At 70.9% G+C, this 54,439-nt stretch carries 58 protein-coding genes (2 of these 58 cut by a window edge); 29 read left to right on the plus strand and 29 right to left on the minus strand.

From position 1 onward, the window contains the following. The 3 genes in view from meaB to ACERZO_RS44795 are tightly spaced (at most 3 nt apart) and all read right to left on the minus strand, a layout consistent with a single transcriptional unit that may run on beyond the window. A protein-coding gene (meaB, locus tag ACERZO_RS44785; RefSeq protein ID WP_372672079.1) for a methylmalonyl Co-A mutase-associated GTPase MeaB crosses the window boundary here: on the minus strand, positions 1-552 show its 5' portion. The gene continues 444 nt to the left of window position 1, outside the view; the window shows 552 of its 996 coding nt (coding positions 1-552); it begins with the start codon at positions 550-552; its stop codon lies off the left edge, out of view. Between the two features lie 3 nt (positions 553-555). Further along, on the minus strand, positions 556-2,724 hold the full coding sequence (gene scpA / locus ACERZO_RS44790) for a methylmalonyl-CoA mutase (RefSeq protein ID WP_372672080.1): 2,169 nt from the start codon (positions 2,722-2,724) through the stop codon (positions 556-558). Continuing rightward, complete coding sequence (locus tag ACERZO_RS44795) at positions 2,721-4,556, minus strand: methylmalonyl-CoA mutase family protein (RefSeq protein ID WP_372672081.1); 1,836 nt, start codon at positions 4,554-4,556, stop codon at positions 2,721-2,723. The genes scpA and ACERZO_RS44795 overlap by 4 nt, the downstream gene beginning before the upstream one ends. Positions 4,557-4,679: 123 nt before the next feature. Here ACERZO_RS44795 and ACERZO_RS44800 point away from each other — a divergent pair, with 123 nt between their 5' ends. Then, positions 4,680-6,419 (plus strand): serine/threonine-protein kinase, encoded by a 1,740-nt coding sequence (locus tag ACERZO_RS44800; RefSeq protein ID WP_372672145.1) that lies wholly within the window; start codon positions 4,680-4,682, stop codon positions 6,417-6,419. On the opposite strand, the gene ACERZO_RS44805 is transcribed toward ACERZO_RS44800, so the two are convergent. Beyond that, positions 6,416-7,048, minus strand: a complete 633-nt coding sequence (locus ACERZO_RS44805; RefSeq protein ID WP_372672146.1) for a MerR family transcriptional regulator — start codon at positions 7,046-7,048, stop codon at positions 6,416-6,418. The two genes, ACERZO_RS44800 and ACERZO_RS44805, sit on opposite strands and share 4 nt — an antisense overlap. A 113-nt stretch (positions 7,049-7,161) precedes the next feature. On the opposite strand from ACERZO_RS44805, the gene ACERZO_RS44810 reads away from it, so the two are divergent. From ACERZO_RS44810 to ACERZO_RS44820, 3 genes are read left to right on the plus strand one after another with little or no spacing between them, the layout of a single operon-like run. After that, positions 7,162-8,097, plus strand: coding sequence for a hypothetical protein (locus ACERZO_RS44810; RefSeq protein ID WP_372672082.1), 936 nt, complete (start codon positions 7,162-7,164; stop codon positions 8,095-8,097). After that, a complete protein-coding gene (locus ACERZO_RS44815; protein ID WP_372672083.1) occupies positions 8,094-8,513 on the plus strand; it encodes an ABA4-like family protein in 420 nt (139 codons plus the stop codon). Before ACERZO_RS44810 ends, ACERZO_RS44815 begins: the two co-directional genes overlap by 4 nt. Then, a complete protein-coding gene (locus ACERZO_RS44820) occupies positions 8,510-9,289 on the plus strand; it encodes a purine-nucleoside phosphorylase (RefSeq protein ID WP_372672084.1) in 780 nt (259 codons plus the stop codon). Before ACERZO_RS44815 ends, ACERZO_RS44820 begins: the two co-directional genes overlap by 4 nt. A 91-nt stretch (positions 9,290-9,380) precedes the next feature. Here ACERZO_RS44820 and ACERZO_RS44825 read toward each other — a convergent pair whose 3' ends face one another. After that, positions 9,381-10,541, minus strand: a complete 1,161-nt coding sequence (locus tag ACERZO_RS44825) for a glycosyltransferase (RefSeq protein WP_372672085.1) — start codon at positions 10,539-10,541, stop codon at positions 9,381-9,383. Between the two features lie 36 nt (positions 10,542-10,577). On the opposite strand from ACERZO_RS44825, the gene ACERZO_RS44830 reads away from it, so the two are divergent. The 9 genes from ACERZO_RS44830 (at position 10,578) to ACERZO_RS44870 (ending at position 19,217) form a co-directional block, all read left to right on the plus strand. Further along, positions 10,578-12,206: a phospho-sugar mutase gene (locus tag ACERZO_RS44830; RefSeq protein ID WP_372672147.1), complete on the plus strand. Its 1,629-nt coding sequence runs from the start codon at positions 10,578-10,580 to the stop codon at positions 12,204-12,206. Beyond that, positions 12,206-12,658, plus strand: a complete 453-nt coding sequence (locus ACERZO_RS44835) for a flavodoxin family protein (RefSeq protein ID WP_372672086.1) — start codon at positions 12,206-12,208, stop codon at positions 12,656-12,658. The genes ACERZO_RS44830 and ACERZO_RS44835 overlap by 1 nt, the downstream gene beginning before the upstream one ends. A gap of 297 nt (positions 12,659-12,955) precedes the next feature. After that, on the plus strand, positions 12,956-13,360 hold the full coding sequence (locus ACERZO_RS44840) for an XRE family transcriptional regulator (protein ID WP_284748016.1): 405 nt from the start codon (positions 12,956-12,958) through the stop codon (positions 13,358-13,360). After that, positions 13,357-13,878 (plus strand): hypothetical protein, encoded by a 522-nt coding sequence (locus tag ACERZO_RS44845; RefSeq protein ID WP_364460348.1) that lies wholly within the window; start codon positions 13,357-13,359, stop codon positions 13,876-13,878. The genes ACERZO_RS44840 and ACERZO_RS44845 overlap by 4 nt, the downstream gene beginning before the upstream one ends. After that, entirely contained in the window at positions 13,875-14,996 is a 1,122-nt protein-coding gene (locus tag ACERZO_RS44850; protein WP_372672087.1) for an MAB_1171c family putative transporter, read from the plus strand. The genes ACERZO_RS44845 and ACERZO_RS44850 overlap by 4 nt, the downstream gene beginning before the upstream one ends. A gap of 1 nt (position 14,997) precedes the next feature. Further along, positions 14,998-16,161, plus strand: coding sequence for an amidohydrolase family protein (locus ACERZO_RS44855; RefSeq protein ID WP_372672088.1), 1,164 nt, complete (start codon positions 14,998-15,000; stop codon positions 16,159-16,161). Between the two features lie 87 nt (positions 16,162-16,248). Continuing rightward, positions 16,249-16,632: a hypothetical protein gene (locus ACERZO_RS44860; protein ID WP_372672089.1), complete on the plus strand. Its 384-nt coding sequence runs from the start codon at positions 16,249-16,251 to the stop codon at positions 16,630-16,632. A 21-nt stretch (positions 16,633-16,653) separates the two neighbouring features. Further along, positions 16,654-17,943: a histidine--tRNA ligase gene (gene hisS / locus ACERZO_RS44865; protein ID WP_372672090.1), complete on the plus strand. Its 1,290-nt coding sequence runs from the start codon at positions 16,654-16,656 to the stop codon at positions 17,941-17,943. 32 nt (positions 17,944-17,975) lie between these two features. Continuing rightward, entirely contained in the window at positions 17,976-19,217 is a 1,242-nt protein-coding gene (locus ACERZO_RS44870) for a HEAT repeat domain-containing protein (RefSeq protein ID WP_372672091.1), read from the plus strand. Here ACERZO_RS44870 and ACERZO_RS44875 read toward each other — a convergent pair. From ACERZO_RS44875 to ACERZO_RS44910, 8 genes are all read right to left on the minus strand, one after another. Continuing rightward, positions 19,207-20,403 (minus strand): sensor histidine kinase, encoded by a 1,197-nt coding sequence (locus ACERZO_RS44875; protein WP_372672092.1) that lies wholly within the window; start codon positions 20,401-20,403, stop codon positions 19,207-19,209. The genes ACERZO_RS44870 and ACERZO_RS44875 overlap by 11 nt on opposite strands. Continuing rightward, positions 20,400-21,047: a response regulator transcription factor gene (locus ACERZO_RS44880; protein WP_372672148.1), complete on the minus strand. Its 648-nt coding sequence runs from the start codon at positions 21,045-21,047 to the stop codon at positions 20,400-20,402. The genes ACERZO_RS44875 and ACERZO_RS44880 overlap by 4 nt, the downstream gene beginning before the upstream one ends. Before the next feature lie 64 nt (positions 21,048-21,111). Further along, on the minus strand, positions 21,112-22,392 hold the full coding sequence (locus tag ACERZO_RS44885) for a cation:proton antiporter (RefSeq protein ID WP_372672093.1): 1,281 nt from the start codon (positions 22,390-22,392) through the stop codon (positions 21,112-21,114). Beyond that, complete coding sequence (locus ACERZO_RS44890) at positions 22,389-23,654, minus strand: cytochrome P450 (RefSeq protein WP_372672094.1); 1,266 nt, start codon at positions 23,652-23,654, stop codon at positions 22,389-22,391. The genes ACERZO_RS44885 and ACERZO_RS44890 overlap by 4 nt, the downstream gene beginning before the upstream one ends. Next, complete coding sequence (locus ACERZO_RS44895) at positions 23,651-24,721, minus strand: alpha-hydroxy acid oxidase (protein ID WP_372672095.1); 1,071 nt, start codon at positions 24,719-24,721, stop codon at positions 23,651-23,653. Before ACERZO_RS44895 ends, ACERZO_RS44890 begins: the two co-directional genes overlap by 4 nt. Then, entirely contained in the window at positions 24,721-26,262 is a 1,542-nt protein-coding gene (locus ACERZO_RS44900) for an NAD(P)-binding domain-containing protein (RefSeq protein ID WP_372672096.1), read from the minus strand. Before ACERZO_RS44900 ends, ACERZO_RS44895 begins: the two co-directional genes overlap by 1 nt. A gap of 80 nt (positions 26,263-26,342) precedes the next feature. Then, a complete protein-coding gene (locus ACERZO_RS44905) occupies positions 26,343-27,266 on the minus strand; it encodes an aldo/keto reductase (protein WP_372672149.1) in 924 nt (307 codons plus the stop codon). Positions 27,267-27,316: 50 nt separating this feature from the next. After that, on the minus strand, positions 27,317-27,718 hold the full coding sequence (locus ACERZO_RS44910; protein WP_372672097.1) for a MerR family transcriptional regulator: 402 nt from the start codon (positions 27,716-27,718) through the stop codon (positions 27,317-27,319). 83 nt (positions 27,719-27,801) lie between these two features. On the opposite strand from ACERZO_RS44910, the gene ACERZO_RS44915 reads away from it, so the two are divergent. Beyond that, on the plus strand, positions 27,802-28,419 hold the full coding sequence (locus ACERZO_RS44915) for a TetR/AcrR family transcriptional regulator (protein WP_372672098.1): 618 nt from the start codon (positions 27,802-27,804) through the stop codon (positions 28,417-28,419). Here the strand turns inward: ACERZO_RS44915 and ACERZO_RS44920 are convergent. Both ACERZO_RS44920 and ACERZO_RS44925 read right to left on the minus strand, forming a co-directional pair. Further along, a complete protein-coding gene (locus tag ACERZO_RS44920; protein WP_372672099.1) occupies positions 28,392-29,651 on the minus strand; it encodes a hypothetical protein in 1,260 nt (419 codons plus the stop codon). The two genes, ACERZO_RS44915 and ACERZO_RS44920, sit on opposite strands and share 28 nt — an antisense overlap. After that, entirely contained in the window at positions 29,648-30,217 is a 570-nt protein-coding gene (locus ACERZO_RS44925; RefSeq protein ID WP_372672100.1) for an RNA polymerase sigma factor, read from the minus strand. Before ACERZO_RS44925 ends, ACERZO_RS44920 begins: the two co-directional genes overlap by 4 nt. 76 nt (positions 30,218-30,293) lie before the next feature. Here ACERZO_RS44925 and ACERZO_RS44930 point away from each other — a divergent pair, with 76 nt between their 5' ends. Continuing rightward, the gene (locus ACERZO_RS44930) at positions 30,294-31,676 is read left to right on the plus strand and encodes a hypothetical protein (RefSeq protein ID WP_372672101.1); all 1,383 of its coding nucleotides are present in this window, start codon (positions 30,294-30,296) and stop codon (positions 31,674-31,676) included. On the opposite strand, the gene ACERZO_RS44935 is transcribed toward ACERZO_RS44930, so the two are convergent. The 3 genes from ACERZO_RS44935 to ACERZO_RS44945 are packed head-to-tail and all read right to left on the minus strand — an operon-like array spanning position 31,658 to position 33,651. Further along, positions 31,658-32,596 carry a pentapeptide repeat-containing protein gene (locus ACERZO_RS44935; protein ID WP_372672102.1) on the minus strand — a complete coding sequence of 313 codons (939 nt, stop codon included), beginning with the start codon at positions 32,594-32,596 and terminating at the stop codon, positions 31,658-31,660. The two genes, ACERZO_RS44930 and ACERZO_RS44935, sit on opposite strands and share 19 nt — an antisense overlap. Positions 32,597-32,599: 3 nt before the next feature. Continuing rightward, complete coding sequence (gene upp / locus ACERZO_RS44940) at positions 32,600-33,223, minus strand: uracil phosphoribosyltransferase (RefSeq protein ID WP_285455977.1); 624 nt, start codon at positions 33,221-33,223, stop codon at positions 32,600-32,602. Between the two features lie 5 nt (positions 33,224-33,228). Continuing rightward, positions 33,229-33,651, minus strand: coding sequence for a protein-tyrosine phosphatase family protein (locus ACERZO_RS44945; RefSeq protein ID WP_372672103.1), 423 nt, complete (start codon positions 33,649-33,651; stop codon positions 33,229-33,231). Positions 33,652-33,737: 86 nt separating this feature from the next. On the opposite strand from ACERZO_RS44945, the gene ACERZO_RS44950 reads away from it, so the two are divergent. The 8 genes from ACERZO_RS44950 (at position 33,738) to ACERZO_RS44985 (ending at position 40,204) form a co-directional block, all read left to right on the plus strand. After that, positions 33,738-34,352, plus strand: coding sequence for a DUF1707 SHOCT-like domain-containing protein (locus tag ACERZO_RS44950; RefSeq protein WP_372672150.1), 615 nt, complete (start codon positions 33,738-33,740; stop codon positions 34,350-34,352). An 84-nt stretch (positions 34,353-34,436) separates the two neighbouring features. Then, positions 34,437-35,411 carry a deoxyribose-phosphate aldolase gene (deoC, locus tag ACERZO_RS44955; protein WP_372672104.1) on the plus strand — a complete coding sequence of 325 codons (975 nt, stop codon included), beginning with the start codon at positions 34,437-34,439 and terminating at the stop codon, positions 35,409-35,411. After that, positions 35,411-36,844 carry an aldehyde dehydrogenase family protein gene (locus tag ACERZO_RS44960; protein WP_372672105.1) on the plus strand — a complete coding sequence of 478 codons (1,434 nt, stop codon included), beginning with the start codon at positions 35,411-35,413 and terminating at the stop codon, positions 36,842-36,844. Before deoC ends, ACERZO_RS44960 begins: the two co-directional genes overlap by 1 nt. Then, on the plus strand, positions 36,837-37,703 hold the full coding sequence (locus ACERZO_RS44965) for an aldehyde dehydrogenase family protein (protein ID WP_372672106.1): 867 nt from the start codon (positions 36,837-36,839) through the stop codon (positions 37,701-37,703). Before ACERZO_RS44960 ends, ACERZO_RS44965 begins: the two co-directional genes overlap by 8 nt. A gap of 135 nt (positions 37,704-37,838) precedes the next feature. After that, the gene (locus ACERZO_RS44970; RefSeq protein WP_372672107.1) at positions 37,839-38,558 is read left to right on the plus strand and encodes a hypothetical protein; all 720 of its coding nucleotides are present in this window, start codon (positions 37,839-37,841) and stop codon (positions 38,556-38,558) included. Beyond that, positions 38,555-38,869, plus strand: a complete 315-nt coding sequence (locus ACERZO_RS44975; protein WP_372672108.1) for a hypothetical protein — start codon at positions 38,555-38,557, stop codon at positions 38,867-38,869. The genes ACERZO_RS44970 and ACERZO_RS44975 overlap by 4 nt, the downstream gene beginning before the upstream one ends. 10 nt (positions 38,870-38,879) lie before the next feature. Continuing rightward, the gene (locus ACERZO_RS44980; RefSeq protein ID WP_372672109.1) at positions 38,880-39,638 is read left to right on the plus strand and encodes a hypothetical protein; all 759 of its coding nucleotides are present in this window, start codon (positions 38,880-38,882) and stop codon (positions 39,636-39,638) included. A gap of 2 nt (positions 39,639-39,640) precedes the next feature. After that, on the plus strand, positions 39,641-40,204 hold the full coding sequence (locus ACERZO_RS44985; protein WP_372672110.1) for a hypothetical protein: 564 nt from the start codon (positions 39,641-39,643) through the stop codon (positions 40,202-40,204). Here the strand turns inward: ACERZO_RS44985 and ACERZO_RS44990 are convergent. After that, positions 40,201-40,890, minus strand: a complete 690-nt coding sequence (locus tag ACERZO_RS44990; RefSeq protein WP_372672111.1) for a GH12 family glycosyl hydrolase domain-containing protein — start codon at positions 40,888-40,890, stop codon at positions 40,201-40,203. The two genes, ACERZO_RS44985 and ACERZO_RS44990, sit on opposite strands and share 4 nt — an antisense overlap. Positions 40,891-41,136: 246 nt before the next feature. Then, positions 41,137-41,787 carry a TetR/AcrR family transcriptional regulator gene (locus ACERZO_RS44995; RefSeq protein WP_372672112.1) on the minus strand — a complete coding sequence of 217 codons (651 nt, stop codon included), beginning with the start codon at positions 41,785-41,787 and terminating at the stop codon, positions 41,137-41,139. A gap of 178 nt (positions 41,788-41,965) precedes the next feature. On the opposite strand from ACERZO_RS44995, the gene ACERZO_RS45000 reads away from it, so the two are divergent. Genes ACERZO_RS45000 through ACERZO_RS45010 form a run of 3 tightly spaced genes read left to right on the plus strand, consistent with a single transcriptional unit; the run spans position 41,966 to position 44,629 of the window. Then, positions 41,966-43,186: a cytochrome P450 gene (locus ACERZO_RS45000; protein ID WP_372672113.1), complete on the plus strand. Its 1,221-nt coding sequence runs from the start codon at positions 41,966-41,968 to the stop codon at positions 43,184-43,186. A gap of 11 nt (positions 43,187-43,197) precedes the next feature. Continuing rightward, the gene (locus ACERZO_RS45005) at positions 43,198-44,397 is read left to right on the plus strand and encodes a cytochrome P450 (RefSeq protein ID WP_372672114.1); all 1,200 of its coding nucleotides are present in this window, start codon (positions 43,198-43,200) and stop codon (positions 44,395-44,397) included. Positions 44,398-44,434: 37 nt separating this feature from the next. Next, positions 44,435-44,629 carry a ferredoxin gene (locus ACERZO_RS45010; RefSeq protein ID WP_290056061.1) on the plus strand — a complete coding sequence of 65 codons (195 nt, stop codon included), beginning with the start codon at positions 44,435-44,437 and terminating at the stop codon, positions 44,627-44,629. Between the two features lie 60 nt (positions 44,630-44,689). On the opposite strand, the gene ACERZO_RS45015 is transcribed toward ACERZO_RS45010, so the two are convergent. Genes ACERZO_RS45015 through ACERZO_RS45035 form a run of 5 tightly spaced genes read right to left on the minus strand, consistent with a single transcriptional unit; the run spans position 44,690 to position 49,859 of the window. Then, a complete protein-coding gene (locus ACERZO_RS45015; RefSeq protein WP_372672115.1) occupies positions 44,690-45,763 on the minus strand; it encodes an ABC transporter ATP-binding protein in 1,074 nt (357 codons plus the stop codon). Positions 45,764-45,765: 2 nt separating this feature from the next. After that, positions 45,766-46,599 (minus strand): carbohydrate ABC transporter permease, encoded by an 834-nt coding sequence (locus ACERZO_RS45020; protein WP_372672116.1) that lies wholly within the window; start codon positions 46,597-46,599, stop codon positions 45,766-45,768. Further along, on the minus strand, positions 46,596-47,528 hold the full coding sequence (locus tag ACERZO_RS45025; RefSeq protein WP_372672117.1) for a carbohydrate ABC transporter permease: 933 nt from the start codon (positions 47,526-47,528) through the stop codon (positions 46,596-46,598). Before ACERZO_RS45025 ends, ACERZO_RS45020 begins: the two co-directional genes overlap by 4 nt. Continuing rightward, positions 47,528-48,862, minus strand: coding sequence for an ABC transporter substrate-binding protein (locus ACERZO_RS45030; RefSeq protein WP_372672118.1), 1,335 nt, complete (start codon positions 48,860-48,862; stop codon positions 47,528-47,530). The genes ACERZO_RS45025 and ACERZO_RS45030 overlap by 1 nt, the downstream gene beginning before the upstream one ends. Then, positions 48,855-49,859: a zinc-dependent alcohol dehydrogenase family protein gene (locus ACERZO_RS45035; protein ID WP_372672119.1), complete on the minus strand. Its 1,005-nt coding sequence runs from the start codon at positions 49,857-49,859 to the stop codon at positions 48,855-48,857. The genes ACERZO_RS45030 and ACERZO_RS45035 overlap by 8 nt, the downstream gene beginning before the upstream one ends. A gap of 128 nt (positions 49,860-49,987) precedes the next feature. Between ACERZO_RS45035 and ACERZO_RS45040 the strand changes: the two genes are divergently transcribed. Then, positions 49,988-50,977: a sugar-binding transcriptional regulator gene (locus ACERZO_RS45040; RefSeq protein WP_372672120.1), complete on the plus strand. Its 990-nt coding sequence runs from the start codon at positions 49,988-49,990 to the stop codon at positions 50,975-50,977. A gap of 304 nt (positions 50,978-51,281) precedes the next feature. After that, positions 51,282-51,932, plus strand: coding sequence for a hypothetical protein (locus ACERZO_RS45045; RefSeq protein ID WP_372672121.1), 651 nt, complete (start codon positions 51,282-51,284; stop codon positions 51,930-51,932). Here ACERZO_RS45045 and ACERZO_RS45050 read toward each other — a convergent pair. Further along, a complete protein-coding gene (locus ACERZO_RS45050; RefSeq protein WP_372672122.1) occupies positions 51,823-52,146 on the minus strand; it encodes a winged helix-turn-helix transcriptional regulator in 324 nt (107 codons plus the stop codon). The genes ACERZO_RS45045 and ACERZO_RS45050 overlap by 110 nt on opposite strands. Before the next feature lie 67 nt (positions 52,147-52,213). Here ACERZO_RS45050 and ACERZO_RS45055 point away from each other — a divergent pair, with 67 nt between their 5' ends. Further along, positions 52,214-52,759: an NADPH-dependent F420 reductase gene (locus ACERZO_RS45055; protein WP_372672123.1), complete on the plus strand. Its 546-nt coding sequence runs from the start codon at positions 52,214-52,216 to the stop codon at positions 52,757-52,759. Positions 52,760-52,762: 3 nt separating this feature from the next. On the opposite strand, the gene ACERZO_RS45060 is transcribed toward ACERZO_RS45055, so the two are convergent. The 3 genes in view from ACERZO_RS45060 to ACERZO_RS45070 are tightly spaced (at most 47 nt apart) and all read right to left on the minus strand, a layout consistent with a single transcriptional unit that may run on beyond the window. Continuing rightward, positions 52,763-52,918 (minus strand): hypothetical protein, encoded by a 156-nt coding sequence (locus ACERZO_RS45060; RefSeq protein ID WP_372672124.1) that lies wholly within the window; start codon positions 52,916-52,918, stop codon positions 52,763-52,765. A 47-nt stretch (positions 52,919-52,965) separates the two neighbouring features. Beyond that, a complete protein-coding gene (locus ACERZO_RS45065; protein ID WP_372672125.1) occupies positions 52,966-54,030 on the minus strand; it encodes a C45 family autoproteolytic acyltransferase/hydolase in 1,065 nt (354 codons plus the stop codon). 38 nt (positions 54,031-54,068) lie between these two features. Next, positions 54,069-54,439, minus strand: the 3' portion of a protein-coding gene (locus tag ACERZO_RS45070; protein ID WP_372672126.1) for a DEAD/DEAH box helicase. Its footprint extends 2,134 nt past the window's final position; the window shows 371 of its 2,505 coding nt (coding positions 2,135-2,505); its start codon lies beyond the right edge, outside the window; the stop codon is at positions 54,069-54,071.

Here is a 54,439-nt window from a genome sequence, read left to right on the forward strand (position 1 = left end):
CTGAAGCTGGTCGCCCGTGCGCGCGAGCGTCAGGAACAGGAAGCAGTCGACCATGTTCGCGACGGTCACCTCGGACTGCCCGACGCCGACCGTCTCGACCAGCACGACGTCGTAGCCGGCGGCCTCCATCAGCACGATCGTCTCGCGGGTCGCCCGCGCGACACCGCCGAGCGTCCCGGACGTCGGCGACGGCCGGATGAACGCCCGTTCGTCGACCGCCAGGCGCGCCATCCGGGTCTTGTCGCCGAGGATCGAGCCGCCGGTGCGCGTCGACGACGGGTCGACCGCCAGCACGGCGACGCGATGCCCGGCCGCCGTCAGGTCCGTGCCCAGCTGATCGATGAATGTCGACTTGCCGACACCGGGCACGCCGGTGATCCCGACGCGCCGCGCGCCGCCGGCCGACGGCAGCAGCTCGACCAGCAGCTCCTGGGCCAGCGCCCGGTGGTCCTCCCGCTGCGACTCGACCAGCGTGATCGCCTTCGAGAGCGTCCCGCGGTCCCCCGCCAAGACGCCCTTCGCGTAGGCGGTGACGTCGATCTTGCGCGGCAAGGGTCAGGACTCCTGCGCCGTCAGCTGGCCGAGCAGGTCGATGGCGGCGTCCGCGAGCACCGTGCCGGGCCCGAAGATCGCGGCCGCGCCGGCCTCGCGCAGCGCCGGGTAGTCCTGCGGCGGGATGACCCCGCCGACGACCACCATGATGTCCTCGCGGCCCAGCTCGGCGAGCTCGTGGCGCAGCGCGGGCACCAGCGAGAGGTGGCCAGCGGCCAGCGACGAGACGCCGACGACGTGCACGTCCGCCTCGATCGCCTGCCGCGCGACCTCGGCCGGGGTGGAGAACAGCGGGCCGACGTCGACGTCGAAGCCGATGTCGGCGAAGCCGGTGGCGATCACCTTCTGGCCGCGGTCGTGGCCGTCCTGGCCCATCTTCGCGACGAGGATCCGGGGCCGCCGGCCCTCCTCCGCGGCGAACTCTTCGACCAGCGCGCGGGCCTTCTCGACGTTCTGCGACTTACCCACCTCTTCGCGGTAGACGCCCGAAATCGTCCGGATCTGCCCGGAGTGCCTGCCCCAGATCTTCTCCAGCGCGTCGGAGATCTCGCCGACCGTGGCCTTCGCACGGGCCGCGTCGATCGCCAGTTCCAGGAGGTTGCCGCCGTTGCCGGCGCCTTCGGTGAGCCGCCGCAGCGCGTCCTCGGTCGCCTGGCCGTCGCGCTCTTCGCGCAGCCGTCGCAGCTTCTCCAGCTGCTGCGTGCGGACGCCCGCGTTGTCCACTTTGAGCACTTCGATGTCTTCGTCGCTCGTCACCTGGTACTTGTTCACGCCGATGACGGGCTGGCGGCCGGAGTCGATGCGCGCCTGGGTGCGCGCGGCGGCCTCTTCGATGCGCAGCTTGGGGATGCCCGCGTCGATCGCCTTGGCCATGCCGCCGGCCTGCTCGACCTCGCTGATGTGGCCCCACGCCTTGCGCGCGAGGTCGTAGGTCAGCTTCTCGACGAACGCGCTGCCGCCCCACGGGTCGATCACGCGCGTGGTGCCGGATTCCTGCTGCAGCAGCAGCTGCGTGTTGCGGGCGATCCGCGCGGAGAAGTCCGTCGGCAGCGCCAAGGCCTCGTCGAGGGCGTTGGTGTGCAGCGACTGCGTGTGCCCCTGGGTCGCGGCCATCGCCTCGACGCAGGTGCGGACGACGTTGTTGTAGACGTCCTGCGCGGTCAGCGACCAGCCCGACGTCTGGGAGTGCGTCCGCAGCGAAAGCGACTTCGAACTCTGAGGGTCGAAGCCTTTCACGAGCTTCGCCCACAGCAGCCGCGCCGCGCGCAGCTTCGCGACCTCCATGAAGAAGTTCATGCCGATCGCCCAGAAGAACGACAGCCGCGGCGCGAACTTGTCGACGCTCAGGCCGGCGTCGACGCCCGAGCGGATGTACTCGACGCCGTCGGCGAGCGTGTACGCCAGCTCCAGGTCGGCGGTCGCCCCGGCTTCCTGCATGTGGTAGCCGGAGATGGAGATCGAGTTGTACTTCGGCATGTGCTGCGAAGTGAAGGAGAAGATGTCGGAGATGATCCGCATCGACGGCTGCGGCGGGTAGATGTAGGTGTTGCGGACCATGAACTCCTTGAGGATGTCGTTCTGGATGGTCCCCGCGAGCTGTTCGGGTTTGACTCCCTGCTCCTCGGCCGCGACGACGTACAGCGCGAGCACCGGAAGCACCGCGCCGTTCATCGTCATCGACACCGACATCTTGTCGAGCGGGATGCCGTCGAAGAGCTGGCGCATGTCGTAGATGGAGTCGATCGCGACACCCGCCATGCCGACGTCGCCGGAGACGCGCGGGTGGTCGGAGTCGTAGCCGCGGTGGGTGGCCAGGTCGAAGGCGACCGACAGGCCCTTCTGGCCGGCGGCGAGGTTGCGGCGGTAGAAGGCGTTGGACTCCTCGGCGGTGGAGAACCCGGCGTACTGGCGGATGGTCCACGGCTGGTTGACGTACATCGTCGGGTACGGGCCGCGCAGGAACGGCGCGACGCCCGGGTACGTGCTCAGGAAGTCCACATCGGACAGGTCATCGGCGGTGTAGACCGGCTTGACGCCGATGCCTTCGGGCGTCTCCCAGGCCAGGGCGTCGGGGCCCTTGCCGGTGGCTTCCTGGACGGCCTTGGCCCAGGCGTCGCGGTCGGCCGGCGACGGCGTGCCGAGGTCGAGACCGGCGAAGTTCGGGATGCTCATCGCGTGACTCCCAGCTTGGCGTGCAGGCCGTTCAGGACGTCGAGGGCGTCGCAGCCGGCGAAGACGTTGCCGTCCACGCCGTCGTAGGACCCCTTGCCCGCCAGCAGTACGTGGTCGGCACCGAGCGACTTCGCGACGTCGGCCGCCTGCGCCGCGTAGGCGTCGTCGGTGCCGCAAAGGCAGGCGACCTTCGCGCCGGACGCGCGGAACGCGCCGGGCAGGTCGTCGGTCGCGCCCGGGTTGACGGCCTCGATCCCGCCGGCCTGGAAGAGGTTGGCGGCGAAGCCGGCCCGCGCGGTGTGCGCGGCGACCGGGCCCAGCGTGGCCAGGAAGATCTTCGGCCGTTCGCCATGCGAAGCGAGGTACGCGTCCGAAGCGTCCCGCAGGGCTTCGAAGCCTTCGGCGTACCGGTGCCGGGGCAGCCCACCGTCCACAGGGGACTCCAGCGGCGTCCGGACCACCGGTTTCTCGGCCAGGTTCGGGAACTCGCTGACGCCGGTGAGCGGGTCGCGGCGGGTGGCGATCCGCTGGGACCGCTTCTCCCACGTCTCGGCGAGCCGCCCGGCGAGCGCGCCCGAAGCGAGTTCGTCGACCAGGCCGCCCGCGCCTTCGATGGCGGTGAACTCAGCCCAGGCCGCGTGCGCGAGGTCGTCGGTGAGCTTCTCGACGTACCAGGAGCCGCCCGCCGGGTCGACCACGCCGGCCAGCTTGGACTCCTCCAGCAGCACCGCGTGGGTGTTGCGGGCGATCCGCGCGGAGAACGCGTCGGGCTTGCCGATCGCGGCGTCGAACGGCAGCACGGTGACCGCGTCCGCGCCGCCGACACCGGCGCCGAAGCAGGCGACCGTCGTGCGCAGCATGTTCACCCAGGGGTCGCGCTGGGTCAGCATCGCCGGCGACGTCACGGCGTGCTGGCGCATCGGCGAGGCGAAGCCGCACACCTCGGCGACGCGCGCCCACAGGCGGCGGGCCGCGCGCAGCTTGGCGATGGTGGAGAACTGGTCGGCGGTCGCGGCGATCCGGAACTCGAGCTGGCCGGCCGCGGCCTCGACGTCGAGACCCGCGTCCGTCAACGCCCGCAGGTAGGCGACGCCGGCGGCGATCAGCGCGCCGAGCTCCTGCGCGTCCGACCCGCCCGCCTCGTGGAACGGCAGGCCGTCGGCGACGAGCGTGCGCACCTTCGGGTACTTCCCGGCGACACGCGCGGCGAGCGCGGCGGCCGGTCCGAGATCGGCGGCCGAACCGGTGCGCGCGGCGAGCCCGATCGGGTCGGCGCCCAGCACCGCGGTGGCCTCGCTCGCCGGGATCTCGCGCTCGTCGAACAACGCGAACAACTCGGAAGCGGCGGCTTCGAAGCCGGCGCCGGCGTCCAGGACGACCGGCGCCAAGTCGAGATAGACCTCGTTGAGCGCGTCAGCCAGCACTGCGGGCGCGACGGTCAGCCAGATCGACGTCACGCCGCCTTCGAGGTCGGCGAGGATCGCCTTGTTGACTTCGCGGGCGTCGTCGCCGGTGAACCGGGCCCGGACGTCCCAGCCGGTGCTGACCTGGCCTTCCGGCCGCGCGCCGCGCACGTAGGGCGGCAGCCCGGGGAAGCCGGCGTCGCCCGGCGCGTCCTCGGCCGTGTACAGCGGCTGGATCTCGATCCCGTCGTAGGTCCGCGTGACGAGCTTGCTCTCCGGGGCGCCCGTGAAGTCCTCCGGCAGCCTGCCGCTCTTGCGCAGGACACCGGCGACGAGCTCCTGCCACTGCTCGCGCGTCGCCTGGGGGAACTCGGCCGCCAGGTCGAGTTCGGAGATCGGCACTGACTCCGGACCGGCCACTTCAGTCATACCCAGTGATGGTAGAGGCACGGGCCGCGTCCGACCTGTGACTCTAGTCGCGCCCCTATGCGGTCAGGGGTGATTCGGGTACGACACAATCAGGGGGTGCCCCCCTCCAGCGAAGAGACACGAGTGGTCGCCGGTCGCTACCGGCTGCGTTCGGTGCTCGGCTCCGGCTCGATGGGCACCGTCTGGTCCGCCTACGACGAGTTCCTGCACCGGCAGGTGGCCGTCAAGGAGATGAAGGTGCCGCCGGGCATCCCGGCGTCCCAGGCGGACGAGCTGCGGGAGCGGACGCTGCGCGAGGCCCGCGCGATCGCCGTCCTGTCCCACCCGAACGTGATCATCCTGCACGACGTCGCCCGCGAGAACGACCAGCCGTTCGTGGTCATGGAGCTGCTGCCCTCGCGCAGCCTCGCGCACATCCTGCGCGACCACGGGCCGCTGACCGTCGAGCAGGCCGCCGCGGTCGGCATCGCCGTGGCCTCCGCGCTGGAGGCCGCGCACGCCGCCGGCATCACCCACCGCGACGTCAAGCCGGGCAACGTCCTGGTCGCCAGCGACGGCCGGATCAAGCTGACCGACTTCGGCATCGCCCGCAACGTCTCCGAGGCGACCATGACCCGCACCGGGATCATGCTCGGCTCCCCCGCCTACATCGCGCCCGAGGTCGCCTCGGGCGGCGCGGTCGTCCCGGCCGCCGACCTCTGGGGCCTCGGCGCGACGCTGTTCGCCGCGGTCGAGGGCGCACCGCCGTACGACGCCGACGGCGACCCCCTGGAAACCGTCGGCAAGGTCGTCAACGGCAAGGTGCCCAAGCCGAAGGCCGGCCCGCTGGCCGCCGTCATCACGGCGTTGATGAAGAAGGAGCCGGGCGACCGGATCACCCTGCGCGAGGTCCGGCACCGGCTCTACCCGCTGCAGACGAAGACGCCGCTCGACCTCTTCGGGCCCGAGCTGTTCCGCACCCCGGACGGGAAGAAGACGTCCGCGCAGCCGGACGCGACCGACACCCAGGTGATCAAGACCGTCCTGCCCGAGAAGGCGGAGAAGAAGTCCGAGGAGTCGAGCAGCGAGCTCGCCACCGACCCCGGGCCGCTGCCGTTCCTGCGGCCGCCCACACCGCCGGCCCCTTCGTCCTCGTCCTCGTCCTCGCCTTCGCCGGAGCCGGCGACCCTGTTCGTCGCGCCGCCGCGGGCCGGGCGGCGCACCGCGCGGGCGACGGCCGTGCTCGTCGCCGTGGCGATCCTGCTCTTCCTGCTGGCCGCGGGCGGCGGGTTCGCGCTGGCCAGGACGGTCGGCGGGCAGTCGCTGCTGCCCCCGGCCGCCGAGCCGGCGCCCACGTCGAACGGGCCGACGCAGGTGCCGCCGCCGACCCTGGTCCCCCTGACCGGCAACGGCAGCTACCTCAACAACGACGGCGGCCAGTACACCCTCCAGGTGCCGGAGGGCTGGCAGAAGTTCGTCGCCCCGCACAACTCGAGGTTCGGGCTGAGCCTGGTCGTCCAGTACGTCTCCCCGGACGGGCGCCGGTCGCTGCGCCTGGAGCGGCTCGCGAAGTACTTCGACCAGACCGAGGGCTACGACGACTACGTCAGCTGGCTGCGGCAGGCCTACCCGGACAACACGTTCGAGCTGTACGGCCCCTGGCCCCAGCCGGACAAGAGCGAGACGCTGACCTACCGCCTGGCCGAGGGCGGCGCGCTGCCCCAGCAGGACGGCAGCGGCGGCACCCGCGTGACCTTCATGAAGCTGCTGCAGGCCGGGACGAGCCTGTGGCTCCTGTCGGTCACCGTCCCGGCCGAGCAGGAGCGGTCGGGCCAGGAGGACGTCTTCGAGCGCGTCGCGGGGACGCTGCAGGTCACCGACTAGGGCGCCCGGTCCAGCACCTCGCGGGACGCGAACTCCTGCGCGAGGTGGCGCAGGCCGGTGAAGATCCGGTCGCCCAGGACCGTCGCGACCAGGCCGGCCTCGATGATCTTGTCGAAGGACGTCAGGCCCGTCACGACTTCGACGTCGAGCTCCGCGACGCGCATCGCCAGCGCGAAGTACTCGTCGAGGCGGTCGGCGAGCTTCTCGTGCCCCAGCTCCTTCGCCGTGGCCAGCGCGGCGATGAGGTTGCCGATCGTGTGGTCCTCCGTCCCGTGCCACGCCCAGCCGTGGCGGTCGGCCAGGTCGTGGAGCAGCTCGGACGCCCACTCGGCGGCCTCGTCCGACACCTTGGGCGGGGTCCCCGCCAGCTCCTGCTGGACGACGCCCATCGTCTCGTGCGGGGTCGCGTCGCCGTCGATCGCGGCGAGGACCGCTCCGACCGACGCCAGCGGCAGCCCGCCCACCTCGGTGAGCGCCTTGACCAGCCGGAGCCGCTGGACGTGGGCCGCGGAGTAGCGGGCCTGGTTGGGGCTGGTGCGCTCGCCCGGGAAGAGCAGGCCTTCCCGCAGGTAGTACTTGACGGTCGCGACCGGCACCCCCGACTCGGCGCTCAGTTCCGCCATCCGCATGCGCATCCGCTCCGATCCCCGGGTCGGTCTCCGGGGGAACCCTGAAGACTTCTCAGCATGGATAGTTTAGCTTCCCATAACGGAGAGCTTGACTATCCATTCTGGGAGGAACCATGACCATCCTTGCCGACGTCCGGAGCAGAACGCGCGGGTGGCACCGGCCGTCCGCGATCGCGGCCGCCGCCCTGGGGGTGGTGGCGGTGCTCTGCGTCGCCGCCCTGCTCGTGGACCAGCGAACCCTGGCCGGCGCGCCGATCTGGGCGAAGCCGTTCAAGTTCGCGGTGTCCGGCGCCCTCTACTTCGCCACCTGGAGCTGGCTCGTCTCGCTGCTGCCGCGGTTCCGGCGCACGGCGTCCTGGCTGACGAACTTCCTGGTCCTGATCTTCGCCGCAGAGTACGTCCTGCTGGTCTTCCAGGCGGCGCGCGGCCGGGCGAGCCACTTCAACAACGCCACGCCGCAGGACGCGCTGATCTACAACGTCATGGGCAAGATGATCATGGGTCTGTGGGTCGCCACGCTCGTGCTGACCGTCCTGGTCCTTTTCACCAAGCTCGAGGACCGGGCGAGCTTCTGGGCCGTGCGCGCCGGCGCCGTGCTGTCCCTGGTGGGGATTTCGCTGGGCATCCTGATGACGTCGCCGACCGCGCAGCAGCTCGCGCAGTGGCAGACCGGGGGCACGCCGGACACGGTCGGCGCGCACACCGTCGGGCTCGCCGACGGCGGCCCCGGTCTGCCCATCCTCGGCTGGAGCACGGTGGCGGGCGACCTGCGGATCCCGCACTTCGTCGGGATGCACGCGCTGCAGGTGCTGCCGCTGCTGGCCATCGCGCTCGCGGCGCTGGCCCCGCGGTTCGCCCGGCTGCGCGACGACGCCGTCCGCGCGCGGCTCGTCCTGGTCGGTGCCGCCGGGTACGCGGGGCTGACCGCGCTGGTGACGTGGCAGGCGCTGCGGGCGCAGTCGATCGTGCACCCGGACGCCACGACGCTGGGCGCGTTCGCGGCGCTGGTCGCGGCCGTCGGGCTCAGCTCGTGGGCCGTGACCCGATGATCCTCTTCGACCTCGCGTTCCCGCTGGCCGTGCCGTTCTGGGCGGTGATGATCCTGGCGCCGAACTGGCGGTGGACGCCGCGGATCATGGCGTCGCCGTGGGTGCCGCTGCTGCCGCTGGCCTGCTACTTCGCGCTCGAGCTGCCGCACTTCGGCGAGTGGGGGCGGGCGATGCTCTCGCCGGACCTCGGCGTGCTGCAGACGCTGCTGGCCACGCCGTGGGGCGCCGGGCTCGTCTGGGCGCACCTCATCGCGTTCGACCTGTTCATCGCGCGGTGGATGTACTTCGAAGGCCGGTCAGCGGGGCTTTCGGTGTGGATCGTGAGCCCGATCCTGGTGCTGACGATCTTCCTGTCGCCGTTCGGGCTGGTGGTGTTCCTGGTGGCGCGAAGTGTCCGGTTACGCTCCCTCGCATGAGTGAACACGAGGCCGCGAGCGCCATCGCCAAGCGCACCGGCGTGGACGCGCACGACATCGCGGTGGTCCTGGGGTCGGGCTGGCGCCCGGCGGCGGACGTCATCGGGGAGTGCGAGACGGAGATCCCGTTCGCCGAGCTGCCCGGCTTCACCACGCCCGGCGCGGTGGGGCACGGCGGCACCATCCGCTCGCTGAAGATCGGCGACAAGAACGTCCTGGTGCTGCTCGGGCGGACGCACTTCTACGAGGGCAAGGGCATCGACCCGGTGGTGCACAACGTGCGCACCGCGGCGGCGGCCGGCGTCCGGACGGTGCTGCTGACGAACGCGGCGGGCGGGCTGCGCCAGGGCTTCAAGGTGGGTCAGCCGGTGCTGATCTCCGACCACCTGAACCTGACCGCGCGCTCGCCGATCGTGGGCGCGAACTTCGTCGACCTGACCGACCTGTACTCGGCGCGGCTGCGGAAGATCGCGCGGGAGATCGACCCGTCGCTGGAGGAGGGCGTCTACGCGGGCCTGACCGGCCCGCACTTCGAGACGCCGGCCGAAATCCACATGCTGCGCACGCTGGGCGCGGACCTGGTCGGCATGTCGACGGTCCTCGAGGCGATCGCGGCCCGCGCGGCCGGGGTCGAGGTGTTCGGGCTGTCGCTGGTGACGAACCTCGCGGCCGGCATGACGGGCGAGCCGCTGAACCACCAGGAAGTCCTCGAAGCGGGCCGCGCGGCGGCGACGCAGATGGGCTCCCTGCTGCGCGAGCTGGTCACCCGCGCCTGACCCGAGCGCCCCAAGGTGGCCTTCGGTGCGTCTGACGCACCGAAGGCCACCTTGGGTGCGTCAGACGCAACCAAGGCCACATTGGGGCGCTTCAGGCCAAGGTCGGGAGCTGGGCGGCCACCTCGGCCGGGGACGGCATCGCCGCGACTTCCCCGGCCAAGGTGCGGGCCGCGTCGCGAACCGCGGAGTCCGTGAGCAGGTGACGGGCTTTCGCGGCCACCGCTTCAGCTGAGACGTCGGCGGCCAAGAGGCGGTCGCCTACGCCGGCCGCCACTACCGCGGCCGCGTTGCTGAACTGGTCCGCGCCCTGTGGCAGCAGCAGCTGCGGGCGGCCCGCGCCGAACGCGCCGAGCGTCGTGCCGCTGCCGCCGTGGTGGACCACCAGGTCGACGTGCGGCAGCAACGCCGCCTGCGCGACCCACGTCTCGAGCCGGACGTTGGCCGGGACCTCGCCCAGTGCCGCCGGGTCGACCGTCGGGCCCGTCGCGACCAGGACGTCGACGTCCAAACCGGACAGACCGGCGATCGCCGCGCCCAGCACGCCCGCGTGGCCCATCGCCGTGCCGAGCGTCAGGTACACCAACGGCCGCGAGCGGTCCAGCACCCCCGAAGGCAGCTCGCCCGGCTCGCTCCAGCCCACCGGCCGCAGCGGGACGCGCTTCGTCCGCGCCAGGAAACCCGGGTCCTGCACCGATTCCGGGCAGATGTCGATGAACGGGCCGCCGAACGCCAGGTCTTCGCCGAGCGTGATGCCCAGTTCGGAACCGTGCGCGCGGATCGCGTCGCGGATCTTCGTCACCATCGGGTCGTCGCTCGACACGCGGCCGAACCCGTGTGCCACCACGGGAATCCCGGCCTTCATCGCGGCGAACGCGCCGCCGGAGTTGCCGGCCTCGCTCACGACGAGCTCGGGCCGGAACCGCGAGAACAGCGGCAGCAGGTCGGCGACGAACGTCTTCGGCATCAGCTCGCCGAAGACCTTCCCGACGATCGGCCCGAGCACCTCCGGCGGGACCTCGCCCGGTGGGCGCCGCGGGCCGGGCGGCCCGGCCTCGGCGAAGGCCTGCCCGAACGCGTCCTTGATGGCGAGCCCGGCGGCCGCCGTCTCCAGGCCGGCTTTCGTCAGCTGTGGCAGGAAGTCTTCCGAGGTGGCGAAGACGACGTCGTGGCCCGCGTCCCGCGCGGCGACCGCCAGCGGGACGAGCGGGAACGTGTGACCGAAGGACCCCAGTGAGGTGAAGAGCAAGCGCACTCTCCCGACCCTAGCCCGTAGGCTGGCGCGGTGACGATGGATTCGACCTTGCGCGACGCCGCCTCCCGCTGGATCGCCGACGACCCGGACGACGACGCGCGCGCCGAGCTGCAGAACGTTCTCGCGAAGGCGACGGGCGGCGACGCCGGTGCGGCCGACGAGCTGGCCGACCGGATGGCCGGGCCCCTCGAGTTCGGCACCGCGGGGCTGCGCGGGCCGGTGCGCGCCGGGCCGAACGGGATGAACGTCGCCGTCGTCACGCGGACGACTGCTGGTGTCGCGGAATGGCTGAAGGCGCACGGGCACGCCGGCGCGCTGGTCGTCGTCGGGCGGGACGCGCGGCACGGCTCGGAAGCCTTCGCGACCGCGGCCGCCGAGGTCCTCGTCGCGGCCGGGTTCGACGTCAAGGTGTTCCCGAAGCCGCTGCCGACGCCGGTGCTCGCGTTCGCCGTCGGGCGCCTCGGCGCGGTGGCCGGCATCCAGATCACCGCGTCGCACAACCCGCCCGCCGACAACGGGTACAAGCTCTACGACGCCACCGGCGGCCAGATCGTCCCGCCGGCCGACGGCGAGATCGAGCGGGCCATCCAGGCCGCGCCCGCCGCGGTGAGCGTGCCGCGGGCGCCCGGTGCCGAGGTCGTCGACCTGCTCGACTCCTACCTCGACGAAGTCGCGACGCTGCCGATGGGCGCCGAGCGCACGGTGCGCGTGGCCGCGACGGCGTTGCACGGCGTCGGCGCCGACACGCTGCGCGCCGCGTTCGAGCGGGCCGGGTTCACCGACCTGCACCTGGTGGACGACCAGGCCGCGCCGGACCCGGACTTCCCGACCGTGTCGTTCCCGAACCCGGAAGAACCCGGCGCGACCGACCTGCTGCTGGCGCTGGCGTCCGAAGTGGACGCCGACCTGGCGATCGCGCTCGACCCGGACGCCGACCGCTGCGCGCTGGGCGTCCGCGACCGGGACGGCCGGTGGCGGATGCTGCGCGGCGACGAGACCGGTGTCCTGCTCGGCTCGTACGTCCTGTCCACAGTGGACCGCACGGTCCTGCCGGACCCGCTGGTCGCGACGACGATCGTGTCGTCGTCGATGCTCGGCGAGATCGCGAAAGCCGAAGGCGCCCGCTACGCCGAGACGCTCACCGGCTTCAAGTGGCTCGTCCGCGCCGGCGAAGGCTTGGTCTTCGCCTACGAAGAAGCGCTCGGCCTGTGCGTGAACCCGGGTTTCGTGCGCGACAAGGACGGCATCGCCGCCGCGACGCTGGCGGCCGGCTACACCGCGCGGCTGAAGGCGCGGGGCCGCACGCCGCTGGACGTCCTGGACGAGCTGGCCGAGCGCCACGGCGTCCACCTCACCGACCAGGTTTCCCTGCGGGTGACCGACCTCGCCGTCCGCGGGCAGCTGATGGCGAAGGTGCGGGAGACGCCGCCGGCCGAGCTGGGCGGGGTCGCCGTCACGCTCGAAGACCTGCTGCCGGACGCGGATGTGCTGCGCCTGACCGGCGAAGGCGTGCGCGTGGTCGTCCGCCCGTCCGGGACGGAACCGAAGCTGAAGGCGTACCTGCAGGTCGTGGCCCCGGTGCCGGGTTCGCTCGCGGAGGCGCGTGACGCCGCGACCGCGCGGCTGGGCGCGTTGCGGACGGCTGTCGAGGAGCTGCTCGCCTGATGCCGCGGCTGCTCATCGTCCACCACACGCCGTCGCCGTCGACGCAGGCGCTGTTCGAGGCGGTGCTGGCGGGCGCGACGCACCCGGACATCGAGGGCGTGGAGGTGGTCCGCCGCGCGGCACTGGCGGCGACCGTCCCCGACGTCCTCGAGGCGGACGGCTACCTGCTGGGCACGCCCGCGAACCTGGGCAGCATGAGCGGGGCGCTGAAGCACTTCTTCGACACCGTTTATTACCCGTGCCTGGACGCGACGCGGGGCCGGCCGTTCGGCTACTGGATCCACGGCGGCAGCGACACGTCGGGAACCGAACGCCAGCTGCTCGCCATCACGACGGGCTTGGCCTGGGAGAAGGTGGCGGCGCCGGTGATCAGCACGGGCGAGCCGGACAAGAAGACCTTGGACGCGTGCACCGAGCTGGGCGGCACCGTGGCCGCCACGCTGATGTCCTGAAAAGTAAGGGGCCTGTCACCGGAAGCCCTGGGGGTCGACCTCCGGCAACAGGCCGTGGCCAAGGGATCGCCGCGAGGGCGTTCGACCTTGGCAAGCTGAAGCGTACTACACCGGGGCGATCATGACGAGTCGAGAAGACACGACAGCCTCTCGTCTTGCGGTTCCGTACACCCCCAGGGTACGGAGAGCAAGACGAGAGGCGTGCCAACTGTAAACCACTGCATACGATAGCTGTCAACATGTGCGTACAGTGGTTTCCGGGCTAGAATTTTCACGGTGGAAACCTAGGGGGCGGGTATGGCACGGGAACGCACTTTCGCGGAACGGCTGAGCGCCCTGATCGAGGCGGCTCGGGTCGACGGCCGCGCGCCGCACAGCTACCGGGAGATCTCGGCCGCGGTCGAGCGGGCGGGTGGGCCGGCGATGTCGCCCGCCTACCTGCAGCAGCTGGCCACGGGCAAGCGCGTCAACCCGAAGATCCACTATGTTGAGGCCTTGGCGAGACTGTTCGGCGTGCCCGTCACGTACTTCTTCGACGAAGAGGCGGCCGCGCCCCCGGCCGGGGAAGCGCAGCTGATGGCGATGCGGGCGCAGGAGCTTTCGCCGCAGGGGCGCCGGCAGGTGATGGACCTGCTGGAGCTGGTGGAGCGCTACGAGCGGGCCGAACGCGAGGGCCGGAACCCGGAGGACGCCGCGCGATGAAGGAACGGGAGCTGCGCCGCCGCTGCCGCAAGCTGCTGAAGCAGCTGGACATCGGCCCGCCGCTCGACGTCGAAGTGCTCTGCGCGCGGCTGGGCGAACAACGGGGCAAGCCGATCCGGCTGATGGCCTATCCGCTGGAGGTGCCGGGCCCGTTCGGTTGCTGGATCGCCACTTCTTCCGCGGATTACATCTTTTATCAGGCCGAAACCACGAAATCCCACCAGGACCACATCATCCTGCACGAGCTCGGCCACATGCTGGCCGACCACCACCCGCACGGCGACGCCGAGCCGGCGGACTTCCTGCGCGGTCCGGTTCCGGATCTTGACCCGGATGCAGTACACCGCGCACTGCGTCGCTCGTCCTACGATGACGCCCACGAGTGGGAAGCCGAGACCGTCGCGACCATCATCCTCGAGTGGGCGTCGGTCCTGAACTACACGATCCCGCGGCGTGCTGCGGACCGGGATCTCCGCCGGATCCAGGGGACGCTCGGCGATCACCAAGGGTGGTTGTGAGCACACTTTTCAGCCCCGTGAACGTTGTCGCGATGGTGCTGTTCGCCGCTGCCTTGGCGTGGCGGATCTACCAGGTGCAGCGCGCGCCGACGGTGCCGAACTGGGCCGTCACCGCGTGCGTCGCCGGGTTCGCCGCGGCGTTCCTGCTGCAGCAGCAGGTCGTGTCCGACGAGGTCGACGCGGTGTTCGGCCGCGGTGCCGCGCGCGTCGCCAACAACGCGCTGCTGGCGTGCGCGGTCTGCGCGCTGGTCATCTTCTTCCTCGGCTCGGCGCTGGGCCCGCGGCGCTACCGCCGGGTGGCGGTCGAGCTGGTGCCGCTGGCCGCGGCGATCACGCTGATGGTCGTGACGATGGCCCTGACGGCGCCCGAGCTGCGCGGGCTCCCGCTCGGGCCGTCGACGATCCACGACAGCGGCGTCGCGAGCTTCTACCTCGGCGCCGGGCTGTACCTGATCTACGGCCTGATCGCCTGTACGACGTGGATCGTCCGCTACCAGCGGGTGGCCGACCGGAACCTGCGGATCGGCCTGCGGCTGGGCGCGATCGGCCTGGCCAGCGCGGCGATCGGCAGCATCTTCCGCGCGCTGTACATCGTGGTGGCGTGGGTGTTCGGCCCGGTCGTCAAGATCCTGCTGCTGCTCGGGGTGCCGTTCGTGATCGTCGGCGGGATGCTGTTCCTGCTCGGCGTCACCTACCCCGGCGTGCGGGCGCGGGTTTCGGCGTTGCGGCGACGGCGTCAGCACCGCCGGGAGCACGAGGCACTCGGTCCGTTGTGGACGGTCCTGGTGCAGGCGTTCCCCAGCATCGTGCTGCGGACCCCGCCCCGCAGTCGCGGCGAACGCCTGTCGCCGCGCAGCATCCACCGCGTCCACTACCGCCGGGTGATCGAGATCCGCGACGGCCTGGTGCAGCTGTCGCCGTACCTGGACGAAGGGTTCGGCGAAGTCGTCGCGACCGATCCCCGCTCCGCGGCGGCGGCGTTGAAGGCGGCGCTGGCGCGGCACGCGGCGGGCGAGGAGAACGACGGCCACGCCAAGCAGGTCCTGCCCGCACCGGCGGACGACATCGAATCCGACGTCCGGCCGCTGCTGGCGCTGTCGGCGGCCATGGAGTCGTGACGTGGACACGGTGATCACCGCCGGCCGGGTGCTGCCGCGCCCCTCGGCGCCGGTCGTCGACGGCGCGGTGCTGGTGCGCGACGGCGTGATCGTGGCGGCCGGCCCGCGCGCGGAGGTGCTGCCGCAGGCCGCGCCGGACGCCGTCCGCCATGACTTCCCGACCGGGACCGCGCTGGCCGGGTTGTTCAACGTCCACGTGCACCTGGCTTTCGACGCTTCCCGGGAGATGCTGGCGCACTTCTCCGAAGGCACTTCGGTCGAAGACGCGCGTTCGCGGTTGTCGTCGATGCTGCGCAGCGGCGTCACGACCGTGCGGGACCTCGGGGACCGCGGCCACCTGGGCACTTCGGTCCGGCGGTCGTTCTCGGACGAGGTGGCGCCCCGGCTGCTGGTGTCGGGCCCGCCGATCACGGTGCCGGACGGGCACTGCCACTTCTTCGGCGGCGCGGTGACATCCGACGACGATATCCGCGCGTTGATCGATGCCAACGCGGAAGCGGGCGCGGACGTGATCAAGGTGATGGCCAGCGGCGGCCAGATCACCGAGGGCGGCGCGGACATGTGGGAATCGCAGTTCGACGCGCGGCAGCTCTCGGTGGTGGTTGCGCACGCGGCGTCGCACGGCCTGCCGGTGGCGGCCCACGCCCACGGCGCGGACGCGATCGAGGCAGCCGTCGAGGCCGGGGTGTCGACGGTCGAGCACTGCAGTTTTCTGACGGGACCACGGTCGTTCGACCGGCGGGACGCGGTGGCGTCGCGGATGGCGGCTTCGGGCATCTCGGCGTGTTCGACGAGCAGCCGCAACTGGCGAACGATCGTCGAGAAGCTCGGCGACGAAGTCGCCCAGGCGATGTACGGCCGCCTGCCGTGGCTGGAGGAGCACGGCGTACGGCTGCTGGCGGGGACGGACGCGGGGCTGCCGGGGTCGGTCTTCGACGATCCGGTGGGGGCGCTGGAGCTGTACGAGTGGCTCGGGTTTTCGCGGCGGCGGATCTTGGAGATCGCCACGTGCGATTCCGCGGCGGGGCTGGGGCTGGCCGACGTGACCGGGCGGCTCGAGGCCGGTTTGGCGGCGGATGTGCTCGTCGTCGAGGGTGACCCGCTGGCGTCGCTGGCCGCGCTGCGGAACCCGCTGCTGGTGCTGGCCCAGGGCCGCGAAGCCTAGTTTCCCGATCGGGGAATGCCTGGTTTGGTGACACTGTTTTAAAACAGTGTTACGGTAGCCTCCACCACCCCGAGAAGGAGTCCCCCGATGCACGGACCCACCCAGCTCTTCACCGTGATCGCCCTGGTCTCGCTGCCCACCGTCATGTACGGGGGCTACGCCCTGATGGGCGTCCTGCGGGACCGCAAGCTCACCGAACACCAGCGCGCGATGTTCCGCGCCGGCCACGCGCACGCCGGTGTCCTGCTGGTCCTCGCCCTGGTCGTCCTGCAGATCCTCAGCCGCACGACCCTGTCGGACACCACGCTGTGGATCACCTGCTTCCTGCTGCTCTTCGGGATCCTCGCCCAGTCCGGCGGCTTCTTCCTGCACCTGCTCCCCAACCAGGGCCGGCGAGGCGGACGCGTCACCAGCGTCGGCGCCGTGCTGCTCGCCGCCGCCGTCCTCATCACCGCCTACGGAGTCCTCTGAACCGGTCGTTAAGCTGGTCACGTGCCTGAATACCTGCCGACCGCGCCCTACAAGGGGACCCGGGACTTCCTGCCCGCCGAAATGTCCGTGCGTACCCAGGTGTTCGGTCATCTCTACGACGTCCTGGAGCGCCGCGGCTTCCTCCGCTACGACGGCCCGATCCTCGAGTCGGCCGAGATCTACGAGCGGAAGTCCGGGCAGGAGCTCGCGGACAAGCAGCTCTACACCCTCACCGACAAGGGCGGCCGGCGGCTGGCGCTGCGTCCGGAGATGACGCCGTCGGTCGCGCGGATGATCGCCGGGAGCGCGAAGTCGCTGTCGTTCCCCGTCCGGTGGTACAGCCACCCGAACTGCCACCGGTACGAGGCGCCGCAGCGCGGCCGCGTCCGCGAGCACTGGCAGATCAACGCCGACATCTTCGGGTCGGACAGCGCCAACTGCGAGATCGAGATCTTCGAGCTGGTGCACGACATGATGGCTGCGCTGGGCGCGACGCCGGACATGTTCGTGCTGCGCGTCAACGACCGGAACCTGCTGACGTCGGCGCTGACCGACGTCGCCGGCGTCTCCGAAGACCACCTGGCCCAGGTGTTCGCGCTCGTCGACCGCTGGGAGAAGTACCCGCGCGAGAAGCTGGCCGAGAGCGCCGGCGAGATCGGCTTGTCGGACAAGCAGTTCGAGAAGCTGGCCGAGACGCTCGACATGGGCGAGGCGCTGCTCGACGAGCTCCCGGCCGAGGTGCGCGAGCAGTCGAACCTGGTGAAGGTGCTGAACAGCAGCGCGGGCAGCCTGGTGAAGTACGAGCCGATGATCGTGCGCGGGCTGGCGTACTACACGTCGACCGTGTTCGAGGTCTTCGACACCTCGCCGGAGAACCGCCGCGCGCTGTTCGGCGGCGGGCGCTACAGCGACCTCGCGTCGATGTTCACGCCGCAGCAGATCCCGGGCATCGGCTTCGGCATGGGTGACGTCACGCTGATGGACTTCCTCGACACGCACGGCCTGACCCCGGCCCCGCGCAGCGAGGTCGACGTCATGGTGATCCCGGTGACCGAGGACCTCTCGGACGCGGCCCGCTCGGTGGCGGCGTCCCTGCGCGGCGCGGGCCTGCGGACGTCGACGCCGATCGAGCACCGCAAGCTGGGCAAGGAGCTGACCCGCGCGGACAAGGCCGGCGCGGCCGCGGTGGTGATCGTCGGCCAGGAGGACTGGGCGGCGGGCAACGTGACGGTCCGCAGCCTCGCGACCCGGGAGCAGAACCCGGTCGCGATCGCCGACGCCCCCGCGGCGGTGCAGGCCCTGCTGAGCTGAAAACGAGTCGACGCCCCTGGCACGCTGAGGGGGTGTTGGACCTCGACCAGCTCATCGACGGTGACGTGCGGCGGTGGGCGGATTTCGACCTGGAGCTCCGGCGGACCTACTGGCCCGCCGGCACTCGCTGCACCCCGAGGGAAGCACTGGTCGTCGCCGCCTGCTCGTCCGACGGCTACCTGCGGGAGGCGGCGGTCCACCGGCTCGCGGTCAGCCCGGACCCCGAAGCGCTGCCGCTGCTGCTGATCCGCTGCGTCGACTGGGTCGCGCCGGTCCGCGCGGCGGCGCGCCGGGCCGCGGTGTCCAAACTGGACGAATCGTCGCTGCGCGCGATGCTCCCGCTCCTCGGCGTCCTGCGGCGCCGCCAGGTCGACGACTGGATGATCGCGCTGCTGCGCGAAAACCTGCCCAGGCTGCTCGACGCCGCGCTGGCCGTCGAGGACCGGGAAACCCGCCGCTGGGCCCACCGCGAGGCGCTCGGTCTCCTTCCGCGGGACCGGCTGTTGGACATCGCGACGCGCGACGAGGACTTCGTCGTGCGCGCGATCACCGGCACCGCGCTGCTGGACCGCGGCGAGTGCGTCGAGGAACTCCTGGCCGCCGGAGCACCGAAGGTCCGGATGCGAGCGCTCACCATGGTCGGCCGCGCCGAGGAGTACTTGGCCGACCCGGCTTCGGCCGTGCGGTCGATGGCCCAAGCCCTGGTGCTCAAGGCGGGTGGCGACCCAGCTGTCCGCTACCGCGCGATGCCGGTCTCGTTCGGCATGCTGGCCGGGCTCGGCGAGACCGGCACGGCCGAAGACGCCGGCCTGCTGGAAAGCCGGCTCGGCGACGACCGGCCCCGGATCCGGCGGGTGGCGGTCCGCGGCCTGCGCCGGATCGCGCCGGAGTCGGCCGCGGTGCTGCCCCTGCTGACGGACCCCTCCCCCGCGGTCACCCGTCAGGTGGTGGAGTTCCTGCGCGGCAAGTTCATCGACCCGGCGACGCTCCAAGATCTGCTCGCCGCCGGCCGGCCGCTGCACACCCGGCGCGCGGCCGCGGCCCTCCTCCGTGCCCAGGACAGCTGGACGCGGCTGCACACCGACCTCCTCCTGCTGGCGGACCCGGAGCTGGCCGCCGCGGCCCACCAGGACATCCACTCCTGGCAGAAGCACGTGACCGGCGTGTACACCCCACCGCCGGCCGGCCGGCGAGCCGAAATGGAAGTCCTCTGCGATCAGCTCGAACCGGCGCTGGCGCGGGAGATCCGCTTCGCTCTGGGCATCACGGGCTGACCTCGCCGGCGCGGCGCAGCCGGAGGGTGAACGTCGCGCCCGCGCCCGGGCGGCCCGCCGCCGCGATCGTGCCGCCGTGGCCCGTCACCACTTCGCGGACCAACGCCAGCCCCAGCCCGAACCGGCGGCCGTCGCCATCGGATCCACGGGCGAAGCGCTCGAAGATCCGATCCGCGTCGGCCGCCGGGAAGCCGGCTCCCGTGTCGCGGACCCGCAGCTCCACGTGTGCTTCGTCCGGCACCCCCAGCCACACCTCGATCGACCCGCCCGGCGGGGTGTGGCCCAACGCGTTGTCCAGCAACGCCGACAGCACGCGCCGCAACGCCGTCGGCACGCCCTGGACCACGTACGGCCGCCGTTCCTTCGACACCGCGAGCCGGACCTGGCCCTCCCCCGCGCGGACCGCCTCCGCCGCGACGGCTTCTTCCGCGAGCGACCCCAGTTCCACCAGCTCCAGCGTCTGCCGGTCGCACGCCCGCGCCGACAGCAGCAGGTCCTCGACGACTTCGCCGAGCTCGCGCGTGCCGCGCACCAGCTGGTCGAGGTCGGCCGCGTCGCGGCCGGACGCGCGCCGGGCCAGCAGCTGCGCCCGCGTGTGCAGGCGGGTCAGCGGGGCGCGCAGCTCGTGGGACGCGTCCGCGACGAACGTCCGCTGCCGGCGCAGCGCGTCGGCCAGCGGGCGGATCGCCCGGCACGCCAGCACCCGGCCGCACAGCACGGCGGCCAGCAGGGCGAGCACCTCCGCGACCACCAGCCCGGACACCAGCGACGAGCGGTCCTGGATCTGGTACAGCTCCTCAAAGAACGCCTGCGAGACGACGCCGCCGCGGTTCTCGACGCGGATCGTGTACGTCATGTCGCCGATCGAACGCCGTTCCGTGTGAACGTCCCCGGCCGCCGGCACCGTCGCGTCCAGCGCCGCGATCGGCATCCCGGCCGGCGGGCGGCCCGCGGGCGCGTGCAGGACCGGGGTGAACAGCCAGACGCAGCCGGGCGGGGTCTCGGCCGGGCCCAGCTCGACCGTCCTGGCCAGCGTGCGGTCGGCCTCGGCGTGCTGGCGGGACAGCAGGATCCCGTAGGCGATCCCGCCCGCGACGGCGACCAGCAGCGACACGACCACGGCGACCTGCGCGGTGATCGCCCACCGCGCCCGCCGCAGGGCCCGCTCCTCGGGGTCGGCTCTCATACCGCGCCGATCTGGTAGCCGAGGCCGTGCACGGTCCGGACGACGTCGCGGCCGAGCTTGCGCCGCAGGTAGTAGACGTACGTGTCCACAATGGACTCCCCGGTCGAGTCGGCGAAGACGTTCGTGCGCAGCGCCGCGCGCGGGTGGATCGCCTTCGGCCGCTGCGCCAGCGTCCGCAGCAGCTCGAACTCCCGCCCGGACAGCGTGATCCGCTCCCCGCGCGGCAGCACGACCTCGTGCCGCTGCAGGTCGAGCGCCGCCGCGCCGAGTGGCAGGCACTCCGCGCCTTCGAGGTCGCGGCGGCCGAGCGCGCGCAGGCGGGCCAGCAGCTCGTCGGCCTCGAACGGCTTGACGAGGTAGTCGTCGGCGCCGGCGTCGAGCCCGCCCACCCGGTCGGCCAGCTCGCCCAGCGCCGAGAGCACCAGCACGCGCGTAGTCACCGCCCGGGCCCGCAGCCGCCGCAGCAGCTCCAGGCCGTCCAGCACCGGGAGCCGGCGGTCGATGATCAGCACGTCGTAGTGCCCGGTGAGCCCGAGGTGCAGCCCCCGTTGCCCGTCGTGCGCCGCGTCGATTTCGTAGCCTTCGTCCGCGAGCAGCTCGGTGAGCATGCCCGCCAGTTCCCGGTCGTCCTCGACCAGGAGCACTCGCGGTTTCGTTGCCCCATCGTGCACGCATCCATACTGGCAGTGATTTTCCGAAATTGAACTGTCAACTTTTCCCGGTGACCGGCACCGGTTCCGCCGTCAGGAGCAGTTCGCTGCTCCCCTTGCGGGCATCGCGCCGGTCGAGCCAGGCGAGCACCGGCGCGGTCATGATCGTGGTGACCAGCGCGACGAGCACGAGCACGGTGAACAACGCCGGTGAGACGATCCCCGCCGCCAGCCCGACGTTGAGCGCGATCAGCTGCATCAGCCCGCGGGCGTTGATCAGCGTGCCGACGCGCAACGCCACCGGCTGCGACTCCCCCACCAGCCGCGCCGCGCCCCAGCAGGCACCGAGCTTGCCGACGATCGCGACGACCACGCACAGCACCGCGAACGCGAGCAGCTTCGGGTCCGCGAGCAGCGCGAACCGGGTGTTCAGGCCGGAATAGGTGAAGAACAGCGGGAGGAACACGATCCGCCCGATCGGCATGATCTTCGCGAGCACGGCGTCCGCGGCGGGCACGCGGGGGAACACGATGCCGACGCAGAAGGCGCCGAACACCGCGTACAGCCCGATGATGTCGGTGAACCAGGCGGCGGCGAACAGCGTCAACGCCGTGATCAGCATCTTCTGGTCGGCGGAGATCCGGTCACTGCCCATCGCCTTCGCGAGCACCCGGCGTCCGACGAGCACCAGCAGCAACGCGAACAGCAGGCCACCGCCCACGGCCAGCGCGACCGGCCCGGCCGAGTCCGCGTGCATGCCCAGCACGACGGCCAGCAGGATCCACGCCAGGACGTCGTCGAGAGCGCCGCAGGCCAGCGCGAGCGAGCCGAACCGGGTGCCGCCGAGACCGCGTTCGGTGATGATCCGGGCGAGCATCGGGAACGCGGTGATGGCCAGCGCGACCCCGACGAACGCCGCCGACGTCGCGAGCGAGACGCCGTCCTTCGCGATGCCGGCCCAGCTCGTGCCGAACACGGCGACGCCGACCCCGAGCGCGAGCGGCACCACCGTGCCCGCGGCCGAGATCGCGCCGACCGACTTCGCCGAGCCGCGGATGCTGCGGAGGCTGAACTCGTACCCCGCCCCGAACATGTAGATGACCAGGCCGATCTGGCCACCGACGTAGAGCAGCGGGCGGATGCCGTCCGGGAACAGCGCCGTCTGCACGCCCGGGAGGACCAGCCCCAGCAGGGACGGGCCGAGCAGCACGCCGGAGATCATCTCGCCGACCACCGGTGGCTGCCCCAGCCGCACCGCGACCAGGCAGACGAGCCGGCACACCACGAGGATGACCGCGACGGCGAGGAAGAACGCCGGTGCCGCTTCGGACGGGGTCATCGGTTACCTCCGGCGAAGTAGGTCGAGCAGAGGGCTTGCTTGCGGGCGTCGAGCACCATGTAGGTGCCGAACAGGAGCTGGGCGAAGCTGCGCCAGACGTCTTCCCAGCGGTCGCGGACCGCGAGCCACACCAGCGGCGCTCGCCGGGTGCGGGCGCCGCGCGGGGTGAGCAGCGCCGGGCCGCGGTTCGGGATCGAGCGCGTGTGCCCGGCCGTCGTGGCGAGGCTGAACCGGCGCAGCACCTCGCGCGTCACGACGCGCATCGTCGGCGGGGCCAGCCCGCGGGCCGGGCAGGCGCGGTTCTGCGCGACGCCGAACGGGATGAAAGCGTCCTTTTCGGACTGTGCGGCGTAGCCCGGGTAGCTGAAGCACAGCACCGTGCCCGCCGGGATCGTCAGGTGTTCCAGCTCGATGTCGGCGGTGGAGATCCGGTGGGCGATGCCGAACAGCGGGTACTCGCGCAGGCCGTCGTCGATGACGCGGTCGAGGTAGGTGTCGTCGTCCGGGTTCTCGGCGAGCCGGCGTTGGACGTCCGGCCGCTGGGCGACGATCATCAGCAGGTGGGCCATCGCCTCGGACATCTGCACGACGGCGGTGTTGAAGAACGTCCCCTGCAGGTAGTAGGCCTGCTCCTCCGGGGTCAGGGACTCCGGCAGCGGGTGCGGGACGTCGGCGAGGCGCCGCCGCAGGTACTTCGTCAGCCGGGCGCGGCGACGCATGTTGCGCGGCCGCACGCACTTCAGGGCCGAGACGACGTCGTCGGCGTGGCCGACGATGAGGTCCCGCGCCTCGGGCGGGCACGGCTCCTCGAACACCAGCTCGTAGTACAGCTCGGCCCAGATCGGCATCATCGCGTCGCGGAACCGGACGAGCCCGGGTCCGACGTCGTCGAGGACGTGCGCGGCCACGCGCCGGGCCAGCTCTTCGGAGTCCTTTTTGGACCGGACGAGGATGTGCCGGGTGCACTTGGCGACCTCGTCGTAGCGCGGCCCGGCTTCGAGGTGCTCCTGGTGCACCTGGGGACCGGGCGCGAGCCAGTACCAGAACAGGTCGGACAGCGCGGCGCCGCGGCTGCGGCCGTTCGCCGCCGGGTCGGCGTAGACGCGCTTGAAGTCCCCGACGCCGACCTGCTCGCCCGGGATCGTCAGTACGTCCTGGCCGTTGACCAGCGCGAAGATCTTCATCCGCAGCGCGACGACCCGGGCGGGCAGCCAGGCGGGCGCGGTTGCCACCGCCGCGGCCGCGAGTGCTTTGCCGATCATCGCCGCACCTGGTCCGGGGTCAGGTCGGCCGGGTGCCGGCCGCCGCACATCGCGAGCGCCTGGTCGAAGTCGTCGCGCAGCAGCTCCAGGACCTGCGTGACGCCTTCGCGGCCGCACGCGGCCAGCCCCCACACGACCGGCCGGCCGACGCCGACCGCGTCCGCGCCGAGGGCCAGCGCCTTGACGACGTCGGTACCGCGGCGGATCCCGCCGTCCAGCAGCACCGGGATCGCCCCGCCGACCGCCGACGCGATCTCGGGGAGCACGTCGATGGTCGCGGGCACGGTGTCGAGCTGGCGGCCGCCGTGGTTGGACACGACGATCCCGGCGACGCCGTGGTGCACCGCCAGCCGCGCGTCCTCGGCGTGCAGCACGCCCTTGATCAGCACCGGGAGCTTGGTCTTCGACCGCAGCCACGCGATGTGGTCCCAGTTCAGCCCGGCCGACATGACGATCTCGCGGACGTGGCTCGCGTTGCCGCCGCTGCGGTTTTCCCCGATGTCGCGCAGGTTCTCGACCGCGAGCCCCGGCGGCAGGTCGTGGAAGTCGTTGCGGTCGTCGCGCTCGCGGCGGCCGAGCACCGGCGAGTCCACGGTGACGACGAACGCCTTGACCCCGGCGTTTTCGGCCCGGCGGACGATCGCCTCGCTGAACTCCAGATCCGGCTGCAGGTAGAGCTGGAACCACAGGCCGGGGTCCGGCGCGACCTCGCGCGCTGCCGCGGCGATGTCCTCGATCGCCGTGGTGGCGGCCATGCTGACGATCATGATCGTGCCCGCGCGGGCCGCCGCCCGTGCCGTGGCCAGTTCGCCGTCGGCGTGCGCGAGCCGGTGGAACGCCGTGGGCGCGACGACGATCGGCATCGACGACGGTGTCCCGAGCAGGTCGATGCTCAGGTCGCGTTTGTCGCTGCCGCGCAGGACGCGGGGCAGCAGCCGCAGTTTCTTGAACGCGGATTCGTTCTCCGCCACGGTGATTTCGTCCTGCGCGCCGCCCGCGAAGTAGTCGTAGTGCACCGGGTCGAGGCGCTGGCGGGCCGCCGCCTCGAACTCCGCGATCGTGCGCATCACAGCTCCCGCGTGAAGAACGCGGTCAGCGGCTCGACGTGGACTTCTTTGTCCCACTCGTTTTCGAGGTTCTCCGTGACGTGGTGGGTTGCGACGAGCTCGCCGCGGCGGTAGTGCCGGACGATCGGGTGCAGGTAGTGGCCCTCGCCGCTGTCGTTGGCCTGGTCCTGGGCGGCGCGGGCGACGAAGTCGAAGGGGTCGATCTTGTCGTGGTCCGGGCCGTAGTCGAGGGTGACGACGTAGGCGTCGGCCGGCGGGTTCGCGAGGACCCGGTCGACCGGCACCTCTTCGAGATAGCGGGCGGTGTCGCCGTCGATCTCGAGTACGTCGCCGAGGAAACCGAACTGCTGGTACAGCGCGGAAGTCCGGTTGATCCGGGTGATCACGGCGTCGGTCAGCGCGTCCGGTTTGGCGGGCAGCTCGGTGCTCGGCCACGGGGTGTCGTGGTAGCGCTCGTCGAGCACCTTGGCCAGGGCCCGGACGCCGTAGCGGAAGCCGTGGATGAAGGCGCTGGTGGCCTTCTTGAAGTCGCGGACCTGCGTGATCGTGCCGGCGAAGTGCAGGCCGGGCACGTTGACCGACTCCCAGTCCGGCGTCTGCGCGGGGAAGCGGTCGTTGATGGTGAGCTGGGGACGGCAGTCCTCGTCGAACAGCGACGCGTCGAAGCGGAAGCCGGTGCAGCCGATCACGCGGTCGTAGCGGATCTCCTTGATGACCTCGTCAGCGCGGGCGAAGGCGAACTTGACGTGGTAGCCGTCGGCGTCCTTGCGGATCTCGCGGACGTCGCCGTCGAGGATCGCGTGCTGGAGCTTCAGCTGGTACATGTCGAGGATGCCCGCGTTGTAGGCGCGCAGGTGGCCGACGAAGTGCGTGCGCCAGGCGAGCTTCACCGGCCGCGGGCCGCCGACGTGCACGACCGCGGCCGTCTCGATGAGGTTGTCCGCGGTCTCGAACGCGGAGTTCCCCTTGCCCAGCACGAGCACGCGCTGGTCGGTGAAGCTCTTCGGGTCGACGTCCACGTCCACGTACTGGTCGATCAGCTCGACGCCGGGGAACTGCGGGATGTACGGCTTCGTGACGCCGGTGGCCATGATCAGCCGGTGCGCTTTGAATTCTTCGTCACCGGCCGTGACGACGAAGAGAGCGCTTTCCGGGTCACGGCCGATGCGCGTCACCCGGGTGTCGTAGCGGACGTTGACCTTGTGCTTCGCCGCGTAGTCGGCGATGTAGCGCAGCAGGTCCGGCGCGTCCGGGAAGAGCTTTTCGCTGTAGTCGGTGAACAGGACCGGCTCGGTGTCCCCCGCGGCCAGGATCGAGTTCCAGTCCATCCGCAGGCGCAGCTCCGGGTCGGCGTACCCGGTGTGCTTCTTGTTGATGGAGATGAGGGTCCGGTGCCGCGGGAAGGTCTCGAAGAAGTGGCCGGGCGCGGACCCGCCTTCCAGCACGAGGTACCGGTGCCCGGCGTGTCCGAGGTGCTGCCCCAGCTGCACCCCCGCGGGCCCCGCCCCGACGACCAGATAATCGAGCACTTCCTCCACCACGACCTCCCGAGGCTCGGCACCGACCTTGATCGGCGCCGAGCCTGCTCCGGAGATCTCAGAAAAGGCTCAGAAGGAGTTGCTTACTTGCCGGCCGCGCGGGCCAGCCGCTCCGGGTAACGCTCCCCTGCCACCGCGTCCGCGGGGGCCGCCGCCGCGATGGCCGCCAGGTCGTCGGCCGTCAGCTCCAGCGACGCCGCCGCCACGTTCTCCTCCAGGTACTTGCGGCGCTTGGTCCCCGGGATCGGCACCACGTCCTCGCCCTGGGACTGCACCCACGCGAGCGCCAGCTGTCCCGCCGTCACGCCCTTCTCCTCCGCCAGCTTGCGGAGCGCGTCGACGATCGCCATGTTGCGGGCGAAGTTGTCCTCCGCGAACCGGGGCAGGCCGCGGCGCATGTCGTCCTCGGGCAGGTCCGCCACCGACTTCACCGCGCCCGTCAGGAACCCGCGGCCCAGCGGCGAGAACGGCACGACGCCGATGCCGAGCTCCCGGCACGTGTCCAGGATTTCGCCCTCGATGCCGCGGGTCCACAGCGACCACTCGCTCTGCAGCGCCGTCACCGGGTGCACCGCGTGCGCGGCGCGGATCGTCGCCGCGCTCGCCTCGGAAATCCCGGCGTACCGGATCTTCCCGGCCTCGACGAGCTCGCCCAGCGCGCCCCACGTCTCCTCGATCGGCGTGGCCGGGTCGACGCGGTGCTGGTAGTACAGGTCGATGTGGTCGACGCCGAGCCGGCGCAGCGACTCGTCACACGACTGCTTCACGTACGCGGCGTCCCCGCGGGCGCCCATCGCGCCGTCGGTCCAGACGATGCCGAACTTCGTCGCGAGCACGACGTCGTCGCGGCGGCCGGCGATCGCGCGGCCGACCAGCTCCTCGTTGACGCCGTTGCCGTAGACGTTCGCGGTGTCCAGCAGCGTGACGCCGAGGTCGAGAGCCCGGTGGATCGTCGCGATCGACTCGTCGTCGTTGTCGCGGACGCCGTAGGCCTGGCTCATCCCCATGCAGCCGAGCCCCTGGGCGCCGACCTCCAGACCGCCGAGCTTCCTGGTCTTCACGCGGAAATCTCCTCCCTGCTTGGTTCCACGCCGAGCACGTTGCGCTCGACCTGGGCGTAGTTGTCGATCTTGTAGTCGAGGATGTCGAGGCACCCCTGCAGCTCGGCGATCCGCTCGGCGACCGACCGGCGCTGCTCCACCAGCAGGGCCTTGCGGCGGCCCGCGCTGGCGACGCCGTGGCGGCGCAGCGACGCGTACTCGCGCATGCTCTTGATGGGCATCCCGGTGGTGCGCAGCTTGGTCAGGAACCCCAGCCAGCTGAGGTCCTCGTCGGAGTACGCCCGGCGGCCCGCGGTGTCCCGGGCGGGCGGGTCGAGCAGTTTGATGCGCTCGTAGTACCGGAGGGTGTCGATGGACAGTCCGCTACGTCGCGCGGCTTCCGCTATCGAGTAGCTCATGAGCCGACACTACGACCTGGAGTGCACTCCAGGTCAACTCCCGGCTCTCGCCTAAAATAACACCGTTGCGCTACGCTCTGTGGATGGCCCGGCCACGCACGCATGACGAAGCCCTCCGGCTGAAGCTCCTCGACCGCGCCGGCGAGCTCATCGCCGCCGACGGGCCGAAGGCGCTTTCCCTGCGGAAGCTGGCCGCCGACGCCGGGACGTCGACCACCGCCGTGTACTCCCTCTTCGGCAGCAAACCCGATCTGGTGAACGCGCTCTACACCGAAGGCTTCCGCCGGTTCGGCGCCCGCATGGCGGGGACCGAGCTGACCGGCGACCCGGTCGAGGACCTCGTCGCGCTCGGCAGCGCCTACCGCGCCAGCGCGCTGGCCGACCCGAACCTCTACGGGATCATGTTCACCAGGTCGGTGCCCGGGTTCGAGCCCAACGAAGACGCCGAAAAACTCGCCCGCAAGACGCTGGAACCCCTGGAGGCGATCATCCGCCGCGCGATCGCCGACGGCGTCTTCCTCGACGTCCCGCCGGAGACGGTCGCGGTCGGCTGCTGGGCCTTCGTGCACGGGCTCGTCTCCCTGGAGCTGACCGGCAACCTGCCGGAGGAGTTCGACGTCACGGGCTCGTACGAGACGGCCCTGCGCGCGAACGCCTCCGGCTGGCTGCGGCCTCACCTCAGCGGCAGCGAACCTTCGTAGACGGCCTGGTTCTGCGGGTCGCGGGCTTGGACGTGGACCGTCGCATCCGGCAGCAGGTCGATGCTCTGCGGCACCCACGCGGCGACCATCCCGTCGACGACATCGGCCTCGATGCTCGTCCCGATGCCGAAGTCGATCGTCGCCTTCGCCGCCGTCAGCGGCAGCGCCGCGACGAACGGGTGCCGCGACTGCCCCCGCGGGGCACCCGACTCGGCCGCGCCCAGCGTGTCCACGGTCAGGGTGCGCGCCGGCAGCGTCCGCGGCCCGGCGAAGTCGGGGAAGGCTCGGTACTTCGTCCGTCCCGGCCGCTGGTAGTCGGGCTGGGTCTCGCAGACCACGACCCGGTCGCCCCGGCGGCCCGTGACGACTTGGAAGTCCCCGGTTTCGAGCAGCGGCCCCGGGGTGTACGCGGCCGCGTCCGGGATCACCTCCTCCGCGGTGTTCAGGCACTCGCCCAGTACCCGGCCCGCGGGTGACGTCCGCTCGGCGGTCACCGGCCGGTCGACCGCCATGACCAGCCACGACGGCGGCTGGGGCAGCACGGCCGCACGCGGCGCCCCCGGGTTTTCGACGGTGAGCGTCGTCGTCCACAGGGCGGTCCGGGTCATCGCGACGAACTGGCCGCTGACCGGGGACGTGCGGATCGACTGCGACATGGTGTCCCCGCCCGCGGTCCGCGACCCGAGGAACCCGGGTGCGGTCCCGGGGTCCACGATCCCGGCGACGGTCCCGGTCGGGCTGTGCAGCAGCACCCCGACGTGCGTGCCCGGCGCGTACGCGGGCGCGGCCGCCGGGTCCGACAGCGTCACCGTCGTCTCCGTGGTCTCGCAGAACATCGGCTTGCCCGCCGCGGTCGCGGCGACCACCGCGTCCGCCTGCTCGACCTCGGTGAACAGCGGGACCCACTCGTCGCGCGGCGGCACCCGGTCCGTCTTGCCCGCCGCCTGGACGGCCGCCCAGCAGCGGTCCAACGCGGCCGTCGCCACCTTCGGGTCGAGGGTGAGCCGGTTGCCCGGGTCCGGCGGCGGCCCGGCGACCGGCTGCTGCCGGAACGTCTTCGTCGCGACGACCGCGCCCGCGGCCAGGACGAGCACCGCGGCCGCCGCGGCGTACCAGACGTGCTTGGTCCGCCGTGGTTTCTCGAGTCCGGCGCGGACTTCGGCGCGCAGCCGGTCGCGGACGTCGTCCGGCAGCGCGCGCCGCGGCGGGAGGCCTCGGAGGTCGTCGCTCATTTCTCCTCCAGCAGCGTGCGCAGGCGGGCGCGGGCCCGGGACAGGTGGGCGCGGACGGTGACCTCGGCGACGGCCAGCGCGGCGGCCGCGTCGGCGACGCTCAGGTCGCCGAGCAGGCACAGCTCGACGACCGCGCGCTGTGCCTTCGGCAGCGTCCGCACGGCGTCGACGATCGCGCGCAGCCGCTGCTCGCCGTCGAGCCGCTCGGCCACCGCGTCGGCGTGGTCGGACACCACCGGCGGGTCCGGGATCTTCCGGAGCAGCCGCAACCGCCGGCTGGCGCCGCGGTGCTCGTCACGGGCGGCGTTGCAGGCCACCGTGTAGAGCCACGGCAGGGCGCTGTCGCGCACCAGCGTCACGTCGGCGCGGCGGCGCCACGCGGTCAGGAACGTGTTCGAGGTGAGGTCCTCGGCGGCACTCCACGACCCGGTCAGCCGGTAGGCGTGGTTCCAGACGGCTTCGGCGTGCCGCTCGAACAGTTCGCCGAACGCCGTTTCGTCGCCGCCGGCGGCCCGGTCCCACAGGACCCGATCGTCCACCGGCGCCCCCGTCGCATGGCTGGTCACACCCCTCAGTGGCCGGCACCCGCCGGGACGTTGCGCGCAACTTCCGCGTGCGGGGCGGCCACTTCCGGTCGTGATCATGGAGCAGGTCCGGTCCACGGACAACCTTCGTCTGCGGTTGCCCGCGGCCACGGCGTGCGTGTCGGCAGTCGTGTTCCTGCTGGCGCGCCCGCACCTCGTCGACGACACGTTCATCACGCTCGCCTACGCCCGCAACCTCGCGTTCCACGGCCACTGGGGACTGCTGGCCGACGCGACGTCGAACTCCGCGACGTCGCCGGCGAACGTCCTCGCCCTGGCGGCGGTGACGTTCGTGGTGCGGGACGCCGTCTTCGCGGCCGGAGTGCTGTACGTGCTGAGCCAGGTCGCGCTCGTCCTGGCCCTGCGTCGGCTCGGCACGGCGTTGCCGCGTTGGTTCCCCGCGCTGACGTTCGCGGCGCTCACCGCGAACCCGCTGCTGCTGTCGTCGATCGGCCTGGAAGTCGCGCTGGGCTCGGCGGTGCTGGGGTGGGTGACGGTGTTCGCGGTCGAACGGCGGCCCCTGGCCTTCGGGCTCACCGCGGGCGCGCTCGCGCTCGTGCGGCTCGACCTGCTGATCTTCGCCGTCGTCTTGGGCTTTTCGGTGCGGTCCGGACGGGCGGTGCTCGGCGCCGCGCTGGTCGCGCTGCCGTGGTTCGCGTTCAGCTGGGTCGTGCTCGGCGCGGCGGTACCCGACACCGTCGTGATCAAGACGCTGCAGGGCGCGCAACGGGCGTGGGGCGACTGGAACTTCGGCAACGGCCCGTTCTTCTACGCCCGGACCGCCTGGTGGCAGACCGTGTTGTCGTTCCTGCCGCTCGCGGCGCTGCCCCTCGCGTTCCGGCTGCGGCCACCGTTCAAGCCGCTGGCCTTGGGCGGCGCGCTCTACTACGGCGCGTACGTGCTGCTGAACGTTCCGCCCTACCACTGGTACTACGGGCCGGTGATCACCGTGGCGACGGTGTGCGCCTGCGCGTGGGCGGCTTCTCGTCGCGTCGCGACCGGAGCCGTCCTCGCGGTGGTGGCCGCTTCCGTGGTCGGGTACGCCGGCTCGTCACGGGAGTTCGCGCCGCTGACGTCGAACTACGCCTCGACCGCTCGTTACGAGGAGATCGGCCGCGATCTGCGTGCGCTGGCCGGTGGCCGGGTGATCGGCAGCGCCGGGGAAATCGGTGTCCTGGCGTACACGTGCGAGTGCGCGATCGTCGACGTCTTCGCCGACCGCGGCCTGCTTCCCGCGGCCATCGAAGCCCGCGGGGCAGGGAATCGCTGGGTCCGCGCGGCACTGCGCGTCGACTACGCGTTCTTCGACTTCGACGTCCGGCCACGCCGTCCCGATTTGGTGCTGCGGCGGCTGCCGTCCCCGCCGCCGGACGCGCTCGCCCACTGGACGCTCGACGCGCCGACACTCGGGAAACAGGAGCTCTACTTGGTGCCGAACTGAGCCTCCGTCAGATCGAGCTCCGCGTGCTCGCCGCCCTCGAAGTCGGCTTCATCTTCGAAGACCGTGCGGGAAAATTCGAACCGGCCCCCGGAACGGGTCCGGGTGAAACGGACACTGCTGGTGAAGAGCGCCCGGGAGAAGAAAGCGCCTTCCTCGAAGACCGACCGGTCGAAGTTCACGATGTCGCGGAACTCCGTGCCGTAGAACCCCACCAGGCCGGTGAAGCGCGTGCCGCGGATGTGGAGCTGACCGACGAACTTGGCGCGGCTGAAGTCGGCGGCGGCCAGGGTGCAGCCGCTCAGCCGGAAGTCGACGAGAGTGGCTCGCTGCAGGTCGATCGACATCCCCGGCCAGTAGCCGGCCTCGTCGTGGCTCAGGTGCGTCTTGAGCAGCTGCTGCACGGCCAGCCGGACGAGTAGCTCACCGTCCTCCGGGTCGTCGGTCAGGTCGCGTGCCGCAGTGCCCCTGAGCCCGACGACCGGGGCCTTGAACGGCATCCGCAAGTACGCGCACAGCACGTTGACGATCGTCTGGCGCTGCTTCGGGTTGTCCTGCCCGAGCCGTTCCAGCGCGTAGAGGCCGCCGAGCCGCACCGGCGCCTTGTCGTTGCCGAGCTGCTCGACGGCCTTGGCGTACAGCTCGGTGACCCGCCGCTCTTCGAGGTCGCGTTCGGTCACGCCCGCGACGCGGGTCGTCTCGGCGAGCTGCAGCTCCATCGTGCGCTGGCGGCGCGTCGCCAGCCACAGCGCGAAGACGCCGCCCGCGCCCGCGCCGACGCCGAACGCCGTCTTGACGGCGTCGATGCGCACCGGCGCGTCCGGCGCTCCCGACCAGCCCAGCAGCAGCCAGAGCAGCCCGGCCGTGACGAGCGCGACGGCCCCGCCGGCCACGGCGACCCACCGCCACTTGAGGACCGGCAAGGCTCAGACGGCGCCGTACTGGCGGTCACCGGCGTCGCCGAGGCCCGGGACGATGAAGCCCGAGTCGTTGAGGCGCTCGTCGATGCTCGCGGTGACCACGCGGACCGGCAGGCCGGTCTTTTCCAGGTGCGCCAGACCTTCCGGCGCGGCGAGCGCGCAGATGGCCGTGACGTCGTCGGCGCCGCGGTCGGTGAGCAGCCGGATCGTGTACTCCATCGAGCCGCCGGTGGCGAGCATCGGGTCGAGCACCATGACCGGCCGGTCGGCGAGCGACTCCGGCAGCGACTCGAGGTACGGCGTCGGCTTCAGCGTCTCCTCGTCGCGCGCGAGGCCGACGAAGCCCATCTGCGCGTCCGGGATCAGCTTGTGCGCCTGGTCGGCCATGCCGAGGCCGGCCCGCAGCACCGGGACGAGCAGTGGCGGCTTGGCCAGCGTGTAGCCCTCGGTGCGCGCGACCGGCGTGTGGATCCGCTCGGTCTTGACCGGCACGTCGCGCGTGGCTTCGTAAACCAGCATGACGGTCAGCTCGTGCAGCGCGGCCCGGAACGCGGCGCTGTCGGTGCGCGCGTCGCGCATCGTGGAGAGCCGGGCCTTCGCTAGGGGGTGATCGACGACGTGCACATCCATGCGGGTCAATCTAGCCGTTTCGCGAAGCTCTTCACCCAGCCGCGCTGCCAGGGGGTTTCGACGGCGCGTTCGTGGTAGTGCTCTCTGGTCCAGGCGACGGCTCGGTCCGCGGGGACGCCGGAGAGGATCGCGAGGCAGGCCATGACGGTGCCGGTCCGGCCGGCACCGCCGTAGCAGGCGACTTCGACGGTCTCGGTCTGCGCCCTCTTGTGCAGGGCCTTGATCTGTCGGCGTGCTTCGCCGGGATTCGCCGGCAGCAGGAAGTCGGGCCAGGTCACCCACTCGTGCGGCCAGGTGATGCCCCCGCCGTGCTTGCGCCGCAGCCGGCTCGTGCCCAGGTAGAGCCCGAAATCCGGCTCGGGTTCGGCGGGTCTGGGGCGGGCCAGTCCTCGCCCTCGGATACGGGTGCCGTCCGGAAAGTCGACCATAGGGGTCAGTGTCCTCCGGAAGATGGACACCGTGGGTGGTTTTCGCCGCTAAGCTCCGCCGGGTGAGCGAACTGACGCCCGACCAGATGCGGGCTTCCGACGCGGACCGCGAACGCGTCGCCCAGGTGCTGCACAACGCCCTCTCGGAAGGGCGGATCACGGTCAACGAGCTGGAAGAGCGCCTTTCGACGGTCTACGCGGCGAAGACGGTCGGCGAGCTCAAACCGGTGACGGAGGACCTGCCGTCGACGTCGGGGGCGGTCCAGCCGGCGACCACGCGGGCCCTGGGCTTCCCCGACCAGCGCATCGGCGGCCACCCGGGCAGCCCGGTGTCGATCGGCGTGATGTCCGGCGCGGTCCGCAAGGGCAGCTGGGTCCTCCCCCCGCAGCACACGAGCTTCGCGTTCTGGGGCGGCACGGAGATCGACCTGCGCCAGGCCCGGTTCGCCGACCGCCAGTGCACGATCACCGCGGTGGCGATCATGGGCGGCATCACGATCACGGTCCCGGACGACATCAACGTCGACGTGACGGGGATCGGGTTCATGGGCGGCTTCGTGCTGGAGGACAAGTCGGGGGCACCACCGGCACCGCCCACCGCGCCGACCGTGAAGATCAACGGGCTGGGGTTCTGGGGTGGCGTGGTCGTGTACCGGAAGCCGGCGAAGCGGGACGAGCCGCCGCAGATCGAAGGGGCCTGACCTCGACGTTGTGACGCGGCACGCACCCAGCGTCACAACCAACGGGGGCTCGCACTGTCGGACCCGCCGCCTAGACTCAGGCGCATGACAGCCACGACCAGCACGTCAGCGGCGCCGGCCACCCCGGCACCGCTGGTGGACGCGACTCGCGACGACGCGAGCCTGCGCCGCTTCCTGCTCGGGCTGCCCGGTGTCGACCAGGTCGGCGTCGAGCAGCGCGCGGCGGGCCTCGGCACGCGCAGCATCAAGAAGGCCGCCAAGCGGTGGGCCATCGACACCGCCATCTCCATGGTCGACCTGACCACCCTGGAGGGCGCCGACACCCGGGGCAAGGTCCGGGCGCTCGCCGCGAAGGCCGTCCGCCCCGATCCCGAGCGGCAGGACACCCCGCGCGTCGCCGCCGTCTGCGTGTACCCGGACATGGTCGCCACCGCCGTCGAAGCGCTGGGCAACAGCGGCGTGCACGTCGCGAGCGTCGCCACCGGCTTCCCCGCCGGGCGCACCAGCCGCGAGATCAAGCTGGCCGACACCAAGATCGCCGTCGACGCCGGCGCGCACGAAGTCGACATGGTGATCGACCGCGGCGCCTTCCTCGAAGGCCGCTACATGGACGTCTTCGAAGAGATCCAGGCCGTCAAACAGGCCTGCGGCGACGCCCACCTGAAGGTCATCCTCGAGACCGGCGAGCTGGCGACCTACGACAACGTGCGCCGCGCGTCGTGGCTGGCGCTGCTGGCCGGCGGGGACTTCATCAAGACCTCCACCGGCAAGGTCTCCCCCGCCGCGACGCTGCCGGTCACGCACATCATGCTGCAGGCCGTCCGCGACTGGCACGTCCGCACCGGCGAGCTGCGCGGCGTCAAGCCCGCGGGCGGCATCCGGACCACGAAGGACGCGATCAAGTACCTGGTCGCCGTGCACGAGGTCGCCGGCGAAGAGTGGCTGACCCCGGACCTGTTCCGCTTCGGCGCGTCCAGCCTGCTCAACGACCTGCTGCTGCAGCGCCGCACCCAGGTGGACGGCCACTACAGCGGCCCCGACTACGTGACGGTGGACTGATGCCTGTTTTCGAGTACGCACCGGCGCCGGAATCGCGCGCCATCGCGAACCTGAAGGACTCCTACAAGCCCTTCATCAACGGCGAATTCGTCGACGGCTCGGGTGAGCCGCTCAAGACGATCAACCCGGCCACCGAAGAGGTGCTGGCCGAGGTCGGCACCGCGTCGAAGTCCGATGTGGACACCGCGGTCAAGGCCGCGCGCAAGGCGTACGACTCCGTCTGGTCGAAGCTGCCGGGCACCGAGCGCGCGAAGTACCTGTTCCGCATCGCGCGGCTGATCCAGGAGCGCTCGCGCGAACTGGCCGTGCTGGAAAGCCTCGACAACGGCAAGCCGATCAAGGAGTCGCGCGACTCCGACGTCCCGACGGCGGCGGCGCACTTCTTCTACCACGCCGGCTGGGCCGACAAGCTGGAGTACGCGGGGTACGGCGCCAACCCGCGTCCCCTCGGTGTCGCGGGGCAGATCATCCCGTGGAACTTCCCGCTGCTGATGCTGGCGTGGAAGATCGCGCCGGCGCTCGCCACCGGCAACACGGTCGTGCTGAAGCCGGCCGAGACGACGCCGTTGACCGCGCTGGTCTTCGCGGAGATCTGCCAGCAGGCCGAACTGTCGCCGGGCGTGGTGAACATCCTGCCGGGCGCCGGCGACATCGGCGCGTCCATTGTGGAGCACGCCGGCATCGACAAGATCGCCTTCACCGGCTCGACCGAGGTCGGCAAGGCGATCCAGCGCCAGGTCGCGGGCACGCCGAAGAAGCTGACCCTCGAACTGGGCGGCAAAGCGGCGAACATCGTGTTCGAGGACGCGCCGCTCGACCAGGCCGTCGAGGGCATCGTCAACGGCATCTTCTTCAACCAGGGCCACGTCTGCTGCGCGGGCTCGCGCCTGCTGGTCCAGGAGTCCATCGCCGAAGAGGTGCTCGAGAAGCTGCACCACCGCGTCTCGACGCTGCGCATCGGCGATCCCCTGGACAAGAACACCGACATCGGCGCGATCAACTCGGCCGAGCAGCTGGCGAAGATCCGCGGGCTGGTCGAGTCGGGTGACGCCGAAGGCGCCGAGCGCTGGACGAGCCCGTGCCCGGTGCCGGACCGCGGGTTCTTCTTCGCCCCGACGGTGTTCGCGAACGTCCACCAGTCGATGCGGATCGCGCGCGAGGAGATCTTCGGCCCGGTGCTGTCGGTGCTGACGTTCCGCACGCCGGACGAGGCCGTCGCGAAGGCGAACAACACGCCGTACGGGCTGTCGGCGGGCATCTGGACCGAAAAGGGCTCCCGGATCCTGTGGATGGCGAACCAGCTGCGCGCCGGCGTCGTCTGGGCCAACACCTTCAACCGCTTCGACCCCGCCGCCCCGTTCGGCGGCTACCAGGAATCCGGCTTCGGGCGCGAAGGCGGCCGCACCGGGCTGGAGGCGTACCTGAATGTCTGACCGGATTTCCGTCGCGAAGACGTACAAGCTCTACATCGGCGGCAAGTTCCCGCGTTCGGAGTCCGGCCGGGTGTACCCGGTGACGGACGCCAAGGGCAAGTTCCTGGCGAACGCGGCGCACGCGTCCCGCAAGGACGTCCGCGACGCGGTGGTGGCGGCCCGCAAGGCATTCCCGGGTTGGGCCGCGGCGACGGCGTACAACCGCGGCCAGGTGCTGTACCGGGTGGCCGAGGTTCTGGAGGGCCGCCGCGACCAGTTCGTCGCGGAGGTGTCCACTTCGGAGGGTCTGGCCCCGAAGAAAGCCGAGTCCATTGTGGACGCGGCGATCGACCGCTGGGTCTGGTACGCGGGCTGGACGGACAAGATCGCGACGGTCCTCGGCGCGGCGAACCCGGTGGCGGGCCCGTACTTCTCGTTCACGGTCCCGGAGCCGACGGGTGTGGTGGGCGTTTTGGCACCGCAGCAGTCGTCCCTGCTGGGCCTGGTCGAGGTGCTGGCCCCGGTCCTGGCAACGGGCTCGACGGCGGTGGTGGTGTCGAGCGCGGAGCGGCCGCTGCCGGCGATCACGCTGTCGGAGGTCTTGGCGACGTCGGACGTCCCGGGCGGCGTGGCGAACATCCTGACCGGGCGGGCGGCGGAGCTGGGCCCGTGGCTGGCGTCGCACGGTGACGTGAACGCGCTGGACCCGACAGGAGCGTCGCCGGAGGACCGCGCGGGGTTGGCGCGCGAAGCGGCGAACACGGTGAAGAGGGTGCTGACGGTCCCGGCAGCAGAGCCGGACTGGACGGCGGCGCCGGACATCACCCGCCTGCGGAGGTACTTGGAGGCGAAGACGGTCTGGCACCCGCTGGGCGTCTGAGCTGCCCGAACGGAGGCCACCACCCACGCCGGGTGGTGGCCTCCGTCGCGCTCGGGCCCGATCGGCTGACGCTCACCCCGATCACCGGTACAGTCCCTGCCAGGTACGCAGCGTGACGCATCGGGGAGGGTGCAGGTGCCGGACGACGAAGAATGGGCGTTCGAGGCGGAGACCGACCTCTGGGACGACGGCGAAAGCCCACCGCCGTCCGAAGCCGAGCCGGAACCGGACGGCCCTGCCGGACGTGACGAGGATTCGGTCGTGACGGTGACGGTCTCACCCGGGGGCGAGGTCCGGCAGGTCAGGCTCGCCGAGGACTGGAAGAGCAAGGTCGACCCCCGAGGCCTGCACTCGAGTGTGCTGACCGCCGCCAACGCGGCGACCATCGACGCCCTGGCGCAGCGCGCCCGGGAAGTCCAGGAGAACCCGCTGCCGCGACCACCGGCCGACGCGGACGAGACACCGCTCACGGCTCAGGACGTCCTCCGGCTCGAGGACGCGGTGCGAGCCGAACTGGAACAGTTCTCGACCCGGATGTCCGCAGCCGGCACTGGCGTCGTCACCGCGGAAAGCAGCGGCGGCCATGTGAGCGGCAGCGCCCGAAGCGGCCGTTACCTCGGCCTGGACCTCGACGCGACCTGGGCTTCGATCGCCCGCAATGCCGAGGTCGAGAGCGAGTTGCTCGACGTGCTGCGCACCCTGCACCGCCGATCGGCTCCCTCGGACTTCGCACCGCAGCCGCAAAGTCCCGCCTACACCGAACTGATGGGGTTGCTGGCCGACCCCGCCCGGCTCCTGCGCCGGGTCGGCCTCACCCCGCCCACCGGCCACCTCGAAGGACGTGATCGCCGATGAGCGACGTCGAAGTCGCCCTCGAAGCCCTCCGCTCGGATGCCGCGACCTGGGATCAGGCAGCCGACAACCTCAACCAGGTGCGTGGCATCGTGGCACCGCTGGAACTCACCCCGGCGGACGTCATGAGCTACGCGTCCGTCAGGGGCTTCGACCGCCGTTACAACGACATGCGCGCGAAGCTCGACCGCTTGCTCGCTCAAGGCTCCGAGAACTTCCGCGGCATCGCAGGCAGCCTGCTCAACGGCGCCACCATCTACGAACAAGCCGAAGCCGGCCACGCGAGCCGCCTCGGCAAGCTCGACGGGCACTGAGGGGAAGATCATGACTGCACCCGGCGGTACCGCGATCATCGATCGGACCCTGGACGACCTGCGCGCCATCGAAGAGAAGTTCGGGGAGTTCATGGACAAGGTCCGCGATCTCCTCGAATGGGTACCCAGCGCCCTCGAGGCCCTGGTCCAGCCGGTGATCGACCTCGTGAACCACATCAACGAGAAGTTCGCCGCCTACCGGCGGGCAACCGAGCAGTTCTGGACCGAACGAGGCGATCCCGACAAGCTCAAACAGGTCGGGCAGCAGTGGATCGAGGAGTTCTCGCACACGGTCGACGAGATCGCGAGCACGCTGCACCTGGACAAGCTGAAGGCCAACATCCAATGGAAAGGCCGGGGCGCCGAAACCTACAAGGTCGCGGTTCAGGCGCAACTCGAGCACCTGGACCCAATGAAGGACCTCGGCGAGCAGATGCGCGACTCGCTCACCAGCCTCGCCAACGGCATCGAATCCTTCTGGCTCGCCATGAAGATAATCGTCGGCGGACTTCTCGCCGCTCTCGTGTCGGCCATCCTCAGCGCGCTCACCGTCGTGGGCCTGCCGCTGACGCTCGGGATCATCTCGGCAGCGATTTCCATGGCCGTCGCCGCGATCGCCGGCACCGTCGTCGCGATCGAGACGCTGCTGGACGTGATCGAGACCGAGCAGAACTCCATCCAAGCCAAGGTCGACGCTCTCGGCGACCAGTGGGAACGGACGAACACCACGACCATGTCGCACCCCGGCGACTGGCGGATCAACGAGTGACCATGGCCGACTTCCGGATGGACCCGCGGGCCTACGTCTGGATCCCTCCCCGCCTCGCCGCCAAGCTGAAACGGACCCTGCCGCTCCTCGGCGCCGTCACCACGGTTGTCGCGCTGGCCATGTGCGTCGCCGTCCCCGTCATGGGCTACACCCTGCCGACCAGCGAGAACGTCACCAACGGCATCTCCGTCATGCTCGGCATGTTCAGCGCCGTGCTGCTGCTCATGTCCGGCATCGCGCTGCTGTTCGCGCCGACCTGGGTCGAGGTCGGGCACCACCCGGGCGGGACCGGCCACATCCTGCGGCTCCGGCCGGCTTCCATGTCCGTCGGCCCGCTGTGCGGCGGCGGCGTCTCGGTCGTCGTCCTCCCGCTGTTCTACCTCTTCTACAGCAGCGGTTTGACCTGGTCGGAGCCTCAGGCGGAGGGTGACGTCCAGATCACCTTCGGGATTTTCGTCTTCCTGATCATGCCGCTGATCGCGTTCGCGCTCGGGGTCGTCGACGTCGTCGTCGGGTGGCCTGTCCTCCGGCCCTCCCCGCGCACCATCCAGCGGTACGCCCGCTAGCTCATCGTCACCGAGAAGTCCGTCAGCGTGAACCGCGCCTTGCCCCCGCCCGTCGAACAGAACTCGATCCCGTACCCGATCTGGTTCACCGTCGGATTGGGCGGGAGCAGTCCCTTGCCGATCGCCCAGGCGATCATCGCCTTCAGGTCGATGCTCCCCGAATACTGCGTCGACCGGGACACGAACGCCACGTACCCGTCGTCGTCCGCCCACACGTCGTACGTGAAGCCGCCCGCCGTGTACGTCGTCAGCTTGTCGCCCGATGGCTGCTGCTTCAGGTTCTCCGTCCACACCATCAGCTCGCTGACGCCCGGTCCGTCGCCCACGCCGTTCAGCCACAGGTCGTACGCCACGTCGTAGATGCCCACGCCCGGGCCGCGGCCGGCGAACGTCGAACGGATCACCGAATAGTCGTTGACCGGTTTCCCGTTCTGGTCGTTTATGTCCTTGTGGACGTTCGGATAGGTTTTCACCGACGTCGAGTCGGGTTGGCTGGATTCGACGTACCAGTTGTCGTACGCGCACGCCCGCAGTGTTTCCGGGCCCGCCTCGTCCGTGTTCCACATGTTGTTGTGGACGTAGTAGCCGCCGTCCGACCAGCCGCCGTCGGGCTCGGACGTCGTGAACTCCGGGCTGCGGCAGCCGCGCACCGGGGTCGTCGACGGCGGGGTCGGAGTCGGTACCACCGAACGAGAAGCGACCGACGTCGGCGGTGCGAGAGCAGTACTCGACGAAGGCGAGGGCGAAGACGGCGACGGCAACGGGGACGAAGGCGAAGAAGCCGGAGCCGCCGCGCCGGCGACCGGACCCGCGCCACAGCCCGTCACGACCAGAAAGGGAATCGCCAACAACAAAATTCTTCGTCGCATTTTCCCGCCCGCAAGCCACAATTCGGCAGAACGAGGCGGAACCCTAACACGAAAAACGCGGAATCAGGCGTGGTCGGTCACGGGGTCCAGATCGTGCGACGTGAGCGGGCGGCCCGGCAGCTCGGTGCCCGGCCGCGCGCTGAGACCGTCGATCATGATGCCGACGCACCGGCGCGCGGCCATCTCCGCCACGTCCGGGGACTTCGCGCGCACCTGCCGCAGCAGCGTCGCGAGCAGGATCGCGATGTCGCCCGATCCGACGTCGAGCCGCAGCCGGCCCTCGGCCTTCGCGCCGTCGACGAACTCGTCGAGGACTTCGAGGATCTCGTCCCGCAGCCGCCGGACCTCGGGGTCGTTCTTCAGGATCACCAGCGCCCGGTGCGACACCATCGCCAGCTGGATGCTCAGCTGCAGCTCCACCGACTGCCGCAGCAGCCGCTCGAGCGCGCGCCACGCCGACGTCTCCTCGGCGGCGATCGTCCGGGCGTCGACCAGCACCCGCTCGAAGTTGTCCATCGCGACCGCGCGCACCAGCGCGTCCCGGTCCGGGAACCGGCGGTAGAGCGTCCCGACGCCGACGCCGGCCGCGCGGGCGATCTCCTCCATCGGCACCTCGGGCCCGGAGACGGCGAAGATGGTCTTCGCGGCGGCCAGGATCTGGTCGCGGTTGCGGCGCGCGTCCGCCCGCAGGGTGGTCTCGGGGTCTGCCGTCATGCCGTTCGCCTTCCGCTGAATCGCGCGGCCTGATTCTCGCATGGTCAAGCGGCCACGCACCGGATCCGCATCGGGTCACCCGTTAGCTAGTGGACGACTTCCTTCCGCTTCGGTACCTTGGGCCTAGAACCGGAATGTAATCCTCCGCATACTTTACGTCCGCTTTAGGGGGCCCGAAATGACCGAAGTCGCCGAACCCACCACCCAGGGCGACGTCTTCCCGCTCGCCCGCAGTTGCCCGTTCGCCCCACCACCGGCGTACGAGAAGCTGCGCGAAGCGGGCCCGGTCCGGCGCGTCGGCCTGCCCGACGGCTCCGAGGCCTGGGCCATCACCCGCCTGGAAGAGGTCCGGCAGATGCTGACCGACCCGCGGTTCAGCTCGAACCGGTTCAACCCGGGCTTCCCGATCCTGACGAAGCAGGGCCGGCCGCAGCGCCGCCGCTTCACCGCGTCGCTGATCAACATGGACGCGCCGGAGCACACCACCGCCCGCCGCGAGGTCGTCGGCGAGTTCACCGTCAAGCGCATGAAGGCGCTGCAGCCGCGGATCCAGCAGATCGTCGACGAGCACATCGACGCGATCCTGGCCGGCCCGAAGCCCGCCGACCTCGTCTCCGCGCTGAGCCTGCCGGTGCCGTCGCTGGTCATCTGCGAGCAGCTCGGCGTCCCGTACGCCGACCACGACTTCTTCCAGTCGCGCAGCTCCACCCTGCTGAACCGGGAGGTGACGCAGGAAGCGCGGATGCAAGCCGTCGAGGAGATGCAGGGCTACCTCGACCAGCTGGTCAGCGCCAAGGAGGCCGACCCGACCGACGACCTGCTCGGCCGCCAGGTCCTCAAGCAGCGCGAAGAGCACGGCGACGTCGACCACGACTCGCTCGTCTCGCTCGCGTTCCTCCTGCTGCTCGCCGGCCACGAGACGACGGCGAACATGATTTCGCTCGGCACCGTCGCGCTGCTGGAGAACCCGGACCAGCTGGCGATCATCAAGAACGACCCCGGCAAGACGCTCGACGCCGTCGAGGAGCTGCTGCGGTACTTCACGATCGCGGAGTTCGCGACCTCCCGCGTCGCCACGGCGGACGTCGAGATCGGCGGGCAGCTGATCCGCGAAGGCGAGGGCGTCCTCGGGCTGAGCTACTCCGGCAACCGCGACGAAACCGCGTTCGAGGACGCCGACAAGCTCGACCTCGAGCGCGGCGCCCGCCACCACGTCGCCTTCGGCTTCGGCCCGCACCAGTGCCTCGGGCAGAACCTGGCCCGGATGGAGCTGCAGATCGTCTTCGACACGCTCTTCCGCCGCATCCCGGAGCTGAAGCTGGCCGCGCCCGTCGACCAGCTCCCGTTCAAGCACGACTCGCAGATCTTCGGTCTTTACTGCCTGCCCGTGACCTGGTGAAGGGGGACGCCATGACCACCGTCGAACAGCACGAGTTCCCGATGACCCGCACCTGCCCGTTCGCGCCGCCGCCGGCGTACGAGGAGATCCGGGAAGAGGAGGCGGTCTCGAAGGTGGGGCTGCCCGACGGCGGCTGGGCCTGGGTGGTCACCCGGCACGAGGACGTCCGGACCGTGCTGAACGACCGCCGGTTCAGCGCCGACCGCCAGCACCCGGACTTCCCGCAGCTGGTCAAGGGCGGGTTCCGGCGCCAGGGCGACGAGCGCACCATGATCACCATGGACGCGCCCGAGCACGGGCCGGCGCGCAAGGCCGTGCTCGGCGAGTTCACCGTCCGCCGGATGGAGGCGCTGCGGCCGCGGATCCAGGAGATCGTCGACACGCAGATCGACGCGCTGCTGGCCGGGCCGAAGCCGGGTGACCTGGTCGAGGCGCTGTCGCTGCCGGTGCCGTCGCTGGTGATCTGCGAGATGCTCGGCGTCCCGTACGCCGACCACGGCTTCTTCCAGGAGCACACGGCCAAGCTGATCAAGCGCGCGACGCCGCCCGAGGAGCGACGGGCGGCGTTCGACACCATCCGCGGTTACATGGCCGACCTCATCGCGAAGAAGGAGGACAACCCGCCGGACGACCTGCTCGGCCGGCAGATCGTCAAGCTCCGCGAGGACGGCACCTACCGGCGGGAGTCGCTGGCCGCGACGGGCTTCCTGCTGCTGGTGGCCGGGCACGAGACGACGGCGAACATGATTTCGCTGTCCACCGTGGCGTTCCTGCAGAACCCGGAGCAGCTCGCGGCGATCAAAACCGACCCGGGCAAGACGCTCGACGCGGTCGAGGAGATGCTGCGCTACTGGACGATCGTCGACGCGGCGACAGCGCGCCTGTGCGTCGAGGACGTCGAGGTCGGCGGCCGGCTGATCCGCGCCGGAGAAGGCGTGCTGGCGCTGGGCTACGCGGCGAACCGCGACCCCCGGGCGTTCGAGAACGCCGACGAGCTGGACATCGAGCGCGGCGCGCGGCACCACGTCGCGTTCGGCTTCGGCCCGCACCAGTGCCTCGGCCAGAACCTGGCCCGGATGGAGCTGCAGATCGTCTTCGACACGCTCTTCCGCCGCGTCCCGACGCTGGCGCTGGCCGCTTCGGTGGATGATCTGCCGTTCAAGGACGACGCGAACATCTACGGGCTGTACCGGCTCCCGGTGACCTGGTAGAGATCGGACTGCCATCCCACCACAGGAAAGAAGGACCATGAAGATCATCGCGGACACCGGCAAGTGCGTCGGCGCCGGGCAGTGCGTGCTCACCGAGCCCGCGCTGTTCGACCAGAGCGAGGACGACGGCACGGTCATCGTCCTGAACGAGACGCCCGAGGGCGAGCTGGTCGAGAAGGCCCGCGAAGCGGTGCACGTGTGCCCCAGCCAGGCCCTTTCCCTGCAGGAGTGACCTGGGAACGGCCACCTCGCGGGTAAGGGGTTCCCGCGAGGTGGCCGTGGCCTGAACTTTTCAGGAGAGACGCAGCGTGGTCTCCGGGTGGAAGGCGTGGGTCTCGCCTTCGCCGCGCAATCCGACCCGGACGTTGTCGCCCATCCGGGGCGGGGTGCGGCCGTCGACCCGGACGACGAACCGGTCGTCGCCCACCTTGCCGTGCAGGTACGCGTCCGCGCCCAGCTCCTCCACCAGCTCCACCACCAGCTCGAAGCCGCCTTCGGAGACGAGCTCCAGCGACTCCGGCCGGACACCGAAGACCACTTCGCGCAGGTCACCGGCCGCGGCGACCACCGAACGCGGCAGCGGCAGGACGACGTCACCCAGCTGCACGCCGCCCTCGGTCAGCGGCAGCGTCGCCAGGTTCATCGCCGGTGAGCCGATGAACCCCGCCACGAAACTGTTCTTCGGGTTCTCGTACAGCTCCCGCGGCGTCGCGCACTGCTGCAGGACGCCGTCCTTCAAGACCGCCACCCGGTCGCCCATCGTCATCGCCTCGACCTGGTCGTGCGTGACGTAGATGGTCGTCGTGCCCAGCCGCTGCTGCAGCTTCGCGATGTTCGCGCGGGTCTCCACGCGCAGCTTCGCGTCCAGATTGGACAGTGGTTCGTCCATCAGGAACACGCTCGGCTCGCGCACGATCGCCCGGCCCATCGCGACGCGCTGCCGCTGCCCGCCGGACAGCGCCTTCGGCTTCCGGTCCAAAAACCGAGTCAGGTCCAGCATCTTGGCGGCTTCGGCCACCTTGGCGTCGATGTCCGCTTTGGACAGTCCACGCAGTTTCAGCGCGAAGCCCATGTTGTCGGCGACCGTCATGTGCGGGTAGAGCGCGTAGGACTGGAACACCATCGCGATGTCCCGGTCCTTCGGCGGCAGGTGCGTGACGTCCCGGTCGCCGATGTGGATGGCGCCCTCGTCGATGTCCTCCAGCCCCGCGAGCATCCGCAGCGCCGTCGACTTGCCGGACCCCGACGGTCCGACCAGCACCAGGAACTCCCCGTCCGGGACCGCGAGGTCGAGCTTGTCGACCGCGCGAACCTCCTGCGCGCCCGGGTAGATCCGCGACGCCTGCTCGTAACTGACTCCGGCCATGGCTACTTCACCGCTCCCATCGACAGCCCGCGGACGAGGTGGTTCTGCGCGATCCAGCCGACGATCATCACCGGCAGCGAGGCCAGCAGCGCGGCGGCGGAAAGCTGGGCCCAGTAGAGGCCCTCACTGGTGATGAACCCGACGAGGAACACCGGCACCGTGCCGGCCCGCGCCGCCGTCAGGTTGACCGCGTAGAAGAACTCGGTCCAGGAGAAGATGACGCAGATCAGCGCGGTCGCCGCGATCCCGGGCGCCACCACCGGCATGATGATCTTGCGCAGCAGCGTCGGCAGGTTCGCGCCGTCGATCCGGCCCGCCTCGATCATCTCGTGCGGCACCTCGAGGAAGAACGACCGCATCATCCAGATGGCCAGCGGCAGGTTCATCGACGTGTACAGGATGACCAGCGCCCACACCGTGTCCAGCAGCTCGGTGTTCTGGGAGATGATGTACAGCGGGATGATCGCCGCCACGATCGGCAGCATCTTCGTCGAGAGGAAGAAGCCCAGCGCGTTCGACGTGCCCTTCACCGGAGCCAGCGACAGCGCGTACGCCGCCGGGACGCCGAAGAGCAGCACCAGCGCCGTCGAGATGATCGTGACGAACGCCGAGTTGGACAGATAGGGCAGGAACCCGCCGCCGAGGACGTTGCCGATCTGCTCGAACGTCGGGGTGAAGAACAGCTTCGGCGGGTCGGTGTAGGCGTCCGCCTCCTGCTTGAACGCCGTGAGGATCATCCACAGCAGCGGGAAGACGAACAGGATGGCCAGGATCCAGGTCGCGACGGTCAGCGAACCCTTGCCGTACTGCCGCTTGTGAGGGGCGATGGTGGTCATTTGATCCCTCCGCTCACCGAGAAGGTCCGGAACATCAAGCGCAGCGCGAAGGTCGCGACGATCATCGTCAGGATCACGACGATCACGCCCATCGCCGACGACTGGCCGACGTCGAAGCCCTCGAACGCGCGCTGGTAGATGTAGTACGGCAGGTTGGTGCTGGCCGTGCCCGGCCCGCCCTGCGTCATCAGGAAGATCGCGTCGAAGCTGTTCACGATGTAGATCGCGCCCAGCAGCGTCGCCAGCTGCAGGAACCGGGACAGGTGCGGCAGCGTGATGGAGACGAACGTGCGCCACCGGCTGGCACCGTCCACAGAGGCCGCTTCCAGGACCTCTTTGGACTGGCTCTGCAGGCCGGCCAGGATGAGCAGCATCATGAACGGCGTCCACTGCCACACGATCTGCGCCATCACCGACGCCAGCGGGAACTCCGAAAGCCAGTCGACGTCGGTGCCGAAGACGAAGTGCAGCAGCCCGTACGTCGGGTCGAACACCGTCGTCTTCCACAGCAGCGCGCCGGCCGCCGGGAGGATGAGGAACGGCGTGATCAGCAGCGTCCGGACGACGCCGCGGCCGAAGAACTTCCGGTCGAGCAGGATCGCCAGGCCGAGGCCGAGCAGCAGCGCGACGAGCACGCACACCACCGTCAGCAGCACGGTGTTGAGCAGCGCCACCAGGAACGTCGTGTCGCTGAAGACGTCGATGTAGTTGTCCAGGCCGACGAAGTGCCGGGAGCCGGGCCGGACGAGGTTCCACGACTGGAACGAGTAGAACACGGTGAGCAGGAACGGCAGCTGCGTCACCGCGACGACGAAGATCAGCGCGGGCAGCAGCGGCAGCCGCCGTTTGGCCGCCGTGCTCAGGCCTTTCTTTTCCTCGGCCTTCGCGTGGGTGTGGGAGGTGGGGGCATCTACGGAGAGCGTGGACATCACTGCACCGCCTTGTAGGAGTCGCCCACCGTCTGGGCGTAGTCCTGGGACTGCTTCAGGGCGTCTTCGACGGACTCGCGGCCGGCGATCGCCGCCGACAGCTGCTGGCTCACCCGGGTGCCCAGGTCCTGGAACTCGGGGATGCCGACGAACTGGATGCCGGGGTAGGGCACCGGGTTCGCCATGGCCTTCTGCTGGTTCGCGTCGGCGATACCGTCCAAAGTGGGCTTGGCGTAGGCCGCCGCGGCCTTGGCGTAGTCGGGGATCGCGTACGTCGACTGGCGCACGCCCGGCGGGACGCGGTTCCAGCCGTAGGTCGCCCCGACCTTCTGCACGTACGCCTTGTCGGTCATCCAGGCCATGAACTTCCAGGCCGCGTCCTTGTCCTTGGCGACCTTCGGGATGCCGAGCGCCCAGGTGTAGAGCCAGCCGCTGGCCTGGGTCTTGACGACCGGCGCCGGCGCGTACCCGGACTTGCCGACGATCTTGCTGCTCGACGGGTCCTCGTTGGTGCCGGCCATGACCGTCGCGTCGTACCACATCGCGGCCTGGCCCTGGGTGTAGCGGGTGCCGCACTCGGAGAACCCGGCGCTGGAGGCGCCGACTTCGCCGTGCTGGCGGATCAGGTTGACGTAGAAGTTCGCGGCCTCGGTGAACTCCGGCGAGGTCAGCTTGGCGTTCCAGTCCTTGTCGAACCACTGCGCCCCGAAGGTGTTGGCCACGGTCGTGAACGGCGCGAGGCTTTCGCCCCAGCCGGGCTTGCCGCGCAGGCAGATCCCGCTGACACCAGCCGCCTTGTCGTCCAGCTTCGCGGCGAAGTCGGCGATCTGCTGCCACGTCGGCTTGGCCGGCATGGTGATCCCGGCCTTGTCGAAGAGGTCCTTGCGGTAGGCCAGGAACGACGACTCGCCGTAGAACGGCACCGCGTACATCTGGTTCTGGTACGACAGCGACTGCTTGATGCTGGGGATGAAGTCGCCCTCGTCGTAGCCCGGGGTCGACGCCATGTGCGGCTCGAGGTTCTCGAGCCAGCCGTTGGCCGCCCACTGCGGGGCCTCGTAGTTGCTGATCATGACGACGTCGAACTCGCCGCCCTCGGTGGCGGTCGACGCGGTGATCTTCGCGCGGGCCTGGTTTTCCGGCAGCGACACGAACTTCAGGTTGATGCCGGTGGCCTTCTCGAACTCCGGCGCGAGCGAAATCGCGTCCTTCATCTGCGGGTTGGACACGATCGCGATGACGAGCGTGCTGTTGCCCTGGCCGATCGAGCCCGCGCCCGCGCAGCCGGTGACCAGCAGCGACGTCGCGGCGAAGAGGGTGAGGAGCTTACGCACGGCCGCCTCCCGGGAGTACCTGCACCTTGAGGCCCGAGCCGCTGCGCATCTTGGCCAGCGCCTCGGGGTACTGCTCCAGCGGCAACCGGTCCGTGAGCAGCGAGTCGGTGTCGATCGCACCATTCGCGACGAGGTCGAGCGCCGTGCCGAAGCTGTGCAGCACGGCCATCGAGCCGACGATGGTGATCTCGTCGTTGTAGATGCGGAACGGCGAAAGCGCGACGCGGGCTTCCGCCGGCGCGACGCCGAAGACGAGCAGCCGGCCGCCGCGGCGGATCGAGTCGAAGGCGGCTTCGATGGCGGGCGCGGCGCCGGTGGCGTCCACGGCGACGTCGAACTTCTCGCCGTTCAGGTCGCTGACGTCCTTCGCGGTGGCGACGGCGCCGAGGCTCTTCGCCCGTGGCAAGCGGGCTTCGTTGCGGTCGACGACCGTGACCTGCGCGCCGGAGCGCTGCAGCAGCTGCTGCATGATCAGGCCCATGGTCCCGGCGCCGACGACGAGGAAGCGCTCTCCGGCTTCGACCCCGACGCGGCGCACGCCGTGCACCGCGCAGGAGACGGGCTCGACCAGCGCGCCCTGTTCCCAGGTCATCGAGTCGGGCATGCGGTAGCAGGTGGACGACGGGACGGCGACGTACTCGGCGAAGGCGCCGTTGACGGTGTCGCCGGTGGCGCCCCAGTTCGCGCAGAGGTTCCCGTGGCCGGCGCGGCACGGGCCGCAGTAGCCGCAGAACAGGGACGGGTCGACGGCGACGCGGTCGCCGACCTTCCACTCGCCCGGCACGTCCGCGCCGAGCTCGACGATCTCCCCGGCGAACTCGTGCCCGGGGACGATGGGGTACGGGGTGGGCGGGAAGTGCCCGTCCGCGATGTGCAGGTCGGTCCCGCAGATCCCGCACGCTCCGACCTTGACGACGACCTGACGTTCCCCGGGTTTCGGATCGGGCACCTCGCCGACCCTGATCTCACCGGGCCGGTCGACGATGGCGGCACGCATGCCTAGCCCCTTTCTCGCGCTCATATGAGCGGCGTTGACCTATGGCGTCGAGAACATGTGAAGGCATTAGAGGTCTGACGTCGGTGTTACGTCAACCTTTCGGGCAGATTTCGCGCTATAGTGCTCAGATGAGCGCTTCTCGCAAGGGTGCTTCGCTCTCGGAAGCGATGCTGCTCGCCACCGTCGCCCGGCGCTTCTACGTGCAGGGACGCTCCAAGCTGGAGATCGCCGACGAGTTCGGCGTCAGCCGGTTCAAGGTGGCCCGGATGCTCGACACGGCCATGGAGTCGGGCCTGGTCAGGGTGGAGTTCTCGCTGCCGGCGCCGGTTGACCTGGCGTTGTCGGACGAGGTGCGCTCGGCGTACGGCCTGAAGCAGGCGCTGGTGCTCGAACGCTCAACCGAGCGGGAGCCGCGGGAGGTGGTCCGGGCCAAGATCGGGACGTTGGCGGCCCGGCTGCTGGAGGAGATCGCGACGCCGTCGGACGTGATCGGCTTGTCGTGGGCCCGGTCGGTGAACGCGATGACGGAGGCGATCCGGTCGTTGCCGCGGTGCCCGATCGTCCAGCTGTGCGGGGTCCAGGCGGGGATGGACATGCGCGGCCGCTCGGTGGAGACGGTCAGCCGCGTGACGTCGGTGTCCGGCGGCGACGCGTACCCGATCTTCGGGCCATTGGTGCTCCCGGACCGGCGCACGACCGAGACGTTGCGGCGCCAGCCGGGGATCGCGGAGACGTTCGGCCAGTTCCGGTCGCTGACCAAGGCGGTGGTGAGCATCGGGGCGTGGCAGCCGGGCGAGTCGACGGTGTACGACGCGTTGGACGAGGCCGAGCGCGCGGCGATCGCGGCTCGCGGGGCCACGGCGGAGGTGGCGGCGCGGTTGTTCGACGCGTCCGGGAACGCCTTGTCGACGGGGTTGGCTCATCATGTGCTGGCGATCAGCCATGAGGAGCTGATGGCGGTGCCGGAGGTGATCGCACTGGGGTACAGCAGGCCGAAGGCGGCGGCGGTGGACGCGGTGCTGAGGTCGGGGATGGTGTCGACGCTGATCACCGACGCGGCGGCGGCGGTGCCGTTGCTGGCGCTGGCGGCTAAGAACCCGCCCACGCCGGGTAGCTGAGCACAGGGGCTCGCCCGCTTGGCGGCCGAGCGGCGCGGCCCACCTGCCCGGCTGCGCCTGGTGCCCGAACTGCACCACCCGCCCCGGCCGGCCCCGCCCCGCGGCGAGGCGAGGCGAGGCGAGGCGAGGCTTTCTCACCCGGCCATGCCACGCGAGCCCACCCGCGCGGCCGACCTACTCCCGCGGGAGTATCCCCACCCCGGCCGCGTACTTCCCCTGGCGCAGTTCGCTCTTCCCCGGCTCCGGGGCGAAACCCGGGTCGCGCCCGATGTGCCCGCGTCGGCGCTCCGCGAGCCTGGAACCCGTGAAAACTTCCCCTCGCTGGCGCCACGCCGTGGTCTGGTTGCACGTCGTCTCGTCGGTCGCCTGGATGAGCCAGGCCCTCGCGCTCGTCGTGCTGATGTCGTCGGGCTCGCCCGCGCCGGCCGACCGCCTCGACTCCGTCCTGCTCGCGCCGATGGCGAACGTCTCCGCGTTCACCGGCCTCCTGCTCGCCGGCGCGACCGCGTGGGGCTACTTCCGGCACTGGTGGGTGCTGATCAAGTTCGCCCTGACGCTGATCCAGCTCTACGCCGGGATCTTCCTGCTCTCCCCCGCGCTGCGCGAGTCCGCCGACACCGGCGCCGTCGCGTGGCCGCAGATCGCCGGGGCGTCGCTGATGGCGAGCGCGCTGGCGTTCCAGGCCTGGCTTTCGGTCGCGAAACCGGGCCGCAGAACGCCGTGGTCCCCCACCGCGAAGCCGCCGACCGCGCCGACCTGGATCTTCGTGGCCGGGATCGGCGCACCCGCGGTCGACGTCACCGCCGGGCTGCTGCTCGGCTACCCGCTCCCGGCGTTGTCGCTGGTCACGCTGATCGCGCTCGGTTTTGAGCGGCGACGACGTCGTCGCCGTGCTCAGCGGCCCACCGCCCAAAGCCCTCGATCGGCTCCAGGAAGCTTGAACCCAGCGCCGTGAGCGCGTAGGCGCCTTCGCGGCGCTCGACGAGACCGTCGGATTCCAGGCGCCGCAACGCTTCCGTGAGCACCTTGGCGCTGATGCCGCCGATCGTCCGCCGCAGGTCGACGTGCCGGCGCGGGCCGTCGCGCAACGCCCAGAGCACCACCGGGTGCCAGGTGTTGGCGACCAGGTCGAACGCGAGCCGCGTCCGGCAGTCGGCGAGGAAGTCCATGGTTACCGTTCGGTTCCTTCCCGGGTTCCTACCGTCGTGCTGGTACAGCCAAGCACAAGGAGGCGGCATGCGGATCGGGATCTTCGGCACGGGCGGAATGGCGGACGCGCTCGGCACCCAGTGGGCGCGCGCGGGCCACGAGATCAGGGTGGCCGGGCGCCGGACCGGAACGTGGCGCGAGGTGGCCGCGTTCGCCGACGTGGTCCTGCTCGCCATCCCGTCGGCGGCCATCGGCGAGGTCCTCGCGAAGGCCGGGCCGCTGGCCGGAAAGGTCCTGGTGGACTGCACCAACGACCCGGCGCTGACCGGCGCCCCGGTGGCTTCGCGGATCGTGACGGAGGCCCACGTGGTGAAGGCGTTCAACCTGGCGCACGTGGACGTCTGGCGGATGACGCCACCGGTGTTCGCCGGCCGCCCGCTGTCGGTCCCGCTGTGCGGCGACGACCCGGCGGCGCTGGAAGCGGTGAGCACCCTGGCCCGCGACATCGGCGCAAAGCCGGTGCTCGCGGGCGGCTTGGACCGCGCGGCGTTGCTCGAAGCGACGGCGGCGTTCGCCATCGGGCTGTGGTTCGCGGGCGAGGACGCCCAGGCGATCCTGACGCCGATGGGCTGAGCGTCAGAGGCCGTATTCGATAGCGGTGGCGTCGGTTCCGTACTCGACCGGAGCCGGCGCCAGCAACGCGTACTCCACCATCGATGCCGCCGACGCCGCCGGGGCCAAACCCACCGCCACCGCCGCCGCCACGAAGATCCCCGCCAGCAAGCGCTTCATAGTCCCTCCCAGGCTCCGGAGCCCTCCACGCTAGCCCGGATTCCCGGCTACTCCCCCGGGATTGCGCCGTTGAGCGCAGTGACTGCGTCGATGTCGCCCAGCGCCAGATCCGCCGCCCGGGCGCGCAACGGCCCGCCGCCACGCGGAACCACCGTCACCTCACCCGAAGCCAAATCCGTCACCACCGTGCTCAGCGTCATCAGCTCGTCGCCGTCGGACGCGTTGCGGTGGACCGCCGACGTCAACGCCGAAACCAGCCACTTCGCGTCCGGCGCCACCGGAGCCAGGTGCGCGCACACTTCAGCACGCGCCAAACTCTCCTCCGAAGCCGAATCCAGTGAGGGCGGCAACTGGCGGAAGTGGTTGGTGTGCCACGAAAAACCACTATCCACAGTGGTCACGGCGGTATCGTGCCCGGCCTTCTCGACCACCACCAACGAAGGCGAACCGACCTGGCCCATCGTGTACGCGAACCCGCCGGCCGAAGCGTGCGACCGCAGCACGGAAACCGCTTCCGCGACGGACGTCGCGCGCTGGGCCGTCCGCGCCACGAAGTGGCGGCCCGCGCACGGCGATGGCGTCACCACGTTCACGCTGTCGATCCCCCACACCAGCCCGTGCGTGGTCACCGTGCACGTGTTCGACGGCAGGAACCCCGGGTACCACCACACGCACACACCCGGCTCGCCGTCGATCAGCAGCGTCAGCAGGCGGCCGATGCCGTCGAACACCGGTGCGCCGTCTTCGTTGTGGCCCAGCAAGGAAGGCGCCCACGCCAGGTCCGTGCAGCCCGTCCCGTCGCCCGCGCCCAAGTCGCCGCGCAGGTTGGCCAGCAGCAGGTCGTCGAACGGCACGCCCGCCCCCGCGGCCAGCGCCGTCAGCTCGGCGTACGCGTCCGGGTGCTCGACCTGGGACGCCGACTCGATCGCCCGGAACAGCACCGGTGACCGCCGGGCCCGCGCGGTCACCGGCCAGGCCGGCAGTCCGTCCAGAACGGTCCGGATGTCGGCCGCCGCGTGCGCACCCAGCGCGTGGAAAGCGGCTTCCCGGGGACCTCGGACGATCGTCCAGCGCACGTCGCCGATCCGGTGCTCCCGCACTGTCGCCACCATGGGATCACGATGACTGACCAGTCAGGAATCCGCAACGGTCAGTGCGCGCCCACCTCCGTCACGCGCACCACGGCCATCCCCGCCTCGTCGGACGCGGCCAGGTCGACCTCCGCGCTGATGCCCCAGTCGTGGTCGCCCGCCGGGTCGTCGAAGATCTGGCGGACCTTCCAGACGTCCGGCTGCTGGTCGATCATCAGCAGCTTCGGGCCGCGCGCGTCCGGGCCGGTGCCGAGCGCGTCGTACTCCTCGAAGTAGTCCTCGATCGCGTCTTGCCACGCCTCGGCGTCCCAGCCGGAAGCGGCGTCGAGCTCGCCCAGCACGTTCCACGCCCGCCGCGCGAACAGCTCGACCCGGCGGAACAGCTCGTTGCGCACCAGGACGCGGAACGCGCGCTCGTTGCGCGTCACGC

This window comes from Amycolatopsis kentuckyensis (assembly GCF_041679295.1).
Lineage (GTDB): Bacteria > Actinomycetota > Actinomycetes > Mycobacteriales > Pseudonocardiaceae > Amycolatopsis > Amycolatopsis kentuckyensis_A.

What these genes read in the sequence shown, in the direction of transcription:
- scpA (WP_372672080.1), bottom strand. Translation starts at nt 2,724, where the DNA reads ATGAGCATCCCGAACTTCGCCGGTCTCGACCTCGGCACGCCGTCGCCG.
- ACERZO_RS44795 (WP_372672081.1), bottom strand. Translation starts at nt 4,556, where the DNA reads ATGACTGAAGTGGCCGGTCCGGAGTCAGTGCCGATCTCCGAACTCGAC.
- ACERZO_RS44805 (WP_372672146.1), bottom strand. Translation starts at nt 7,048, where the DNA reads ATGCGGATGGCGGAACTGAGCGCCGAGTCGGGGGTGCCGGTCGCGACC.
- ACERZO_RS44810 (WP_372672082.1), top strand. Translation starts at nt 7,162, where the DNA reads ATGACCATCCTTGCCGACGTCCGGAGCAGAACGCGCGGGTGGCACCGG.
- ACERZO_RS44815 (WP_372672083.1), top strand. Translation starts at nt 8,094, where the DNA reads ATGATCCTCTTCGACCTCGCGTTCCCGCTGGCCGTGCCGTTCTGGGCG.
- ACERZO_RS44820 (WP_372672084.1), top strand. Translation starts at nt 8,510, where the DNA reads ATGAGTGAACACGAGGCCGCGAGCGCCATCGCCAAGCGCACCGGCGTG.
- ACERZO_RS44830 (WP_372672147.1), top strand. Translation starts at nt 10,578, where the DNA reads ATGGATTCGACCTTGCGCGACGCCGCCTCCCGCTGGATCGCCGACGAC.
- ACERZO_RS44835 (WP_372672086.1), top strand. Translation starts at nt 12,206, where the DNA reads ATGCCGCGGCTGCTCATCGTCCACCACACGCCGTCGCCGTCGACGCAG.
- ACERZO_RS44840 (WP_284748016.1), top strand. Translation starts at nt 12,956, where the DNA reads ATGGCACGGGAACGCACTTTCGCGGAACGGCTGAGCGCCCTGATCGAG.
- ACERZO_RS44845 (WP_364460348.1), top strand. Translation starts at nt 13,357, where the DNA reads ATGAAGGAACGGGAGCTGCGCCGCCGCTGCCGCAAGCTGCTGAAGCAG.
- ACERZO_RS44860 (WP_372672089.1), top strand. Translation starts at nt 16,249, where the DNA reads ATGCACGGACCCACCCAGCTCTTCACCGTGATCGCCCTGGTCTCGCTG.
- ACERZO_RS44875 (WP_372672092.1), bottom strand. Translation starts at nt 20,403, where the DNA reads ATGAGAGCCGACCCCGAGGAGCGGGCCCTGCGGCGGGCGCGGTGGGCG.
- ACERZO_RS44885 (WP_372672093.1), bottom strand. Translation starts at nt 22,392, where the DNA reads ATGACCCCGTCCGAAGCGGCACCGGCGTTCTTCCTCGCCGTCGCGGTC.
- ACERZO_RS44890 (WP_372672094.1), bottom strand. Translation starts at nt 23,654, where the DNA reads ATGATCGGCAAAGCACTCGCGGCCGCGGCGGTGGCAACCGCGCCCGCC.
- ACERZO_RS44895 (WP_372672095.1), bottom strand. Translation starts at nt 24,721, where the DNA reads ATGCGCACGATCGCGGAGTTCGAGGCGGCGGCCCGCCAGCGCCTCGAC.
- ACERZO_RS44905 (WP_372672149.1), bottom strand. Translation starts at nt 27,266, where the DNA reads ATGGGGATGAGCCAGGCCTACGGCGTCCGCGACAACGACGACGAGTCG.
- ACERZO_RS44910 (WP_372672097.1), bottom strand. Translation starts at nt 27,718, where the DNA reads ATGAGCTACTCGATAGCGGAAGCCGCGCGACGTAGCGGACTGTCCATC.
- ACERZO_RS44915 (WP_372672098.1), top strand. Translation starts at nt 27,802, where the DNA reads ATGGCCCGGCCACGCACGCATGACGAAGCCCTCCGGCTGAAGCTCCTC.
- ACERZO_RS44920 (WP_372672099.1), bottom strand. Translation starts at nt 29,651, where the DNA reads ATGAGCGACGACCTCCGAGGCCTCCCGCCGCGGCGCGCGCTGCCGGAC.
- ACERZO_RS44930 (WP_372672101.1), top strand. Translation starts at nt 30,294, where the DNA reads ATGGAGCAGGTCCGGTCCACGGACAACCTTCGTCTGCGGTTGCCCGCG.
- upp (WP_285455977.1), bottom strand. Translation starts at nt 33,223, where the DNA reads ATGGATGTGCACGTCGTCGATCACCCCCTAGCGAAGGCCCGGCTCTCC.
- ACERZO_RS44945 (WP_372672103.1), bottom strand. Translation starts at nt 33,651, where the DNA reads ATGGTCGACTTTCCGGACGGCACCCGTATCCGAGGGCGAGGACTGGCC.
- ACERZO_RS44950 (WP_372672150.1), top strand. Translation starts at nt 33,738, where the DNA reads ATGCGGGCTTCCGACGCGGACCGCGAACGCGTCGCCCAGGTGCTGCAC.
- deoC (WP_372672104.1), top strand. Translation starts at nt 34,437, where the DNA reads ATGACAGCCACGACCAGCACGTCAGCGGCGCCGGCCACCCCGGCACCG.
- ACERZO_RS44960 (WP_372672105.1), top strand. Translation starts at nt 35,411, where the DNA reads ATGCCTGTTTTCGAGTACGCACCGGCGCCGGAATCGCGCGCCATCGCG.
- ACERZO_RS44965 (WP_372672106.1), top strand. Translation starts at nt 36,837, where the DNA reads ATGTCTGACCGGATTTCCGTCGCGAAGACGTACAAGCTCTACATCGGC.
- ACERZO_RS44975 (WP_372672108.1), top strand. Translation starts at nt 38,555, where the DNA reads ATGAGCGACGTCGAAGTCGCCCTCGAAGCCCTCCGCTCGGATGCCGCG.
- ACERZO_RS44980 (WP_372672109.1), top strand. Translation starts at nt 38,880, where the DNA reads ATGACTGCACCCGGCGGTACCGCGATCATCGATCGGACCCTGGACGAC.
- ACERZO_RS44985 (WP_372672110.1), top strand. Translation starts at nt 39,641, where the DNA reads ATGGCCGACTTCCGGATGGACCCGCGGGCCTACGTCTGGATCCCTCCC.
- ACERZO_RS44995 (WP_372672112.1), bottom strand. Translation starts at nt 41,787, where the DNA reads ATGACGGCAGACCCCGAGACCACCCTGCGGGCGGACGCGCGCCGCAAC.
- ACERZO_RS45000 (WP_372672113.1), top strand. Translation starts at nt 41,966, where the DNA reads ATGACCGAAGTCGCCGAACCCACCACCCAGGGCGACGTCTTCCCGCTC.
- ACERZO_RS45005 (WP_372672114.1), top strand. Translation starts at nt 43,198, where the DNA reads ATGACCACCGTCGAACAGCACGAGTTCCCGATGACCCGCACCTGCCCG.
- ACERZO_RS45010 (WP_290056061.1), top strand. Translation starts at nt 44,435, where the DNA reads ATGAAGATCATCGCGGACACCGGCAAGTGCGTCGGCGCCGGGCAGTGC.
- ACERZO_RS45015 (WP_372672115.1), bottom strand. Translation starts at nt 45,763, where the DNA reads ATGGCCGGAGTCAGTTACGAGCAGGCGTCGCGGATCTACCCGGGCGCG.
- ACERZO_RS45020 (WP_372672116.1), bottom strand. Translation starts at nt 46,599, where the DNA reads ATGACCACCATCGCCCCTCACAAGCGGCAGTACGGCAAGGGTTCGCTG.
- ACERZO_RS45025 (WP_372672117.1), bottom strand. Translation starts at nt 47,528, where the DNA reads ATGTCCACGCTCTCCGTAGATGCCCCCACCTCCCACACCCACGCGAAG.
- ACERZO_RS45035 (WP_372672119.1), bottom strand. Translation starts at nt 49,859, where the DNA reads ATGCGTGCCGCCATCGTCGACCGGCCCGGTGAGATCAGGGTCGGCGAG.
- ACERZO_RS45040 (WP_372672120.1), top strand. Translation starts at nt 49,988, where the DNA reads ATGAGCGCTTCTCGCAAGGGTGCTTCGCTCTCGGAAGCGATGCTGCTC.
- ACERZO_RS45050 (WP_372672122.1), bottom strand. Translation starts at nt 52,146, where the DNA reads ATGGACTTCCTCGCCGACTGCCGGACGCGGCTCGCGTTCGACCTGGTC.
- ACERZO_RS45055 (WP_372672123.1), top strand. Translation starts at nt 52,214, where the DNA reads ATGCGGATCGGGATCTTCGGCACGGGCGGAATGGCGGACGCGCTCGGC.
- ACERZO_RS45060 (WP_372672124.1), bottom strand. Translation starts at nt 52,918, where the DNA reads ATGAAGCGCTTGCTGGCGGGGATCTTCGTGGCGGCGGCGGTGGCGGTG.
- ACERZO_RS45065 (WP_372672125.1), bottom strand. Translation starts at nt 54,030, where the DNA reads ATGGTGGCGACAGTGCGGGAGCACCGGATCGGCGACGTGCGCTGGACG.